Below are 57671 nucleotides of genomic sequence, written 5' to 3'. Positions count from 1 at the left end.
ATTTTTATTTTCCAAACCACAGCAGGAAAAGAAGGATTAGTTTATGTATCTGAATTAGTACAAGGTCAAGCAGGTTCAATTAAATTAGATATAAAGGTTCTGCGCTAAGAATCTATAATATTTTGTGCATTTTTTCATTTAAAAATCATTCCCAAAAAGGCGAGAACTAATCGGACTGGTTTTAGACTTTTGTAAATCAATATGCAAATTAATTGCACCATAAGGAACAGTAGAAGCTCCAAAATCTATTTGATTGTCAGAAGTGCGTAAAAAAGAAAGAGAACGAGCCGTCGAAACACCTAATTCACTACTCAAGAAAATACCATTTTTGATTTTTAATTCGGCAACTGAAGTAATTTTGAGTTCTGTATAATTAAGATTCAAATTTCCTTTTCCTCCTAAATTAGGTAAAATAATAGTTGTAGAAGGATTCACACCAGCACGAAAACTTCCCAATCCTACCAAAACACCAGCTTTAAACTTTTTACTAAACTGATAACGCATTGCACCTTGTGCTGGTAAAAGTAATTCTAAAAACCATTTTTTATTGTATCTACGATTGATTCCCAAAATAGGCACAGGCAAAAAACGCTCATATTGATAAAGCAAAGCTACACCATAAATATTGTGTTTATAAATTCCTTTTACACGAATATATGCACCAGCAGCCGTAAAAAATGGACTGGATTCATTCAGTTTTTGGACATCTTGAACAATACCACCATTAAGTGTATAAAACCAAACACCACTACGAATATTTGCATGAACGCCTGTAATTCCTGCCGAAAAATTATAAATTTTGGTATTTTCTTCTACTAAATTTCCTTGAGGTAATCTTAAACCTGTATTGACAGTCAAAAAATGTTGTGTAAAAGAAGCATTGATATTTTTCAAATCTAACTTCAACTTTCCACTCAAAGGCACAACTAAATTTGCATAAAAACGATTCATTCCAAACTTCAAACTATCATCTACATTTTGAGTAGGAACAATAGCCGTTCCGAGTGTAATATTAGGACGAAATAAAAAACCAAGACCAATATTTTGTGAATGACTTTTGAAAGAAATTAGAAGTAAAGAGACTATAAATAGAGGATAAAATATTTTTTTCATAACTTGATTTGTGTGGTTTAGCTTTACAAATAGTCTATAATCAACCTTTTGAGAATAATTGGAATTGATATGATAAATTTACATACTTTATGGGATATTTCTAGTTTATAATTCTTCTACCTTCTCCAAAATATCTGATATTTCATCAAAATCTGTATAGCCACCCATTCCAACTTCTGTTTCGGTTTGTCCTTTGAAAGCTATTCCTTTTACTTGTGTTTGAGAAAGCAAATCAATTACATTTTCATTTGTAATTCCAAAGCCTAAAATAATAGGAAGTTCTTTAGTTATGTTTTTCAATGTTTGAATATCTTTTTCAGATAAATTTTCTTGATTTGATTCTATTAAAAAATATTCTATTCCAAAGTCTGTTTTTAATTTTTCATACATAATAGATAGAGCTTTCAAATCTTGTTTTTTTTCTAACTTATCAGTATAAATAATAGGCAATTCGAACTCCTTCATTTTTAGTTCTAGTAGAAGAGCTAAATCAGAAACTTGAATAAAATCAATCGTATAATCTTTATTTGAAAGAATTTTTTGAGCTTCATCGCTTATGGTATCACCCTCTATTTCTACCACAGTTTTACAACCTGTTATCCAGCCCGAAATCTGCACAAAATCTTGTTCTGATACATAATTTTCACTCTTTGGGTTCAATGAAAAACCAATCATCACTTCTAAAAGAGTTCCCATTCCCGCACCAAAACGAGCGTCATGAAGATTTGTAATACTACTTAATTTTATAATTGGAGGCATAAAAATGTACTGGTGATAGTGTTGTTTGTGGGGACACAAACAACAGTAAGTTTATTTCTTAATAGCGATAAAAAATAAATTTACCTTAATTATAAATTAGAAAAGCTACCGTTGCTCGTGTCCCCACAAGCGACTTGCAAAATAAAAAAAAACCTCTTTTCAGAAATTAGAAAAGAGGTTTAAAAGTACCCAGAGCCGGGGTCGAACCGGCACGGATTGCTCCACTGGTGTTTGAGACCAGCGCGTCTACCGATTCCGCCATCTGGGCAAGATGTAATCCCTTTTTAGGGCTGGTAGTTTCTCGTTTTGAGATTACAAATGTACGACTTATTTTTTATTGTACAAGCAATTATTTCAGAAAAATGAAATTATTTTATAAAATTAATCAATATCATCATTTTTAGTTCCTCCTGACTGTACCATTTCTTGATCTTCGGCAGACAAAACACTTTCTATTTGGACACGAACACCATCTTTATACGAAACAATCCACGCATCATTGACACCCATTTCACGCAAATATTTTTTGAATAAATCAGCTTCCCAATAATCTCTAAAAGCTGCAATCGTATATTTTTTCACTCCGTCTTGGTCTTCTTCTGCATGAAAACGCCTGTGTCCGACAAACTTCATTAAATCCTTATTTCTAAATGCACCAACTTGAACTCTATAAACTGTTCCTTTTGAATAATCATCTGCTCCATTAGAAGAAGATGCGTCGGAGTTTTCGGTTGTTGATGAATCATTAGCTCCACCAGTTGCTGCTGTTAAGGCTTGTTCCAAACTATCAATTTGTTGCTCTCTTTCTGCTAGGGCTTGACTTGTCGAAACTACCTGTTTTTCTAACTTATAGGCTTCGTCAGTAGCTGTTTCGTATCCTTCCACTTTTTTCTTAAATTCTTCTACTGACATAGATTTTTGTCTTTTTTTCCATACTTTTTGTTGTTCTTTACTCATTGACTGGGCAAAAACAAGGTTTGTAGAGAATAAACAGACAACACAAATACTTGCTAAAATAAAACGAAACATAACTTTATATTTTTTTTGTAAACGGTAAATGTTGATGATTTGATGTTTTTGGAAGAATCTAAGTAGAAATACAACCGAAAATATCGGCTAAAATTACTCCAATTATAAGGCAAATTCTAAACCTAAAAGTTATATTTTATTCAATTATTGAGTTTCTTCGATAATTCTATTGTAAAGTATAGTTAAGCATTCTATTTTTATAGACTAATATTTTTTTGATTTTACTTACTTTTTTAGCAAATCAATTCTAATTCTAAAAATTTATTTATTCATAAATTTTCTTTATTTTATCACAAAAAAATAGTAATTTGATAAAACAACTTTCAAACTGTACTCTACTTCATTTTACTAACCATGAAAAAATCATTTTTCCAAAGAATCAAACTTCCTTTATTTATTTCTCTTTTGGTTTCGTTATCTTTTTTTTCTTTTTCTCAAGAAAAACCTATCGATATATGGATACAAGCGATAGTAAATGATATGATTGAAATGAATGACCTATCTAAATATAGTGATAGAGAAATTTCTTCTGATGTAACTATTAATTTTTTTCTTGTAGAGTCTGTAAAAGATATTAGAATTGAAGGAGATACAATCAATATGCTAATCAGTAGTGATGGTCAAAAATACTGCAATGAACTGAAATTTAGATATATACAAAAAGAGCAAAAATATTATTTAGTATTTGCTCCTGTAAATAATAGAGTGATTTTGAATAAAGAAAAGAAGTTTATTACTCCTTGGATAGAAAAAAAGAATCTTTGTGAGTAAAAACTCATTCCACCTTCAAAATATCTCTAATCTCTAGTTGTAAATAACTTTTATCTCTAAAATGATTTTCACTAATCAGAAAAGCAATATCATATCTACTTCTAGAAGAAATTTGATTTAAAAAATGACCTTTTCCGAATGAAATAGCCGAAAAAAGTGAAGTTCCTTGTCTGACTTGTACCTTTAAATGGGTTTCTTTGATGATTTTTGGGGAAAGAAGTTGGACATTACGAGCCACAAAAACAGGGCGCATATTTTGAGGACCAAAAGGCGACATTTGTTTGACAACAGCAAACATTTTTTGAGTAATATTAGAAAAATCAATTTCCATATCGACACGCACAGGAGGAATGAGTTGTTCTTTTTCTAAGGAATGAGTAACTGTGTTTTCAAAACGCTCTTGAAATTTTTCTACATTTTCGATGGGCATAGACATTCCAGAAGCAAATTTATGTCCTCCAAACTGTGTCAGTAAATCCGAACAACTCTCAACAGCTTTATAAATATCAAAATCTGAAATCGAACGAGCCGAACCAACAGCCAAATCTCCATTTTCAGATTCAGAATGAGTTAAAATAACAGTCGGACGATAGGTTTTTTCTACGCATTTTGCTGCTGCAATTCCTACTAATCCTTTATGCCAGTTTTTGCTAAAAAGAACGTTTGTTTTGCGTGTAGGAATAGAGCTTTTTAAGATTTCATCAATCTCAATCATCATTTTTTGTTCCATCTCACGACGCTTATCATTTTTTTGATTGAGTGTTCTTGCTAGTTCATTTGCCTCTTTTTCAGAAGAAGCCAAAAGCAAATTCAATGAATTATAGGCATCTGTAATTCGTCCTGCTGCATTCAGACGAGGAGCAACCGAAAAAACAATATCACGAACACCTATTTTTCGTCCATAACCATTGATTAAATTTAAGAGAGCTTTTACCCCTGGTAATGGGTCAATATTTATTTTTTCTAATCCAAAATAACTCAAAATCCTGTTTTCGCCTACCATCGGCACTAAATCGGCAGCAATACTCAAGGCTACCAAATCTAAATAATAATGTAAATTTCGTTCAGAAGTTCCTGTTCTGATACAAAATCCTTGTAGAAACTTATAACCAATGGCACATGCAGAAAGGTCTTTGAAGGGATAATTACAGCCTTTTTGTTTTGGATTGAGCATTGCAAAACTAGCAGGAAGTTCTTCATCAGGTAAGTGATGGTCACAAACTATAAAATCAATTCCCCAGTCTTTGGCTTGCTGAATCTCTTCGTTTGCTTTTACGCCACAATCCAAACAAATAATCAATTTTATGTCTTCTTTTTTGGCAAAAGCTAATCCTTCTTTTGTAATTCCGTAGCCTTCTGTATTTCGGTTTGGAATGTAGAATTGAACATTTTTTTCATCAGTAACATCAGCATACAATTTTTTCAAAAAACCATAAACGATAGCTACCGACGTAATTCCGTCGACATCATAATCTCCATAAACTAATATTTTTTCTTTATTTTCTATCGCCTCTTTTAGTCTATTTATGGCTGTGTCCATTCCTTTCATCAAAAAAGGAGAATGCAAATGCTCCAAAGAAGGACGAAAAAATGACTTTGCACTTTCAAAATCGCTTACTCCACGCTGTAAAAGTAAGGTAGCAGGGATTTTGCTGACATTAATTTCTTTCGAAAGTGATAAAATTTGTTCATCAGAAGGTAAAGTTTCGAAGAGCCAGCGTTTGGGTTGCATAATAGACAATTACGAATTATAAAATAATCAGCGTAGCTAATTACAAATTAAAAATCACAAAATTAAACTGCTTATAACAGGTAATTTAAGTTTTGTGTAATTTTTATTTTCTAAAGTAGAATAAAAAAAACAGGTTTAATCAAGACAAAATATTTGTTTGATTAAACCTACTAAATAAAATTCATACAATCAATTTTTGAGAAAAATTATAATTCCAATTATTACCCAAGGCTGAATAGCTTCAATAGACTTTAAAACGTAAATTTTATTATATTAGTGGTCATTTTATCCTTACTTTATGATTGATTTATCTAACTTACGTAAAAAAGAAAAGCCTTTTATGGCTCTTACTAGCTTGACTATCAAAGAATTTGATGAGTTATTAGCTACTTTTTCTCCACTTTGGGAAAAACATTATATGTATTATGACCTCAAAGGAAAGGCTAGAAATAAGCCCACCTTCCGAGAACACGCAAAAATACAACTAAAAGGTAGTGAAATGAAACTTTTTTTTATCCTTTACTACTTGAAAAACAACCCTTTACAGGAATCTTTAGCTCTTACTTTTGATGTTTCTCAAGGAAAAGTTAATCAATGGATTAACAGCCTTCTTCCCATTTTAAAAGAAAGTTTAAGAAAAATTAATGTATTGCCTGCAAGAAATGAATCGGAATGGACAATAAAACTTGCAGATCGTGTTGAAGAAGCAGGTAAAGCCTTAGAGTTATGGGTAGATGGAAGCGAACGTGAAATTCCTCGTCCCTCCGATTACAAAGCTCAAAAAGAAGTATATAGTGGAAAAAAAAAAGCACACTATAAAAAATACTTTAGTTACAGATAAACATCAAGAGGTAGTCTTTTTAGGAGATACAGAAACAGGAAAAGTACACGATAAACGTTTATTAGAAGAAGATGATATTACCTTTCCTGAGGGAACTATTCTTCATCAAGATACTGGCTATCAAGGGCATAGACCTAAAGGTGTCCTTATTGAGCAACCAAAAAAAAAACCTAGAGGAAAAGAATTATCGGAGCAGGACAAGGCAGAAAATAGTAAAAAGTCTAGTCGTAGAGTACGTGCAGAACACAGCATAGCAGGAGTAAAAAGACTTAGAATTGTCTTAGATGAAATCCGATTGTGGGGAGAAGAGATAAGAGACCAAGTCATGGAAATTGCGTGTGGTATTCATAATTTAAGGGTAAAGAGAAGAATAACCTATCAAAACTTATCGTAATAAAGTCTATTATTTTACAATAGAAAAAAAGACATCCATTCCTTCCCCATGATGATTAACAGGTTCTTGATTAATAAATGTTTTGATAGAAGAGTAATTAATTTTCTCATCTTTATATTCTTTTTTTGGCAAATCAGCTAAAACAGTTTGAGTTTCTTCTGTTCCTAAGTGAGCAATGACTAATTTTACTTTTTTTGTTTCATAAATTCGAATAGAACTAATCGTAAAGTAACGAGCAGGGTATTCTAAATAATCATCATTCAGATAATAATTGTTCTTATCCTTAAAAACGGCTAAATCATATTTTTGCTTTGCGTAATCTAGGCTTATTGTTTTTGTAAGTGTATCATATTGCATACTTAGATAATTACATTCTTTTTGAAAATCACAAAAGGACAGGTACTTTACTTCAAAAAGTTCGATAGTAGGATATTTTTTTAAAATAGCTTTCAAGGCTTTTCCGTGACTTTTACTCAACTCCTTTAAATAACTTCTTCCAATAGCATAAGTAGAATCAATTATTTTTGAAGAAATAAGTTTTTGATTCAAATCATAAACCGATAAGCGAGTTTTTAATAAAAAACCTGAATGGTGTTCAATACTATCAGAAATAGTTAAATTATATTTATCTGCAACTTCTCTAGCAAATCTTCTCGTAATTTCTACATCAATAGAAATAACTGTATTATTATAAATTCCGATAGGAAATAATTTTAGTTGATTGGTATTCAGACAGGCAAAAGAAGACGCAATAAATGCAAAAAAGAAAACTGTCAGAGCAAATATGTTTTTCATTTTTTTTTAGATAAAATTGCAATAAAAAAATCGTTCAAGTTATTACTCAAACGATTTTTTAAAAATTCTATTTTACTATTGATATTTGTACCAATAATTACAAATTAGTTATTTCTACGAGGTGGACGAGAATCTCTTCCTCCTCCTCTGCTATCTCTACTTCCATTGCTACGGCTTCCTCCTCTGTCGTTACTTCTATTATCACGAGGTGGACGCTCTTGGTAACCTTCTGGTTTAGGCAATAATACTTTTCTTGATAAACGGAATTTACCAGAACGTTGGTCAACTTCCATTAGTTTTACTTGCACTTCTTCGCCTTCCTCTAAAACGCCTTCCATTGATGGCAAACGCTCCCAAGTAATTTCAGAAATATGAAGTAAACCTTCTTTCCCTTTCATAAATTCTACAAAAGCACCAAATTCAGTAATTTTCTTAACTGTTCCTTCGTAAACTTTTCCTTCTTCTGGTGGAGTTACAATTTCTTCAACGATAGATTTTGCTTTGTTGAGTACATCTTTATCCGTTGCAAAAATAGAAACACGTCCTGCATTATCTACTTCTTCAATCGTAATTGTTGCACCTGTTTCACGCTGAATTTCTTGTACAATTTTTCCTCCAGGTCCGATAACAGCACCAATAAGCTCACGAGGAATAATGATTTGATGAATACGTGGAGCGTGGTCTTTTACTTCTACACGAGCATCTGTAATCGTTTTGCTCATCTCGCCCAAGATATGCAAACGACCTTCTTTAGCTTGTAATAAGGCTTTATGCAGAATCTCATACGAAAGTCCATCAATTTTGATGTCCATTTGGTAGGCTGTAATTCCGTTTGCTGTTCCTGTCAATTTAAAATCCATATCTCCTAGATGGTCTTCATCACCCAAAATATCAGAAAGAATGGCAAATTTACCAGTTTCGCTATCCGAAATCATTCCCATAGCAATACCAGAAACAGGAGATTTAAGGCTTACACCTGCATCCATAAGAGCCATAGAACCTGCACAAACAGTAGCCATTGAAGACGAACCGTTTGATTCCAAAATATCAGAAACTACACGAACTGTATAAGGATTGTCTTCATAAGAAGGCAAAATATTTTTCAAGGCACGCATAGCCAAATTTCCATGTCCTACTTCACGACGACCAGGTCCACGATTCGGACGAGCCTCGCCAGTAGAGAATGCAGGAAAATTATAGTGTAAAATAAAACGATTGTAGCCAGAGTTCATCGCTCCATCAATCATTTGTTCATCTAGTTTTGTACCTAGAGTAACTGTTGTTAGTGATTGAGTTTCTCCACGAGTAAAGACAGCCGAACCGTGAGCAGAAGGTAAATAATCAATTTCTGACCAAATAGGACGTACTTCGTTTGTTTTTCTTCCGTCTAAACGTGTTCCTTCTTCTAAAACAAAATTACGAGCTGCTTTTTTGTACATAGATTTGAAATACGTACTAACCAATTTCATATCTACTTGCTCATCTTCTGTTGGTTCTTCTGGAAGAGTGTCGATATATGATTGTTTGATGGCACTAATCGCTTCTCCCCTTTCTGATTTGCTGCGTGAAGTTCCTGCTTTTACAGAATCATAAATTGCTTGATAATACTTTTCATGAAGCATTTTTTCTAATTCAGCATCGCCTTCTGGTTGTAAATGCTCTCTTTTTTCTGTACTTCCAACAGCTTCTGCCATTTCTCTTTGCAATGTACATTGTAGCTTGATTGTTTCGTGGGCTACTTGAATTGCTTTTAATAAATCTTCTTCTGTTACTTCTTTAGATTCTCCTTCTACCATCATAATATTGTCGAAAGTTGCAGCGACAATACACTCCAAACTTGCTTCTTCCATTTGAGCAGGTGTTGGATTGATGATATATTCTTCTCCTAATTTAATTACTCGTACTTCTGACATTGGCTCAAGCATTGGCAAATCAGAAACTGCGATTGCAGCCGAAGCAGCAAAACCAGCCAAAGCATCAGGCAAAACTTCCTCATCAGCAGAGATAAGCGAAATCATAATCTGAGTTTCGTTGTGGTAATTATCAGGGAAAAGGGGACGTACAGCTCTGTCTATAATTCTTGAAACAAGAATTTCGTGGTCAGATAATCTTCCTTCACGCTTCAAAAAGCCACCTGGAATACGACCATTAGCAGCAAATTTTTCTTGATAATCAACTGAAAGAGGGAAAAAATTCATTCCTTCACGAGCTTCTTTTGCACCTACTACGGTAGCTAAAAGCATTGTATTGCCCATTCTAACAACTACTGCACCACTTGCTTGTTTGGCAAGTACGCCTGTTTCTACACTTATTTCTCGTCCGTCGGGGAGAGAAACCGTTTTGATAATCGGATTTGGTTTCATTTACGTTTTTAATTTTTTGTGTTTATTTGTTACGAAGATACAGTTTTTTTTAGTATTTCAATTATTTTTTTACACCAAAAAACCCTAAGGGTCTTTGAAGACCCTTAGGGTTTAGAAAAAAGAATACAGTAAAAAGATTATTTACGAATACCTAATTCTTTGATGATAGCACGGTAACGCAATACGTCAGTTTTGATAAGATAATCTAACAAACTACGACGTTTACCTACCAATTTCAAAAGACCTAAACGACTTGCGTGGTCTTTTTTGTGAACTTTTAAGTGTTCTGTAAGATAGTTGATACGGTGTGTAAAAAGAGCAATTTGAGATTCTGAAGAACCTGTATCTTTTTTACTTTTAGAAAGACTATTTTTTTCAAAAATTTCTTCTTTTGCTGCTGGGTCTAAATATGCAACTCTTGCCATTTCTTATTATTTGTTTTTGTACAATGTGTACCGTTTGATTAAATGCTAAGGTCAATTCTTTATCACACCATTCAGTCTTAGATTTATATTTTGTGATTTAAAAGCAAATTATTCATTTACTTTTAATTAAATCCAACCTCGGCAATCATCCTTTATAGATAACTGAAGGGAGCGCAAAAGTACGCTATTTTTCTGAATTTTGCAATTTAATTAATCAGTAATCTATTATTACTTCTTCATATTCAGATTCGTCTTCTTTATCGTTTAATTTAAAAACAATGGGATAAGTCATTCTTACTTTCACAATTCTGCCTTCATGAAAACCAGGAATCCATTTTGGAGATTCTCTTAGTAATCTTATCGCTTCTTCATCACACTCTTTATCAAGAGATTTTACAACTTCTATATTTGTCAGATGTCCGTCTTTATTTACAATAAATTCTAAAGACACAAATCCCTCTACCCCTCTTTTACGAGCTGACTCTGGATAAACCAAATTACTATCTACATATTCATGAAATTTACTCATTCCTCCTTCAAAGCTAGGGGGAACATCCAAAAGTGTAACCTCATGTCTCTTTTTAGAAGTATCTTGTAAAACAAAATTAGTTTGAAATGGACTATTTTTGCCAAAATCACTACTTGAAGGAGTAGAAAAAATAAATCCTGTGCTTATAAAAAAAGCAAGGAACAACACAGAAGCACAAAGAAAATTAGATTTCATATTTCTTATTTTAAATTAATTTTGAAGTTTTTTTTACAAAAGATTAGACTTCTTTATAAGGTTTAAACTTTAATTATCCTTTCTTCTTCTTTTGAGCCTTTTTATATTTCTTGACTTCTTTTGGGTCTAGTTTGAACATGATTGGGATATTCATTCTTACTTTCACTTTTTTTCCTTTTTGTTCGGCAGGAATCCACTGTTTAGATTCTTCTAACAAACGCACAGCTTCTGCATCACAATCTGGCGAAAGGGATTGAACAGCTTTTACATTTTCAATATTTCCTTCTTGATTTACTACAAACTGAACATATACCCTTCCTTCAATTTCGTTTTCAAGTGCAGATTCGGGATATTTCATGTTTTGATGAACATACTTATAAAAAGCATCCATTCCCCCTTCATAACTTGCAGATTTTTCCACAATGCTAAAAATAGATTCTTTTTCTGAAGTCTTGTCTAAAGTAAAAACAATAGGAATATTCATTCTTACTTTTACATTTTTTCCTCTTTGTTTTCCTGCAATCCATTTTGGAGAATTTTGGATTACTCGTAATGCTTCTGCATCAAGTTCTTTATCAACAGACTTTACTACTTTGGCATCAATAATACTTCCGTCTTTATCAACTACAAACTGTATAAATACTTTTCCTGTAATATTTTTTTCTTTTGCGTTTGGTGGATAGGTAAGGTTTTCAGAAATATATTTATAAAACTCGTTCATGCCTCCCTCATAGGTTGGAGACTGTTCGACAATAGTAAAAATTCGTTCTATGTCTTCTTCTTTAGAAGTGTCTTGTAAAACAAAATTAGTTTGAAATGGACTATTTTTGCCAAAATCACTACTTGAAGGAGTAGAAAAAATAAATCCTGTGCTTATAAAAAAAGCAAGGAACAACATAGAAGCACAAAGAAAATTAGATTTCATATATTTTTTATTTAAACGTTTTTTTTGACAAAGATAGGCATAAAATAAAAAAGTCAGAAAACTCAAATTTGAGATTTTTGACTTTTCTATATTACCTATACATTTCGCAGACTAAAGTTCACGCTACAGTTAATACTCTACATTAATTACAATTTATAAGCAAGAGCAAGCATCAAACCCAAACTTTTCTTTCTAAACCTATCATTATCAAAGGCAAATTTATCGTCTGTTGTATATTCTGAAAACAGAAAACTAGCTCCTGCACAAAGGGCAATTTTATCACTGGCATCATAATGAGCATAAATTTCAGAATTGAGACTTCCAATATCATAATCGCCTGTCAAGAGTAAATTGAAATTAGTAACCGAAGCATTTGAAGTAGTAGGTGGAATATTTTCACTGTACGAATAAAAAACACTTTCTTGGTCTTTGCCAAAACTAAAACCAATCGCATCTATATTAAAACCTACACTAAACTTTTTAGAGAATTTATACATCAAAAAAATGGAAGCGTTCAGAGAATTAGTTTGTGCATTGGGCATAAATAAAGTATCTAGTTTTACTTCATTTTGAGGTTTAAAAAAATTACCTTCCGAAACATCAGCAGGAGCAGTTACATAATCAACATCTTTACCAAAATAAGAAGTAAGATGCGCTCCATAACCAATATAAAATCGCTTTTTGAAAGCTACTGGATGCAGACGAGAATACGCAAAAGCTCCTGAAAAGCCTTCTTGATAAACGCCTACTGAAAGGTTAAAATCAGAATAAATCTGACTTGTATTGATAGTTTCTGTTTCATCTTGGGAATAACTGTACTTAGGAAATAATACCAAAGCAAGCATAAAAATAAAGAGTCCGAAAAATTGATTTCTTTTCATAAAAGAGGTTTCTAAAATTTAAAATAAATAAGTAGTAATTAGATTATCTTTTCCCTTTTTTCTAAAAATACACATTTATTCTGACACTGATAAAATAATCTTTCCTTTATTCTGATTATCTTCCATGTGTTTGTGTGCTTGTTCTGCCAACGACCAATCAAAAATAGAATCAATGACAGGTTTTAATGTTTTGTTTTGAAATAATGGCAAAGCAAATTCTGAAAACTGTTTTGTTAGTTCTCTTTGATAATTCAAAGAACGAGAACGCAATGTCGAACCTGTAATCTGAATTCTTTTTATCAAGATTTTTGAAAGATTTGCATTTTCTAATTTTGCACCACTCATAACTGCCAAAACCACCATTTTTCCATCAATAGCAATACAATCAATATTTTGTTTCCAATAATCTTTACCAATAAAATCAATGATATAATTTACTCCTTTTCCTTCGGTTTGTTCTGAAATTACGTTTGCAAAATCTTCATTTTTATAATCAATGACTACATCAGCACCTAGATTTTCACAAAATTCATGTTTGGATTTTGAAGCTGTTATAAAAACTCTCATTCCCAAAACCTTACAAATCTGAATTGCTGCCGAACCAACACCACTAGCACCAGCATGAATCAAAATTGTTTTTTGAGTTTTATCATTCTCATTCCCTGTATTTTTCCCATTTCCTAATAACGTCCAAAAAATAGTCTGAAAAGCTGTTAAAAATACTTCTGGAATTGCAGTTGCTTCTTCGAAAGAAAAATCTTTTGGTTTTGAGATTGCCATTTGTGCATCAATCGTAGCATACTGGGCATAACCTCCTCCTCCAATAAGTCCGAAAATTTCATCTCCGACTTTATGATGGATTACTTTTTCTCCAATTTCTACGACTTCTCCTGCTATTTCTAAACCTAAAATTGGAGATGCTCCTTTTGGGGGTGGATATTTTCCTGCTCGTTGCAAAAGGTCAGCTCTATTCAAAGCTGTTGCTTTTACCTTTATCAAGATTTCATTTTCTGACGGAGTTGTTTTTTCCGTTTCTCCTATATATAAAGGTTCATTTGGCTTTTCAGAGTTATATAAAATGGATTTCAAGATTATTTGTGTTATAAGTGTCAATTTATTTTTCTGACACTTGGAAAGTGTCAGCTACTAATGAAAAAAACCTATTTATTTTCTGTATAAATAGGTTTTTTTTAATATTTCAGAAAGTATTATTCTAGCTTTCTGGAGTTGGTGGAGGTGTTGAAGCATCCTCATCTGTGCTAGGAGAAGCATTTTGAGCCAAACCTAATTTTGCTTTCAACTCCAAAAGAGAAGCCGAAGAAGAAGCAGCCGAACCTGCACCAAGTGCTTTTTCAACATCATCATCAACAGATGTATTCATCGAAGCGATTTCGCCATACGATTCTGCCAAAGCTTCTTCTTGTGCTACTTTTTCTTTCATGCGTTCAAGCATAGAAACTGTACCACTAGAGTCGATTTGCGACATTTGTTTGTTGATTTTCTTTGTAGCCGAACTCACTTTTGAGCGTGCTTTCAGAGTACGAAGTTCATTTTCATACGAGCTTACTTTTGACTTCAATGTCTGAATGTTTTGATTCATTTTCGAAACATGCTGCTCGTGAGTAGCCATTTCTTTTCCTGTACGGTCAGCTTGTTGTTGAGCTTCTTCTTTTTTACGAAGCATTTCAGAAGCCAAACGGTCAGCCTCAGAAGGGTCTAACTCGCCAGTTTGTGCTTTTTGAAGTAACAAAACTGCTTTCTGCTCATAATTTTTAGATTGAGAAAGAAATTGTTGGTGATCACGTTTTGCACGAATAGCTAATGCTTTGAGTTCTGCTAGTCCTTGAAGACTTTCATTAAGGTTTCCTTTCAAATCACGAATTCCTTGTTCGGTCATCTTGATTGGGTCTTCTAATTTATCTATTGCACTATGGGCTTCAGCTTTTCCCATACTAAAAAGTCGTTTGAATATAGACATATTTATAGTTCTTTAAGGTTCTGTTTAATTTTTTGAATTCTTGTTTATTTGATACTAAAAATTGAAATAGTATAAATAAATTGGTAATTATGCGATGCTAAATATTTAATAACGCTTAGCTAATAAAAAATTAACTTTTTGTTATGCTAAAAAGTTAATTTTTTTGTATCAATTATGAATTAATACATTTCTTTTACTGCGTTTGCGTCTGCTTTTGCGAACTCTAAAAGATGTTCTGAATATTCTGCCATCAATAATTTGAGTGAATTAATAGAACCTTCAAGTTCGTTTAAATCTAAGTTTTCGATTTGAAGTGTATCTCTAAAGAGTAATTTTTTTCCTGTTTCGTCTAGTGAAAAAGCTCCGTGTACGATTTCTCTATTTTTTTGAAGCAAACGAGTAAGCGTTTTTTCGTCGACGTGTTTGAGTTCTAAAATATACTGCTCAATAATTAGAATAGGGTCTTCACAATCGACTACTAAATTACGAATGCCTTCTTCTTCGTGATTGATGATAAAAAGTTGTTCTTCAGCATCTTCTGCTGTGATGTCGTAGCCGAGTTCTAGCAAGTAATCTTTTACAATCTGAAAGTGGTCTTTCATACAGTTGATAAGTTAAATTTGATTGAATGTTAAGTCTAATGTTAGTATAACAACGACTTTGATATAAGTCTTATGAAATAATCCTTTAAAATAAGATTTTTTTATGGAAAAAGTAGAATTACAAGCATTTTTTTCTAAATTTTCTTGATTTCTGTTCTTATTGTGTGATAAAAGTTGTTGGTAAGGACACCGAAAATGGCATCTATTTTTTTTATATACGAAAAAAAACGGTTTATGTTTGTGTTTTTTTGGTAACGAAAATTTGATGAGCATCACTCAATCTATCTCTATTTCATTTTCCACTTCTATTATTTCTTCTTTTACCTTTTTAATTTTATCTTTTGGAGATTTCAAAATCTTGATTTTCAATTCATGTTTTTCTTTGCTCTCAAAATCTCCGTGTGTAAATTCATTTTCAAGTTGTTCTCTAGTCATTAAATCTTCACTCACAATATTCACATAACCATTTTTGACAAAAAAAGTCTTTTTATAATTATCAAAATTAGGAAAAATACCCATTGGATGAAATTCATTTATTATTTTATCTTTTTCAAAAATCCAATGATTACCATTATAAAAAACTCTATTTTCATTATAGTGAACACATTCTATTGAGAAATTTACACTTTCACATACTGTATTAGAGTCATATAATGGTTCTTTCTCCATAAAACTATATTTAGGCGCAATTCCTATTAGAGTATCATATTTATAAATCAAATCATATAAGACAGTATCACTTTCTTGAATCTTGCTTACAACTCTTTCTCCTTCATAAAGATATAATGTTTTTTCTCCTTTGTCATTATTTATTTGTACTAATTTTCCCTCCTCAAAAAATAAGTGTAAATCTATAGGAGGCTGGTATAAATGAAGCGTATCACTTCCACTTTCCAAAAGCAAAGAATACGGATATAAATCGCCATAAATAATAACCTTCGCTTTTTCATTCGCAGACATTTTGGAATAATCTTGAGAGAAAGCAGCTTGAGGGAAAAATAGCAGCAATAACAGTAGTAAATAAGTTGATTTCATAGAATGTTTATTTAGTAGCCTTCTTCTTCCCATTTTTTTCTAGGCTTATCTTTTGGAGATTTGATAATTTTAAGTTTGATTTCGTGTTTCTCTTCCATTATGAAGTCATATGACCATGAATGGCTATCTATGTAGTCTTGTGTATGATAGTTTTCAATTAAAATATGAACATATCCGTCTTTGATAAAAAACATTTTCACTAAATTTTGTACTTCGAAGTCTTCTCCTATTAAATATGCTTTACGTATAATCTTATCCTTTTGGAAAACCCATATATATTCAATCGCAAAAATACTATCTTTAGTATAATAAAAGCAGGTTCTATCAGAGCTATCATTGGTAGTACAATCATCCTCTTGATAGTAAAATTGCCCCGAATGATATTCTCCCTCAAACATATGAACATCAGATATACCTATCAAACTATCATTTCTGTATTTAGGAAAATATACTGAATTACTATTCTTTCCTCCCCAATAACGTCTTACTACTCTATCTTCTTCATAAAAAAATATCGTCGTATCATTACGTGATGCTGCTTTCATCAACTTTCCCTCTTCAAAAAATAGATTAATACTCTTTCTCTTTACAGATTGATACATACGAAGCGTATCAGTCCCACTTTCCAAAAGCAAAGAAAAAGGATATAAATCTCCATAAATAATAACCTTCGCTTTTTCATTAGCAGACATTTTAGAATAATCTTGAGAAAAAGCAGTTTGAGAGAAAAATGTAAGTAAAAACAGTAGTGGAAAAGTGAATTTCATAATCTTGTTTATTTAAGTTGGTGGATTTTTATCTATAAAAACGAGTTTTCCTTTTTTTATTTCCTCTGTCATTTCATCAAAAGGATTATAAACATCAAAAATCCATTTGTTTTCTCTATAAATAAAAGGCATAATTTCACTGTTCCAGTTTTTTGTTTCTATTTCAATTACTAAATAATCTCCTTCTTTTGGAGAATATTCAAAATCAAAACAGTTTTTACTATTGAGTTGATGAATTACATAATCTAATGAGAGTTCTTGCTTTCCTATTTTATCACTTGGAAGTGCCATCATTCCGTCCATAAAACTTTCTAACTTTCCCTTGTATGTATAAAGCGTCCAAACAAAAGTATCTTTGTTTTGATTTTCCTTTTTATATTTACGAGTATTTTTTCTGTGTTGTGTTTCCTGATTTTCACAAGTACAGAGCTTAAATTCTTTATCAAAATCACACATATTTTTTTTTTAGTTTACGAATGCAACAGACAGGGATGTCTGTTTTACAGTTTCACAATCGGATAGGGATAATTTCCACCTAAAGAAATCTCATACTTTTCTAATTCTTTTGGAGTGAGTTTATTGAGTGTATGAACCAAATTATTCGGAACATCCATAAGTTGTGGCAACCAATATTTGACAAAATCGCCATTTGTATCGTAATCTCTTGCTTGTTTGAGAATATTAAAATAACGATTTTCTCGTGGGTCATTTCCTACGCCAGTAATGTATGCCCAGTTTGACCAGTTGCTCGTAACATCATAATCTATCAGTTTTGTTTCGAAATAAGAAGCTCCCCAACGCCAATCTAGTTTTAAATCTTTAACTAAAAATGAAGCTACATTTTGCCTTCCACGATTAGACATAAAACCTGTTTCATTGAGTTCTTTCATATTTGCATCAATAAAAGGAATTCCTGTTTTTGCGCTTTTCCATTTATCAAATAGCTTTTTATTCTGCTCATTTTCAAAATGCTTTTCTAGCGTTTCTCTATCTTTTCCATAAATTCGTTCTAAATTTTCATTGTCTTTCATTCCTTCTAAAAGGAAAATCTTGTTTCCATATTTGGCTGCAATAAATTTAAAATATTCTCTCCACAAGAGTTCAAATTTTAGCCAATATGTAGATTTATTACTTGTTACTTCATTTTCATAACGTTCTACTTCTGCCCAAATCATTTTTGGAGAAATAGAACCGTTTGCCAGCCAAGCCGAAAATTTAGAGGAGTAATCGCCTCCCAAAAGTCCGTTACGTGTTTCTTTGTAGATTTGAAGTAAATTAGATTCAAACAAATAATAATTTAATCGCTGTAAAGCTGCCGTTTCTCCTCCTTCAAACTTCAAAACTCCTTTCGGATTGTGTAACGATTTTATTTCTAGTTCGGTAAAACCAAAATCCTGTAATGTTGGAATCTCTGTTTTTTCTACTTGATTCAGAAACTCATTTTTATTTGATTGCTTCAACTCCTCTAATTCTTTAGGAATAGAAATTGGCTTTGAAACAGTTGATTCTTTTTCTACTTTCTTTCTAAACTCTGTAAAAATATTTGGCAAATCATTCAATTCAAAAGGTAAATCTTCAAAATCAAAAAGGGTTTGTTGGAATGTTAAATCTAAACTGATAGTTGATTTTGATAACTCTTCTTTTGCTTTGTTTTCCAAATTTATTTCTTCATACGTTGTCTCTTTCGAACTGAAAACGGTTTCTACATCTAGCTTTTTGGCAAGATTTGATAAAATTTCGTCAGCTTTTCCTTTATAGATAAATAAGTCTGAATTGTAGCTTTGAAGTTGTTTTTTGAGGTCTTTTACAGATTCTAATAGAAAGTTAGCTCTAAAAACACCTGTTTTTAGTAAATCTAGTTCTGTTTTCTCAAAATTTTGTTCATCAAAAATATAAACTACAAATACATTATTTCCAGTTTGAAAAGCCTTTTTTAAAGCTGGATTATCCTTTAATCGTAAATCATTGCGAAGCCAAACGAGTGTGTTTTTCATGCTTTTTATTTAACCGTAAACGAGGTTAGAACCATCGTTTAGGATGACAAATTATTTTTATATCAAACTCCAACAACTGAAAAACTGTTTATTCAATTTTAAAAAACTACCCCAAAACCAAAACCAGCTCTAGGTAAAACTCCTTGATAGGTTCTATTAAAGATTCCATTGTGCCAACGGATAATTTTTTCATGCTGTGTTTTGTCTGTATTCTGAATTTCTGTTTGTGTTTCTACACTTGCTCCTCTATACCCTCCACCCACATACAAATCAATAAAAAAATGCCCAGCAAAAGTCTGTTGAAAACCAAATTGTATTCCTCCACTTAATGCCTCTATATTTCTTTTTCCTTTGTAAGTCAAAATTATTTCTCTTCCTCTATCATCAAAATAAGAAACATTTTCATAGTCATAATTTTGCTCAAACTGCTCTCCTCTTGCCCAAATTCCAACATAAATTCCTTGTTGATAGTTTTTTTCATTGAAATTTGTCCGAATCTTAAAACGCTTTACATAAAAACGATATTGTGCTTCTGCTGTATAGCCATTTTCTTTCAAAAATTCATTGCTAAGTCCTGTAATTCCTCCATACAAACCAAAACTTCGGTCTTGGTATTTATTAAAACGCTGAATTCCAATTTGTAAAGTAGAGCGAAAAATATAACTCGGAACAAATGAAATAGCTGTTTTTTTGGCTGGCAAAACTTGTTTTTGATTTATCGTTTGATTTTGTTGTGCCTTTGAAAAGTTAGAATGTGAATAAATGGATAGAAATAATAAAAAAATTACTATCTGAAAAAATAGTTTTGACAAAAAAATCTGTTTCATAAAGTCGGTTTTTAACACAAAAAACTTTTTAAACTATAATTATCACTAATTTAAAGAGTTTTATTGTAATTATTATATTTTTTAATAAAGTCAGTTTTTTAATTTTATCACTCAACGTATTTTGTAGGTTGGCGTTAAGTCTAATATATCACAAAATTTAGAAATACTAAACATACAAAAATACATTATTATGGACAATACAGAATTACATCAAAAAAACACATCAGCTTGGAGAATCCAAACTTGGATTTCATTTTTGTTTGCTTTCATAGGCACAAGTGCAGGAATTGCTTATTTACCAGCCGATTGGTGGATAAAAGGATTTTTATTAATGGGAATGTTCTTTACAGTTGGTTCTGCCTTCACACTTTCCAAAACGATTAGAGATGACCACGAAAGCACAAAAATTATTAACCGAATCAAAAATGCTAAAACCGAACGAGTTTTGAAAGACTATGAAGCATAATAGAGATTAGCGAAAGATACAGAATTAGAAAATTGCACTTATGAAAATCTATTATTTTTTACCAACTGTTTGGCTCTTTAAAAGGAGCTAAACAGTTATTTATTATTTAATAATTTACCTTTACTTTACACTCATGAAAAAATCATCATCAGACGTTGGCTCATCTTTAGTAGGTATTACTTTTTTTACTTTAATTGTCTTTGGAGTTTTGAAATGGCTGGATATTCCAACAGGCGATTTTATAGATTGGGCAATCGGAATAGGTTGTTTTTGGTGGCTTTTGCTTATCACAACTGTTCCTTGGAATATGCACTTTAAGGCAAAAGAAATTTTATCAGACGTAAAAGAATCTCAAAAAACAGGTATTTCAGTCGAAAATATTGACATTGATTATGCTCAAAAAATCTCTAAAACGTATCTTTTTGTAGCTATCTTGTTACATATTTTATCGGCTGTTGGGCTTTATATTTTAGCAAAAACAGGTATTAGTATTGTTGGTTATATCGGTGCTGGTTTTGCACTTGCTCTGACGGCTCTTCGTCCTTCTGTCAGAATGTATGAGTATATTTCATATCGTCTTTCGAATATGCAACAACGAATAAAATATCCTAGAGAAGATATTAATAAAGTTACTGCTGATTTGGAACAATTAAAATATGAAGTTTTGGCATTGACTGAAAAACTAGATACAGAAAATTCAAATTCTTGGGTAAATAGAAAGGAAAATGAAATACAAGAACTTAGAGAATCAATGCGACAAATTCGTCAAAACTTTGAAAGTCTGAATGTTCAAACACAATCCAATCATCAAGCACTTGTCAAACAAACAGAAACAAAAATAGCGTCGCTTTCAGAAGATGCACAGTTTTTAAATCAAGCTAGGCAGTTAGTTCGATTTATAAAAGAAGCTTAAATCAGTTATCAGGAAGTTGATTTTTGAAATGATTGTTTTGATTTTTTGAAAATAAAAAAACCTTATAAAATTTCTAAAAAGAAACTTTATAAGGCTTTTTTATTTATATAGAATTACAAACTAATTTATAATTGAATTATGACCAAAGTTTGTACGCATAATCATTTTTCTCAATCATCATATCAGCAATTTCGTGACGAAGTTCACGCTGATTGATTGGTTCGTGCTTAGTAAAACGTTTTAAGCCCATCAAAAGAACACGCATTTCGTCTCCTTTTACAAAACAAGAAATTGCTTCACGTCCTTTTGCTTCCAATTTATTTACTGCTAATTGAAGATAAAGAGTCGCTAATTTTGCTTTCATTCCATCAACACTTTCTCCATGATGCTTAACTAATTTTTCAGCACGCATAATAGCTGTTTCTGCTGCATATACTTCAATAATCATATCAGCAACTGCCATAAGAAGGATTTGCTCATCATTAAGTTTTGCACCAAATGTTTGAGCAGCTTTTCCAGCTACCATCAAAACAGCTTTTTTCATACGAGCGATAAGCTCTTTTTCTGTTGCAAAAGGTTGAGTACGGTCGATATTTGCAGGAGCAGGCATTTGAAGAAGTTCTTTTCCTACTGCTTTTGCATGAGAAAGAATATCCAAATCACCTTTCATTGCACGTTTCAAAATCATACCTACCAAAAGCATACGATTAATTTCGTTTGTACCTTCATAGATACGTGCAATACGTGCATCACGATACGCACGAGACATTGGAGCATCTTCTGAAAAGCCCATACCACCATAAATCTGAACACCTTCGTCCACACAATAATCAAGCGTTTCTGAACCATGAACCTTAGCAATAGCACATTCGATAGCAAATTCTTCTACACCTTTAAGTTTAGATTCTGCTGCATCTACACCAGATTTACGTAAATAAGTAATACGGTCATCAATATCTTGACCTGCTGCATAACACAATGATTCCGTGGCATAATTACGAGCTGTCATTTCTGCTAATTTGTATTTAATTGCTCCAAAAGAAGAAATAGGAGTATTAAATTGCTTACGCTCATTACCATAACGAACTGAATGACGAATTACTGCACGGCAACCATTAAGAACACCAGCACCTAATTTGATACGACCAATATTCAAGATATTAACAGCAATTTTGAAACCGTTGCCACGCTCAGAAAGCATATTTTCAACAGGCACAACTGTATCATTAAAGAATACTTGACGAGTAGAAGAACCTTTAATACCTAATTTTTGCTCTTCTTCATTCATTGTAATTCCACCAAAACCACTCTCAACAATAAATGCAGAAAGATTTTTGTCATCTTCAATACGAGCAAAAACAATCATTACATCTGCAAAACCTGCATTTGTTATCCACATTTTTTGTCCTGTGATAGAGTATGATTTTCCATCTGCTGACAAAACAGCTTTTGTTTTTCCAGAGTTTGCATCCGAACCTGCATCAGGCTCAGTCAAACAATATGATGCTTTCCACTCACCACTAGCAAGTTTAGGAATATATTTTTTCTTTTGCTCTTCATTACCATAATACAAAATTGGAAGTGTTCCGATTCCTGTATGCGCTCCATATGCAGTAGAAAATGAACCTGCCGAACCCACAACATCAGCGATAAGCATGGTTGTATTAAAATCCATTCCAAGACCTCCCAAAGCCTCAGGAACACCAATTCCTAAAAGACCTAATTCTCCTGCTTTATCCAAAAGAGAAGGCATAAGTTTTGGATCTTCCATTTTATCAATTTTCTGTGCAATAGGAGTAATTTCCATGTCCACAAAATCATCAGTAGCTTTTGCCATCATTTGCTGCTCTTCTGAAAACTCTTCAGGAATAAAAATATCTTCTGCTTTTGTTTCTTTAATTAAAAACTCTCCACCTCTCAAGGCTTCTTTCAATGCTTCTTGTTCTGCTACGTTTGACATATATTGTTTTGTTTAGGTAGTAAAAACTCCTCTATCTGTCTTAGCTTTATTTGGTAAGCGAACAGAATGAATTTTTAATACAGTTTATAGTATATTTTTTTGAGTATGAATTTGCTTACAGTTTTGGTAATTTTTTATTTCTAATTTATTTTTTTACCTCTCATTCAAACTGTGTGTGAGTTTGTTTGTAAATACAAAACAGAAATCAATTACGCCTTCTTTGTATGCTTGCATACTATTCTGACAAATTTACTAAAATAAACGTATGCACGACGAATAATGTTAGAAAAAAATGAAAAAAAATCGACTTTTTTTTAAAATTTTATGAATTAATTCTGCAAAAGGCTTTTTTGAACGAATAAATCTTTTGTTAAGCTCTGTTTATTTGATAGAATAAAATGAAATTTAGAGAAATAGTTGAATAACTTTAGGTCAGTTTGAATCCAAGATTCATAAATTCTAGTATATTTAAGAATATATCTCATACAAACCAAAAGCAATGTTAAAACGTCTAAAACGATTCTTACTCCGATTATTCCTAAAACTTTCTATTGTAGTTATTATTTTGGCTGCAATAGGTTTTTATCTTTCTCCTTATAAATACCAAACTCCGTTTTATCATTGGTATTATTCTCATTCTGATTACAAAATTTTACTTTCAGAAATTAAAATCAAACAAGATTTACTCAAAAAAGAATATCAAGCTGCCAAAACAGAGTCAGAAAAAGAAAAAGTTTTAGACAAAGCACAAAAAACCTTTGAAAATAGCTTTGAAGAAGTTTGTAAATATTGGTACGGAACAAAATGGAGCTATTCAGGAACAACACAAATTCCAGGAAAAGGAAAAATCGCCTGTGGATATTTTGTAACTACAATTTTGAGAGATTTGGGTTATCCCATCGATAGAATAAAAATGGCTCAAGCAGCTTCTGAAACACTTATCCGAAAAACAGTTGATAAAAAATTCATAAAAGTGAGAGTCAAAAAAGATTTTGGTGATTTTATGGAAGAAATAGAAGAAATGGGAGATGGAATTTATATTTTAGGATTAGATACACATACAGGTTTTTTGTTTGCTGATGGTGGTTCTACACATTTTATTCATTCTTCAAACGGAATTTTGAAAGGAGTCAGAAATCAACTGGCTTTTAGTTCCAGTACAATCAGAAAATCAAAATATAGAGTAGCAGGACAAATACAGGTAGAGAAATGGCTAGAATAGGAATTAGAGAATAAAGGTTGGGACATGTGAGAATAAAAATATAAAGTTTTTGAGACACCGTTTCCCCTAATCCCTAATTGATTTGTATCTCCCTAATATCTATTTCCCAATTCCCTGTCATTCGTATTTACCCAATATCCATGTCCTAATCCCTATTCCCCAAATCATTAGCATTTTACTTCAAAACCCTTTATCTTTGTATTAATAAATAGATTCTTCTTCTTATTTCTATCATTTCACTCCTTGTTTTAAGAACATGAAAAAATATACTTTCGAAAAGAAAAACGATACTCGTTCAGGTTTTGGCGACGGACTTACAGAGCTAGGCAAAACAAACCCTAAAGTAGTTGCGCTTTGTGCTGACCTTATTGGTTCACTCAAAATGGGTGATTTTCAAAAGCAATTTCCAGAGCGTTTCTATCAAGTTGGTATTGCAGAAGCCAATATGATGGGGATTGCAGCAGGTCTTACTATCGGTGGTTGGATTCCTTTTACAGGAACTTTTGCCAATTTTTCAACAGGTAGAGTATATGACCAAATTCGTCAGTCGATTGCTTATTCAGGTAAAAATGTCAAAATTTGTGCTTCTCATGCAGGTATCACGCTTGGAGAAGATGGAGCAACACACCAAATTTTGGAAGATATTGGAATGATGCAAATGCTTCCTCACATGACAGTTATCAATCCTTGTGATTATAACCAAACAAAAGCAGCTACTTTAGCTATTGCAGACCATCAAGGAGCTGTTTATTTGCGTTTTGGTCGTCCGAAAGTTCCTGTTTTTATGCCAACTGATGTAAAGTTTGAAATCGGAAAAGCAATTACTTTACAAGAAGGAACAGATGTTACTATTTTTGCAACTGGACACTTAGTTTGGGAAGCTCTTTTGGCTCACGAAGAATTATTAAAAGAAGGAATTTCTGCCGAAATCATCAATATTCATACAATTAAACCATTAGATAGAGAAGCTATTTTGAAGTCAGTTGCTAAAACACAATGTGCTGTTTCTGCCGAAGAGCATCAAATTATGGGTGGTTTGGGAAGTAGTATTGCACAAACTTTAGTGATGAATAATCCTGTTCCGATGGAATTTGTGGGTGTAAATGATAGCTTTGGAGAAAGTGGAACACCTGAAGAATTGATGATAAAATACGGACTTACTTCAACTGATATTATCAAAAAAGCAAAAGCTGTTTTAGAACGTAAAGCTAAATTTGCAAACGCCTAAAAATCTTGTTATCTACAAAGTATCAACTATAGTTGATAAAAAAGGCAATTTGAAATAAATTGCCTTTTTTTGTAAATTTTAGTTTTTATTTTTACCAAACACACAACATGAAAAACGAATTTCCAAATTATCATAAAGATATTGTTATTGATGGAGTTTCAGTAGCTGTAGGCGAACACAAACAAATCAATCTCAATATTGCTAAACTTCCTTCACGTACTTCGATTGATACACCTGTTTTCGTTTATCGTTCTGAAAAACCTGGAAAAACACTACTTCTTATTGCAGGAATGCACGGTGATGAAATAAATGGAGTAGAGATAATAAGACAATTAATTTCTAAAGAATTGGTAATTCCTAAACGTGGAACTGTCATTGCAATTCCTCTTTTAAATATTTATGGATTCCTAAACTTTTCTAGGGAAGTTCCTGATGGAAAAGATATTAATAGAAGTTTTCCAGGGAGTAAAGAAGGTTCACTTGCTAGTCGTGTGGCTCACGCTTTCACTACCGAAATTTTGCCTCATATAGATTTAGGTTTAGATTTTCATACAGGAGGAGGAAGAATAAACAATTTTTCGCAGCTTCGTTGTCTTTTATCAGAAGGAAAAAATGAAGAATATGCTCGTGCTTTTGCTCCTCATTTTATTATAAATGCAAAACTGAGAGACAAATCGCTTCGTAATGTCGCTCAACAGAAGGGAAAATCTATTATGGTTTATGAAGGAGGAGAATCTCAACGCTTAAATCGTGCACCAGTAAAAGAGGGAATGCGTGGTGCTGTTCGTTTGATGCATTATTTAAATATGATAGACAAAGAAGATATGCTAAAAATGCGTGGAGCAGACAGAATTACAGAACCTATAATATTAGAACGAACCTCTTGGATGCGAGCTAAGTTTTCTGGTCTTTTTAGGTCTTTTGTTAGAAATGGTTCAATGATAGAGGAAGGACAAGTGATTGGAAGCCTTACAGACCCTTTTGGCGAACTTCATCATGATATTATTTGTAAACAACGCTCTCATATTGTGGCAATTAACCACCAAGCAGTCGTAAATCAAGGTGATGCTATATTTCATTTAGGGAGAACAAATTAGAATATTATTATCGCTATTTTTTGAATAAAAAAGGTATTTGGTACAAGGAAGTTTCACAAAGTTCTTTTTTTGTTTAGTATTTTCGTAAGTATATTAAACAAATTTTATATTTTTGCGTTGTTATATAAATTATTTCACAACTAAGGAAAACACAGAATAGTATCTTTTTATTTTGAATAAGAGTTACTTATATATCAATAATTTCCTCTACTTACTTTTAAATTTATTCTATCGTGCGAGATACCAATACTTATTCTATACGAGATTTAGAAAATCTAACAGGCATTAGAGCGCATACCATTAGAATGTGGGAACAACGTTATGAACTTGTTACACCCAAAAGAACAGATACAAATATTCGTTATTACGATTCGGAAGACTTGAAATATATGCTCAATGTAGCCTTGCTCAATAATAATGGAGTTCGTATTTCGAAGATTGCCAAAATGTCCCAAGATGAAGTCTATGTAAAAGTAAGAGAAACTCTTTCAAGAACTTCAGATTATCAATCTCAAATTAGTGCTTTGACAGCAGCAACTATCGATATTAATGAAGAACAGTTTGAAAGAATAATGTCGACAAGTATTTTGCAATTTGGCTTCGAAAAAACAATGCTCAATATTGTCTATCCTTTTTTGAGTAGAATAGGAATGCTTTGGACAACCAATGCAATCAATCCTGCACAAGAACATTTTATTAGTGGACTTATTCGTCAGAAAATAATTGTAGCCATAGACGGACAATACAGAGATAAATCAGCAGGAACAGGAAAAAAATACATTCTATTCTTGCCAAGTGGAGAACTTCACGAAATTTCACTTTTATTTTCTTATTACCTTCTCAAAGTGAGAGGAAATCAAGTTATTTATTTAGGACAAAACCTTCCTTTAAAAGACTTACAAGAAGTCTATGCTACTCACAAACCTGCTACTTTGATAACCATTATTACTTCTTCGCCGAGTGCAAATGCCGTAGAAGAATATTTATTTGAAATTGGAGAGCGTTTTCCAGATGCTGATGTTTTGGTTTCTGGTTTTCAAGTAATGGGACAGGATTATAAGACTTCTAAAAATGTTCATATTCTACAAAAACCACAAGATTTGATTGCTTATTCAGAAGATAAAGCTGCTGAATAAATCAACAGAATATATAACTTTAATAATCTAATGAAGAAGAGTTTGAGATAATCAAACTCTTTTTTGTTCGAAATACTCTTAAAACAGATATAAACCTACTTTTCACAGAAGCACTAAAATTATTTTTATGAACAATTTGATTTATATAATTATTTCAAGTAACATTGCAGTATGTTCTGTCGCAATATAATGTTTCCCCCTTCTATAATCTGTATCAAAAACGATAAAATTATAGAAATTAATTGTAAGAATAAAATAAAAAATGTGCTTTTATCCCTTTTAAGCGCATTTAATAGAGTATTTGTTTTGTAGCCCTTTATCAAAACAAATTTCTAACAACGTAATTTCTTGTAGTATTTGCATAATTTATTTTAGATAATGCAAGCCTACTCATTTATATTTTATTTAGTTTTAAATCGTGCTGTTAATCTAACAATTAGTTTCTATGAAACACCTATGTCAATTTCAAGTCTTACTGCGATTTTTTGTAGTAATGGCACTATTCAACACAACTACCCTAACCTCTTTTGGACAACAAGGGGGTAGTAAAGATGATTCTTCTATGGAAGAACCACTACAACCCTACGAAATATTAGCTACTGATGCTATCGGAAATCCTACTTTTATCGATTTTATTTCAACGAAAGTAAAATCAGATGACAAATCAGTCTATGAGTTTCTCAAAACTGTTTATGGTTTTGATGAAAATACTACTTTTGTAGAAAAACCTAATTCTTATGTTTTACAAAATGAAATTCATTCTAAAAAATTATTCCAACACTATAAAGGAATAAAAGTAGAATGGGGGCAGATTGTTATTACTTACAAAGATGGTTTTTTACGCAGTGTAAACGGACACTTTACGCCTACTGAAAATAACAGTATTGTTCCTCTAACACCAGTAGATAATGCAATCAAAAATACTATTCAAAAAATAGGAGCAGAAGAATATGCTTGGGAAAATATGTATTTGCAAAAAATGCTTAGAGAGGAAACTCAAAATCCAAAAGCAACTTATTATCCTACTGCCGATCTTCTTTTGATGGATAAAAACATTACTAAAAAAGATACAGATGTTCGTTTGGTCTATAAATTTGATATTTATGCTCTTTCTCCTGAAAGTCATAAAGAATACTTTGTAGATGCTTCTACTGGAGAAATAATTTATGAAGAATCATTGATTATGCATGCTACTGGTGGTGGAGAGACTCGTTACTCTGGAAAACAAACATTTGAAAATCAATTCTTTAATGGTTCGTATCGCTTGCATGATTATACTCGTGGAAATGGTATAATTACCTATGATTTGAGAGGAAATGACGGATACTCTCCTTTTTGGGATTTTACAGATAATGACAATCATTGGACAAGTGCAGAACATGCAAATGCAGCACGAGATGATGCAGCCTTAGATGCACACTGGGGAGCAGAAATGACTTATGATTATTTCTTAGAAAAGCATGGACGAAATAGCTGGGATGGAACTGGCAAAGCTATTATAAACTATGTTCATTCCAGTATAGATAATAACTGGGTAGCTGTTTGGAGAGGTAATGGTCATATGGAGTATGGTGATAATAATGGTAATAATCCTTGGACATCAATAGATATTGTAGGTCATGAGTTTGCTCATGGCTTAGAAAACGCTACATCTTCATTGTCAAGTTTTGAAGAAGGAGGATCATTACAAGAGGGACTTAGTGATATTTGGGGAGCTATGGTAACACATTATGCCAAACCTAATGATCCCAATACTTATATTAATGGTGGTGATATATCATTAATTAGAGATTTGTCAAATCCTCATAATTCAGGAACTCCCTCGACATATCTGAATGACGCATTATGGTTAGATTATTCTGAACGTGGAGCAAGACACGTAAATAGTACTATTCTATCTCACTGGTTCTACATTTTAGCAGAAGGAAAAACAGGAACAAATGATAATGAACATTCTTATGACGTTCAAGGGATAGGAAAAGAAAAAGCTGCTAGAATTGTGTATCGTGCAGAAACAGTACACTTTACATCTGAGCCTACTTTTGGATATAAAGATGCCAGAATAGAAACCATTAAAGCAGCCAATGATATATTCGGAGCAGGTTCTATCGAAGCAAAAACAGTTTGTCAAGCATGGTATGCTGTTGGTGTAGGAGGAAATGAATGTTCTACTCGTATAATAAGTGGCAATGGAGGTTTTGGTGGAGGCAATGACCCTACTAATCAACCTAGCAAGGTAGATGTTATTTGTGATAGAGGAAACAAAACTTACTCTTTATTATTTGTAGATGCTACTTCTACCGTTGTTTGGGAAGTTTCTCCTAATTTAGAAAAAATGAATGAAACGTCCCTTTCTGTTACGGTTCGTGGAAGATTAAATGGTACATTAGCTAATACGCTTGGTCATGCTTATGTTATTGCAATCGTAGATGGTGTTGCTTACCGTCAAGATATTTGGATTGGAGAACCTCAGGTAGAAATGCGTTATGAACAAACCATTCCTTATCAAGTCTATGTACATCTTGAAGGAGCAAATGGAACAGATGTTACTAAACAAGGAATATCAAATATAGATTGGCAACTAGTCAATCCAACAGGAAACTGTACCCCCACTTTAGATATTTATAATCCTAATGTTTTTGTTGCTTTAGTGCAAGCTAACTGCTATAACTGGGCTGCACAAATGCAAGTAGGAGTTACTAATGAATGTGGTACAATACCATTTGTTAGAAATATAACTTCTGATGGCTATCTCGGAGGAGGAGGTGGTGTTGGTCTTCCTTGTTATGATATAATTACTGATCTAAATGGAAATAGTTATATTATACCTTGTAAATGGGACTGGGATATATATCCAACTGGTAGAAATCAAATTCAAATCCAACAATTTACTATCCACGATTATATGGGTGTCAATTATGGTACTTACGAAAACACCAATGTTTTACCTAACTCAAAACTTCCTTTTGGTCTTTATTTCATTAAAGGAATAGACAAAGAAGGAAATTTATTCACTCTAAAATACCTAAAAAAATGAAAAATTTAATTTTGTGTGCTGTTGCTAGTCTATTTTTATTTACTTCTTGTTTTGAGAAAGAAGAAGAGGTTACTGTTGTTTCTGAACCACCTATCGAAGAAGGGAATGTTATGGAGTGTAAACAAGCACAAGATTTTATTACTGAGGTTCAATCTATTTCTCCTCCTGATAATTCACAAGATCCTAGAGCTGCTATCAAAAAGTACAACTATAATGGGAAAATAGTATATCACTTTTTCTATGCTGCTTATTGGGAAGATGCAATAGGAATAGTAGTAGATAGTAATTGTAATGTAATTTGTAAAAACTCTCAAGTTTATGCAGAAAGAGATTGTTTAGATTGGGGAGAAAAGGCAGTATTTGTAGAGGATGTTTGGAGAGATAATAGATAATCTAATCAAAAACCAGCATAGATTTTCAGTAATCTGTGCCAGTTTTATTCACTCAACAACTACCTAAAAAAATGAAAAATTTAATTTTAATTCTTAGTTTATGTTTTGTTCTTTTCTCTTGTTTTGAGAAAGAAGAAGAGATTACTGTTGTTCCAGTTGAAGAGCCTGTTGATGTAAATATTTTGGAATGCCAAGATGTTCAAGAATTCATTCAACTTATAGAAAATGAACCTCCTAGAGAACCTCGTGCTACTATAGAAAAATATAAAAAGGGTTCTACTTTTATATTTGCAACAAATACAGGAGGAGAACCTTATTATGATGAACTTGTAGGAACTATTTATAGAAATACAGAATGTGAAATAATTTGCAGAGCAAACTATGGAGTAACAGGGGGAGATTGTACTCAAGAATTTTATACGGATCTAGTTCTTATAGACACAGTATGGGTAGATAATAGATAAGCCAAACAAAAAAACTTAGCATAGATTTTCAGTAATCTATGCTAGGTTTTCACTTGAAAATACCTAAAAAAATGAAAAATTTAATTTTAATTCTTAGCTTATGTTTTATTCTTTTTTCTTGTTTTGAGAAAGAAGAAGAAGTTACTGTTGTTCCAGATGAACCTATTGAAGGAGATATAAAAGTATGTGAAAGGTATCGTAATTTTATAGAAATTGTTGAGAACGAACCTCCACGCACTCTTAGAGCTTATGTAAAGGAATATTCATATAAAAATAGTAATGTATATTTATTTTATCTAGGAGATGATGAAAATATAGATGATGAAGTAACAACTTATGTAGTTAATGCCCAATGCGAAGTAATTTGTGTATTTTCTCAACTTCCTGAGGAAAGATGTGAAAATTGGCAAGACGCAAAATTAGTAAAAACCATTTGGCAAGACAACAGATAAACCCCAACCAAAAACCTAGCATAGATTTTCAGTAATCTGTACTAGGTTTTCACTTTAAAATACATCAAAAAATGAAAAATTTAATTTTAATTCTTAGCTTATGTTTTGTTCTTTTTTCTTGTTTTGAGAAAGAAGAAGAAATTACTGTTGTGCCAGAGGAAGAGCCTACAGGAGATTTTGACGTTATGAAATGTGATGAGGTTACAGACTTTATTGAATATGTGGCAAACAATGAACCTCGTGAACCTCGTCCAACTTTGAAAAAATATAATAAGAATGGTAACTTTTTCTATAGACTAGACAAAGGGGGAAAACCTTTTGTAGATGAATATGTAGAGATATTATATTACAATATTAATTGTGAAGTTGTCTGTAGTAGTAACCATGGTACAATGGGTGGAATTTGTCCTGATGATTTCAATGACGGTTTAGTTTTTATAGAAACTGTATGGCAAGACGAAAGATAAACCCAAACAAAAAACCAGCATAGATTTTCAGTAATTTATGCTGGTTTTTACTCTACAACTACCTAAAAAAATGAAAAATTTAATTTTTTTCGCCATCGCTTTTTTATTCATATTTACCTCTTGTTTTGAAACTACCAATGAGGTTACTGTTGTTTCTGAAATTCCTCCTACTGAAGAAAGAAATATTATGGAATGTGAGTTAGTAATAGATTTTATTGAACGGGTTAATTCTTGCTCTATAAAATATATAGGAGAAAATAGGGCATCTATCAGAAAGTTTAAATTTAGAAATGAAACTGTTTTTTTATTAAATGATACAGATAATTATGAATGTTCTAAATATCCTAATGCTGTTGTCCTAGATTCAAAATGCAATATAGTATGTACCTTTTCTATGATTCCATCAGAAAATAGTTGTCCAGATTGGAATAGTAGTAATGTTGAGTTTATAGAAACGATTTGGCAAGACAACCGATAACCCAAACAACAAAAACCAGCATAGATTTTCAGTAATCTGTGTTGGTTTTATTTATTTAAGACCAAGTTCTACCCAAATAGGGATATGGTCAGAAATATAACGAGCATCTTTTAGGCTATTGTAATCTTTATAAAAATGAATTACATCTGCTTTCTTAATAACAAAAGCTCTTGTTTCTACGAAAATATTATCATATTCTTCATTTAATGGATTTCCGTCTTTTTCTTTCATTCGAAGACTTGTTTTTTGTCCTTTAAAAGCTGCTACAAAAGAACGATTACGTAGCACATCAAATGCTTCATGTTTTCCATCCAAATTAAAATCTCCCAAAATCAAAATATTATCCGTCTTGTATCGATTTGGAATTTCTTCTAAGAAAACAACTTCTTTTTCAGGGTCTTTGCTTTTTGGTACAGCATGAAAACTTCCAATCAATACTGTATTTGTTGTTTTATCTTTTTTATAATTAATTTCAAACCTTCCCATATAAGGTTCTCTATCTACTTTGGCTTCGATACTTTCTTCTAACCAGTCTTTTTTGAGAGAAATTTTAGCATTTTTTGTAGCCGTTTTCCATACGTAGGCATAGCGTTCTTTGCCATTTCCCGAAGTAGGTTCGCTTATTTTATATTCCCATTTACTTCCTGTTCTATTAAGTTCATTGGCTAATTTTCCAACAGCACGAATACCATACAACGAAGTCGAAACTTCTTGAATAGCTACAATATCATAATCCTTTAGTTTTTTAGCAATATATTCAATCTCTTTTGCATCTTTTGATTTTCCAAAATTGTATAAATTCCAAGACAAAACCTTTATAGTTTCTCCTTTAAAGTTAATGTTTTGAGTATTCTCCTCTTTTTTATTTTCTCCAACAGAATTATCAGAAAGAATAGAAGTATTAGGATAATTATCCTGTGTTTTGTTCTCTAAAGAATCACAAGAAGTATTTGATGAAAATAAAACAAAAAAGGCTAAAAGTAAAAGTATATTTTTTTTCATTAGATAAGCTTTATTGTAAAAACACAGATTCGAAGTGTTATGCTTAAACCTGTCTTCAATTATTTAATTACAATGATACTAATTTTCTAGCTTATATCAGAAAAGACTTTAACTTTGCAAATCAAATTTATTTACAATTACTCAATAAAAAATGTAATTCCTACTTGAAAGGTAAGCATATCTGTTCTTGTTCTTTTGATATCATAAATAAATTCATCTGGAAATAAAGGGTCAGGATAAATAGAATTTTTAGTCAAATATTTTGCTTTACTTCCTTGTGTATAAACAGCACGAATATCTAATTTTATTTCTTCTGAAAGCGAAAGAAGAACTCCTCCAGCACCACCATACGCAAAAGAAAATCCATCTTGTTCTATAAATGAATTTATATCTTCTCCATCTTCTTCTTCGGTCGTTCTTGTATAAATATATCGTCCTCCCAAAAGTCCATCTACATACGGATAAATAAAAGAATCTACCCAACGAGGCTTAAAACGAACCATTGCAAAACTCTCAAAAATATTATTATTTGTATTCAGAGTATAATCAAAACCATTATTATCTGTATAATCTTCTGACTTCATTCCATAAATCATATAACCAGCATCCAAACCTAAAGAAACCACAGACTCATCTTCAGTAAGAGGAACAAGCAGCATTCCACCAATTCCAAAAGCAATAGATTCATTATTTTGAGCAAACTCCTCTATTGGAAAACCTGTTTGTAATCTCAAATTAAATTCTACTTGAGCAAATGTTTTTTGAGAAAAAATAAAAACACTCAAAATAAGAAAAGCAAAATAAAAGCGAAGCGAGAATAAATTATGTAATTTTGTAGCGCATTTATAGATTGATAGAGATAGATTTTTCATAAATTGGTAATTAGTTTGTAGTTATAGTAATGATAGATGTGTGAGATGCAACTCTTTTTGAATTTTTGAACTCTATTTAGTGATTTTGTATTACTCTATAAAACATAAGAGTTATAAATGATTTTACTCCTTAATTGATTTTTGAATAAGAATGTTTGTCAAATTATTTTCCAAAAAAAGTCCTCGTTCGGATTTAGAACTTATAGAAGCCTATAAAGACACCCGAGATAATAAATTCGTGGGAGAGCTTTTTGAGCGTTATACCCACTTGGTATATGGTGTTTGCCTGAAATATCTCAAAGATGAGCAAGACAGTAAAGATGCTGTTTTGCTTATTTTTGAAAAGCTATTGACTGACCTTCTACGTTTTGAGATACAAAATTTCCCTCCTTGGTTGCATCGTCTTACTCAAAATTATTGTTTGATGTATCTGCGCCAACGCCAAAGAGAATTTAAGCGAAGTGAAGATTATTTTACTAATCAAGACGATGAGCGTATGGATTCTGACCCAGATTGGCATCTATCTAATAAAAGCGAAAAACATGAGAAGGAAGAACGACTAACTAGCATTGAAGACGCATTAGAAATGCTTAACCCTGAACAAAAACAATGTGTAGAACTTTTCTTTTTGGAAGAAAAAAGTTATCAAGAAATTGTAGAGCTTACAGGTTTTTCACTTTCTAAAGTAAAAAGTTTTCTTCAAAATGGAAAACGAAATATCAAAAAACAGTTAGGAATCTTAACTTTAGTTTTTTGGATGTTGTTTATGCAATAAAATGTAGCGTACCTTTTAAGGTGCGAAAATGTACCGAATGCTTTAGCTTTCGGAAAGTATAAGTTTCTAAAATGAAATGATAAAATCATGAGTCAAAGCAATACCAATAAAGAAAAAAAAATAAGGAGCATTTTAGAACGCTCTTCAAATATTGATGTCAAAACTTTACAAAAATATATAGATAAAAAACTCACGAAAGAAGAGTTACACGAAGTAGAAAAACAACTTCTAAATTCAGATTTTGCTACCGAAGCCTCAGAAGGTTTTGCCAATGCTGATTTTAAAGTAAATATTGCTGCCAGTACAAACTGGCTCAATAAAGAAATCAAAAACTATAATAAAGAGCGAGGTTTTTATAAGAAAGACTATAGAGTTTTTTATGCAGCAGCTTCAGTGGCTTTAGTTTTTGTAGTTCTATTTGGTCTAATGAAAGGACTCGGAGATTTACAGCGAGATGAATTTACAGAACAAGATGCTTTTGATGTCTCACAAGCTAAACAGGATGCAATAGAGGCAAAAAAAGATAGTAAAAATTCGCTTGCTTTGAATGAAGAACAAGATATGAGTGATAATGTAGAAGAAAAATTAATAGAAAAACTTAAATATGAAGAAATAACACAAACACAATCAAATAGTAATTCAAATCAAAATAATGAAAAAATTGATAACAATTTAGCTTTAAATCAAGATGAATCAAGAACAGAGCAAGACTTTTCTACTTCTGATATTTGGATAAGAAAAAAGGAAAAGATAGAAAACGAAGATGATGAAGTTGTCTTAGCTAATTCGGAGCAAATTGTAGCTTCTTCTCCTATTGTAAGTTCAAATAGAAATAAACAAATGAATTATGATTCTTCTAATGCAACAAATACAAATCAGTTAGCTGATGATGATTATGACTTTTTTTCTAATATAGACAACAAAAATAATTTAGGAAGAAATCAAAAATCTCCAAAAGAAATACTATTTGATGCAATGCAGTCTTATGAAAATAAAAAATATACTGAAGCAATTCTTCTTTTTGATTCTTATTTAGTTACTAATCCAAATGATGCACAAGCTTTGTATTTTGGAGGAATGTCATATTATGAAAATCACAATTATACAAAATCAATTCCTTTATTAGAAAAATTCTTGAAGCAAAAATCTGATATTGTTTATCAAAAAAATAATCAAGATGCTGAATGGTATTTAGCTAATTCTTATTTAAAAATAAAGCAAAAGCAGAAAGCAAAAACTATTTTACAGAAAATAGCTAACTCTGGTAGTAAATATGCTAGTCAAGCCAAATCATTATTGAAGAAGTAATTTAATATAACTTTAGCTTCTTAACTTAACTTGAAAAATTATACTGACAAGATTCTATCCTGTATCCATCCATTTCATCAGCATATACTGACAGAAAAGAGCGTCTAAGTCGTCTAAGTAAGAACGAAAAATATAAAGTAAAAAATAGTTTTTGTAAAAAAAAGTAATTTTAGCACACTATCTTCTTCTATAAGATTAAGAACATTTAAAAATCATTTCCCTAACCACCAAACACAAAAACTCCCTATCCTTAATTAAAAGAATAGGGAATTTTTGTGTTTATATATTAGATAATTTGTTTAAACATTATCTTCATCTTTATCTACTGTCTTAATTTCAGGTTCTTTCTGAATTTTGATTCCTGCTTTTTGTTCTTCCTTCTCCAATTCTGCTAACTTTTCTTCAAAAGGCAAGTTAGATTCAGGAGTTTCAGAATAAGGAATATGTTGAGGAATAAAATCATCCTTTGCACCTGGCTTACTATAATCATAAGGCCAACGGAATACGTGAGGAATTGCTCCCACCCAGTTACCGTGTCCAGGGAAGCGAGGAGTTGTCCATTCTAAAGTATTTGATTTCCAAGGATTTGCAGGAGCTAAACGCCCTTTAAACATAGAGTAAACAAAGTTGAAAACGAATACAAATTGTGCAAGGAATGTCAAAATAGCTGCCGTACTAATAAACATATTCAAATCTGTAAACAAACCAAACGGTTCAAATGCAGTATGTGAATAATAACGACGAGGGAATCCAGCTACACCAATAAAGTGCATTGGGAAGAATATTGCATACACTCCGATAAATGTTGTCCAAAAGTGGAAATAACCCATTTTAGCATCCATCATACGACCAAACATTTTTGGAAACCAGTGATAAATACCAGCAAGCATACCAAAGAATGAAGCAGAACCCATTACAAGGTGAAAGTGAGCTACTACAAAATACGTATCGTGTAATTGAATATCAATGGCTGCACTTGCCAAGTGAATACCTGTAAGACCACCAACAATAAAGAGTGAAACTAAACCAATAGAGAATAGCATAGCTGGCGTAAATACCAAGTTACCTTTCCAAAGTGTAGTAATATAGTTAAATGCTTTTACTGCTGAAGGAACTGCAATAATTAATGTCAAGAACATAAATATAGTTCCTAAGAAAGGGTCCATACCTGTTACAAACATGTGGTGTGCCCAAACAATAAATGAAAGAACTGCAATACCAATGATAGACAAAATCATGGCATGATAACCAAAGATAGGTTTTCTTGAATTTGTAGCAATTACTTCTGATGAAATTCCAAGAGCAGGTAAAAGTACGATATATACCTCTGGGTGTCCTAAGAACCAAAATAAGTGTTGGAACAAAATTGCACTACCACCTTGATTTGGAAGAGCTTCTCCACCAATATAAATATCAGATAAGAAGAAACTTGTACCAAAACTACGGTCAAAAATCAAAAGTAATGCTGCTGAGAACAATACTGGGAACGACAAAAGACCAATGATTGCAGTAATAAAAAATGCCCAAATGGTAAGTGGAAGACGATTGAATGACATACCACGAGTACGCATATTGATTACTGTAGAAATATAGTTGATACCACCCAATAGAGTTGAGATGATAAACAATGCCATACTAGATAACCAAAGAGTCATACCTAATCCAGAACCAGGCATAGCTTGTGGCAATGCACTAAGTGGTGGATAAATTACCCAACCTCCAGATGCAGGACCTGTTTCAATGAATAATGAATAAAACATAATTAGTCCTGCTGCTGCAAAGAACCAATAAGAAAGCATATTCATAAAACCAGAAGCCATATCTACAGCTCCAATTTGTAAAGGAATAAGATAATTACTGAATGTTCCACTAAGACCTGCTGTAAGTACGAAAAAAACCATTATCGTACCGTGCATGGTCACAAGTGCTAAGTAAAATTCTTTATCTAATTTTCCACTTGCATCTATCCATTTACCCAAAATAGGTTTTAAGAAAGATAAATCTGCGTCAGGAAAACCAAGTTGCAGACGGAAAATTACAGACATACCTACTCCTATCATTGCCCAAAATATTGCTGTAAACAAAAATTGTTTTGCAATTACCTTATGGTCAGTTGAAAAGATATAGTTTGTCCAAAAATTTCCGTGATGCTCATGGTCATGATGATCATCATGGTGAGTTGTATCAGACATAATTATATTTGGTATTTATAATAAATAGATGTATTAAAGTTAATTTATAGTTCAATTAGTATTGTTGTCCTAATGTTAGATTATTTATACTTGACTTATTTAGAAGCAAGATTAGAAGGAATATTCTTGATTCCTTGTTTTTTTAAATAATCTACATTTTTAGAAGCCCACGCTTCTTCAGAGTCATACCATTTTTGAAATTCATCTGCTTCTAAAACAGAAACTTTCATAAACATAGCAAAATGACTTCCTCCACAGATTTCAGTACAAGCTAATTTGTATTCAAAAGCATCCCAATTTGGATCACCTTTTTCTTTTAATTCTACTTTGACATCTTCTGCTGTTTTTGTTGGAGTGAACCAAAACTGTGTTGGCATTCCAGGTACTGCATCCATTTTTACTCTAAAATGAGGTAAAAACACACTATGCAATACATCACGAGAACGAATTTTCAAAAGAACAGGACGATTTTTAGGAAGACGTAATTCATTGTACATAAAATCATCATAATTAGACTCATCAGCTTCAAAATCCATTCCCATAGAATTTGTTCCATCAGTCTTCATATAATTGAATTTACCAATTTTACCATCTTTGCCTCCGTAACGTACTTGCCAGTTAAACTGTTTTCCCATTACTTCAATATGTAAAGCATCCTCAGGAGCTGGGTCAGTAATATCAGACCAAACTGTCCAACCTGTAACAACAAGAGCAGTCAAAACAATAGCAGGAACGATAGTCCAAGCAATCTCTAACTGATTGTTATGAGGAATAAAAGTAGCTCTTTTGTGTTCTTGATAACGATACATATAAGGAAAAAAGAACAACAAAATATGTGTTATTATAAAGACAAAGAATACAACGGCTGTAGTAAGCCAAAATAGAAAGTCAATTTCTATTCCGTGTATAGATGATGATTCAGGTAAAATATATTTTACTTTAGCCGAAAAGCCATAAGCAAAAATAGATGCAAAAAGCACAAAAAAGAATACGATAAATAAAATCGAATTCACTTTATTCGACATTCCCACTCTGCTATCTCTAGCATTTGGTTCTTTAACATCTTTGGCTACACGCACAAGCATGAAAACACGATAGATGAGAGCCATTAAGACGAGGAACAGAACGCCGACGGCAGCAATAAGTAATCCGTTCATTTGTATAGGTCAGTTAAAAGTTTTATTAAAATTTTATATAATTCTTAATACTATATAGTAATTATATACTGTTAGTGAAATTGTTTTGTTAAAATTTATTAATCAAATAGAATATAAATTTCAACCTAATTTTTCCAATACTGCATATAAAGTTATGTAAGTCTTTGATAGATAAGCAATTTGTAATAGAAAAAAGTTTTCAAAACTTTCAATTATTCTTGAAAGTTATTTATTCTTCTTTTATTTACTCTCTATGTGATACAAAAATAAGGTTTTCAAACCAATTTAAAAACCTTATTTCAGTTTAATTCTTACTTTGATTCAATTTATATTGAATCTTTATTTTATATTCAATCCTAAGTTTCGTGATTGTAAGCCTCTTCTAAAAGTGGGTGGTTCTTTGCAACTAGAGGAGCTTTAGCTAAAGACATTCCTACTAAATAAGCAAATACACCAACAAATATAAATGGCATTCCGATTTCTAAGAAACCAAATGAACCATGCTCACGAAGCGTACCTGGAGTAATCATTTGGTAAAAATCAAACCAGTGTCCGATAATTACAGCAATACAGATTACTTTCAAGATAGTCATCTTACGTTTTGCATTACGTGTCATCAATCCAAAGAATGGAATAATGAAGTTTACAAGCAAAATGATAAGAATATATTTTCTATAAATTGGGCTAGAAAGACGTTCTATATAATAAGCTGTTTCTTCGGGAATATTTGCATAATAAATAAGCAAAAACTGACTAAACCAGATGTAAGTCCAAAAAATACTAAATGCAAATACAAATTTACCTAAATCGTGTAAATGATTTTCATTGATGAATTTCAAATAACCTGCTTCTCTAAGCATCACAACAGTAAGCGTAATGGCTGCAATACCAGCTACCCACCAACTTGCAAAGTGATACCAACCAAACATAGTACTAAACCAGTGTGTATCAATAGAAAGTGTCCACCACCAAGCAGCAACTGAAGAAGTAACTCCAAAGAATACTACAAATGCAGCAGATAATTTTACCATATTACGGTAATGTTTTCTGATTTGTGCTTTATCTGTTGCTTTATCTTCTGCTAGTGAGTTCTTACGAATAAAGAAATGGAACAAAAACCAACCTCCAATAATTACAATAGAGCCTCCAATGAAAAATTTGATATCCAAGAATCCACTTTTTCCTGCAATGATAGAATCATAAGCAGCAGTTCCCTCTTCATATAATGAAGTATCTGTCCAGTGGAAAATTTCATGGTATCCCCATCCAAAAGCAATAAGGAATAAAATCAAACCAACAGGTAAGAAAGATGCAAATGCCTCAGGAACACGTTTGAAACCTGCTGACCAACCTGCCATAGAAATATATTGGATAGCTACCCAAAAAACTCCAATTACAGAAAGACCTACAAAGAAGATAACATTTATCCAAAGGTTTACCTTTACTCTTTTTGTCCAGTGATAGGCATGATGTCCTCCTTCTTCTGCATGAACAGTTTCATTACCATCAACCACTCCAACAGTAGTAGGAGCATTTTCTGGAAGTTCTTGTTGAAGAGCAGAAAGTTGATTCCCTGTCGTTTCGATAGCAGCATGTGCTTCCTCATGATGACCAGAATCAGTAGCCATAAAAAATAGCCCTAGTAGAGAAAGAATTACACCTATCCCTATGATAATAAATATCGTTTTTTTAGCTTTTGCTGAGAAGATAAACTGTTCGTTTAGTGCTTCTCTATCAAAATGATGATCTTTGTGTGCAGCCATTGCGATTGATAAAGTTTATGTATAGTCTGCGAAATAATTTCTAAAGACAGTTAAGTAATTTTCTTATTAATTGAGTAGATTTCCTTACTTATAAAACAAAAATCAAATGAACTCCTAATCTTTATAATTAAACTATGCAGATTTTCAGTTCGTAATTGATAATTCGTAATTCGTAATTGTTTCTACGGTTTTCCTTGTTGTAATTGTTGTACATAACGCACTACTTTCCAACGCTCTTCTGGATTAAGCTGAACTTTTACAGGCCACATACGACCTTTTCCATACGTAATTACATGGAAAATCCAACCTTCATTCAAAGTTTTATAACGACCTGCTGTATAGTTAGGAACACCATTATAAACTGCTCCTACTTTACCATCACCTTTTCCTTCTGCACCATGACAAGCTGCACAATACGTCAAGAAAAGATGCTTTCCGTCTGCTAATACTTGTTCGTCGTCTTTTGGTAAAGGATTTGTCCAAGTTTTTGAAGCAAGCTCTACACTATCTCTGTGCATCTCATAAAACAGCGATTTACCTTCTAACTCTTCAGTTTGATATTTCTGACGTTTTACTGTACCCACAGGAGGCATAAGCATGTTGGTAACCTTTTTTCTTAAATCAGGATTTTCAGCCAATTCTTCTTTTGTATAGTATCCATAAATAGATGCTGGAGAAGTATTGAAATAATCATCAAACACAGAGTACCAATGATTTTCGTTTTCCACTACTTGGCTAAGTGGTTCGTAAGGAACAGAATGATACATTTGAGGTGCATATTCAACTCCTGGATAATTTTCTTCTGCTCCACAACTAGCCAATAGAGTCATCATTGCAACTCCCAAGACAGCGTATAAAGTAGAAAATGTAAATGTATTAAATAGCTTCATTGCTTTTATTTTTAATTAATCTGTATAATCAGATAGGTAATAAATTATTTAGGACGGCTCGTAGAACGAACACCATGCTTGAATAAATCACCCAAATATTTGAAGAACGAAGGGTTATTTTCTTCTTCTGTAAAATCTTTACGATTTACTTCTTCTGCACCTGCTTCTTCCAAAACAGTTTTGATTTCTGCTTCTGACAAGCTATTTTTTGCTAAATCAATAGCTACAATATGCTTATCATCTGTACTACGACGATCGAAAATGCGAGGAACTTTATAAGGCTTCAAGTCTTGAGAAACCAAAAATGAACCTACCATTCCGAAGGCAGAAAAAAGAACAGTCATCTCAAAAGATACAGGAACAAAATCAGGAATAGAAATAAAAGGCTTTCCACCAATAATCATAGGCCAAAGTGCGCCCATCATACCTGTTTGCATCGTAATTGCACAAGTAGTTCCTAATGCTCCAAACATAAAGGCTGCTTTTGGAAGCCAAGAATGTCCGTACCCTAAATTTTTCTCCAGTCCATGAACTGGGTATGGATTAAATACTTCATAGATAGAAACTCCTTTTTCACGGATATGATCAACACCGTGTTTGAGGTCATCTTCATCACTATATACTCCTAATATATAGTGTTTATCTACTTCCATTGTATTTGATGTATGTGCCATAATTATAATCTATTTTATATCAGTTATCTAAATTCTCTTTTAATTTAATTGAATAATTAGTAGAGAATTAAACAACATTATGAGGATCTTTAATGGTATCTCTATTTTTATAAACGTGGTGGTTAGATGATTTCAATACAGCTTTTACTTCTGCCATGTTTATCACAGGGAAAAACTTAGCAAACAAGAAGAATAATGTAAAGAACAATCCGAAAGTAAATACATAACACATTACATCCCATGCCGTTGGACTGAAATACGTCCAAGAAGAAGGAAGATAATCATTATGAAGTGAAGTAACAATAATTACAAAACGCTCAAACCACATTCCGATATTTACAATAATAGAAAGGATAAATGTAAATACGATACTTGTACGAAGTTTCTTAAACCAAAATACTTGTGGAGAAATCACGTTACAAGTCATCATTGACCAATATGCCCACCAATAATCTCCTGTCGAACGGTTGATAAAACAGTACTGCTCATAAGGAACACCTGAATACCAAGCCATAAATAATTCTGTAATATAAGCAATACCTACGATTGAACCAGTTACCATGATAATAATGTTCATCAGTTCGATATGCTCTAAAGTAATATAATGCTCTAGTTTATACACTTTACGAGTGATAATCATAAGCGTAAGTACCATCGCAAATCCTGAGAAAATTGCTCCTGCAACAAAGTAAGGAGGAAAGATTGTTGTGTGCCACCCTGGAATTACTGAGGTTGCAAAGTCCATACTTACAATCGTATGTACTGAAAGTACAAGAGGTGTAGAAAGACCTGCCAAAATCAATGACATAGATTCGTAATGAACCCAAGCCTTTGCACCACCTACCCAGCCAAGACTAAGCGCACCATAAAAAATACGACCAAAACGAGTAACAGCACGGTCACGGATGGTCGCAAAGTCAGGTACAAGTCCCATAAACCAGAAAACAAGTGATACAGAGAAGTATGTTGAAATGGCAAAAACGTCCCAAAGAAGTGGAGAATTGAAGTTTACCCACAGAGAACCAAATGTATTTGGAATAGGTAATACCCAATAAGCCCCTAACCAAGGACGACCCATGTGAACAATAGGCCAAACGGCTGCACAAATAACGGCAAAAATTGTCATTGCTTCTGCTGCACGGTTAATAGCTGTACGCCATTTTTGACGGAAAAGTAAAAGTACGGCAGAAATAAGTGTTCCTGCGTGACCGATACCTACCCACCAAACAAAGTTGGTAATATCCCAAGCCCATTGTACGGTTTTATTCAAACCCCAACGACCAATTCCGTTCCAAAGCATATCTCCTAAGAATGCTCCTCCTGCTACAAGCAGAACTAAAGCAAAAGCAAAAGCCCCCCACCATAATGGAGCTGGACTATCTTCTACTCTTCCTGCAATATCCTTTGTAATATCGTGATAGGTCTTATCACCAGTTACTAAGGGTTCTCGTACATCTGATATTATTTGCATGATGATGTAATAATGTTGTGATGATTATCTAATTATTTTCTTTAATATATTTTTTAAAGTAAGGTTTATAAAGAATTACAAACCTTACTCTTTTTTTATTTTTATGACTGTGCAGCCTCTTTCATATCTTCAACTGATTGAGGAGTTACACCAGAAGGAACAAATGCTTCTTCTTGGTTACGAACCTTAGTCAAGTACCAAACATTCGGACGAGTATTAATCTCGTGAAGAACATTATAAGCACGCTTGTCTAATTCTGGCTCTAATAACTTCACAATTTCGCTGTCTCGGTTATTCAAATCTCCAAAAGTGATTGCATTTGTAGGACATGCACTAGCACAAGCAGTAACTACTTCGCCATCACGCACCTTACGGCTTTCACGTTTTGCAGCTAATTTACCTTCTTGGATTCTTTGTACACAAAGTGAACATTTTTCCATTACACCACGAGAACGAACTGTAACATCAGGATTCAAGACCATTTTACCAAGAGCATTATTCATGTTATAATCAAACTCTGAGTTATTGTGGTATTTGAACCAGTTGAAACGACGAACTTTGTAAGGACAGTTATTTGCACAATATTTTGTACCTACACAACGGTTGTATGTCATTTGGTTAAGACCCTCTGAACTGTGTGTAGTTGCAGCAACTGGACAAACAGTTTCACAAGGAGCATTATTACAATGCTGACACATCATGGGTTGGAATACAACTTCTGGATTTTCCGAAACTGCTTTCAACTTAGGATAATCAGAAGCTCCTGGACTTTCACCTGGTGCTAATTTAGTTGATGAAGTATAATAACGGTCAATACGCATCCAGTGCATTTCACGACGATTTTCTACTTCTGTCTTTCCAACAACAGGAACGTTGTTTTCCATACTACAAGCTACCAAACAAGCCGAACAACCTGTACAAGTGTTCAAGTCGATAACCATTCCCCAGTGATGGAGATTATATTCAAAAGTATCTGCTGCATACTCATCACGCTCACGCTGACGAATAAGCCAGTTATCTTCTGTACCTGGTTTTACAGTATCTTTTTTATCGTATTGAGAAATCTCATCTTTATCAGAACCATAACCATCACTATCAATATCCCAAATTGAAATATCAGTAGGTTCGGTTTTCTTACCATCCATTGTAACTTTAGGGTCGTATTTTTTAGCTATCAAATTATCAACATCTTGATAATCTTTCAAGATAGCCTCTTGAATAATCGTTTCACGACCTAAATATGTTTGGTGAGTTTGAGTACGAGCAATTTTTTCAGTTTCACCTGCTTTTTTAATAGTTACACCTTTTGTACGTGCATACTGGATAAATCCATCACGCATAGAAAGCATTTTGTAAGCATTTTCTCCTTTTGCTTCAACAGAAACTTTTCCTAAGTTATTGTTTTTGTTGTTTTCGTCATCTTCTTTATGTCCATAACCTAACGAAATAGCAATCGTATTGGCTGGCATACCTGGTTGAATAATCACAGGAAGAAAATATTCTAATTTATCAACTGTAATTTTTGCTTTAGAAGTTTTTACTTCAACTGTCTCAAAACCAAGCTCTGCTGCTTTTTGCATAGAAACAAGAACAGCATGTCCCCAAGTCAATTTTGTAATTGGGTCTGGTGTTTCTTGAATCCAAGGATTATTTGCCATTGAACCTGTTCCCATTACAGGAGAAGGATAAACAACTAATTCTACTTCTTCTCCTTGAGTAGGAACAGTAGTAGTATAATTCTTTTTGATATTTGCATCTATGCTAGACCAATCAGCATCTGCATAAACTAATTCTTTTGACATTTCTGTCACTGGAACACCTACAATTTCTTGTGCTGTAACTGTTTCTTGATCTACTACAAAATCATTTTGAGAAAACTCTGTATCTACAATAGCAACCCCATTCGCAAGGCTATCAGTTGTAACAGTAGTTTCTGATACTAAAGGAGTAGATTCTATTTCAGATGCAGAAGCAGAAGCATTCATTTTACGAGTATAAACTCCATCATGAAGTACTTTTTTCCAAAAGTTTTCAAAGTTCATTCCTTTCATAGAAAGACCTTTGTTTTTCCATGTCTTACGTAAATAGGTGTAATAATCACCTTCCATTCCTGCCCAAGCCATCAAGCTATCTTGAAACTGACGAGTATCAAAAATTGGATTGATAGTAGGTTGAATAAGACTTAAATGACCAGCTTTTGGCTCTGCATCATTCCAAGATTCTAAATAGTGACGGTCTGGAGTAAGATATGTACAGAAATTTGCTGTTGCATCAACTCTGTCTGAAGTAGAAACTGACAACTTAGCTTTAGGAAGAGCTGCTGCAATATCGCCTCCTCTTGGGTGGTCATAAACAGGGTTACAATTATAGAAAATTACACTTGCACCACCTTGTAAATCTTTTATAAAATCTGTCATTTGCTTATCATCACCTTTGCGCTGATAAGAAGGGTTTTGCATATCAATCGTTTTGCCGTAGCTTCCTAATTTCTGATTGATTGCATTGACAAGTTGCTGAACGTCTGGGTCATTTGAGCCAGAAACTACAAGAGCTTTTCCGTTTGCAGCTTTAAGGTCTTTGAGAAGTTGTTGATAATTTTTCTCTAAAACAGCATTTTCAAATTTGAAAGCACCACCAGCGTTTCCACCAAGTGCTTTATACAAAGCTGCTACAATCGCACCTTCTTGTGAAGGAGAAATTGGCAAACGATAATCTGCCGAAGCACCTGTATTTGAATAAACAGATTCAATTTGATAATGACGAGACATCGTTTTCTTCTTATCTGAAATCTTACGAGTCTTTGCATATTGTACTGAATGCTCTACTTGTGAAAGCCAAAAGCCTAAAAAGTCAGCATTGATAGAAACAATAAGCTCTGCTTTATCAAAATTATATGAAGGAACTACTTTTCTTCCAAAACTACGGAAGTTAGCTTCCATCATACCCGAAACAGAAACAGGGTCATACGACACATGTTTTGCTCCCGTTTTAGCACAAAATTCATTTATAAGTTTTTGAGTAGTCGGACTTACAACAGTCTGGCTAACTAAACGAAGATCAGAACCAATTTTTGAAGAGATTTCAGCATCAACTGTTTTCCAATCTGTTTTTTCGTTGTTTTTTAAAGGATGTTTTGCTTTTTCGTTGTCATACAATCCTAAAACAGATGCACTAATACGAGCATTTACTTTTCCTTTTGAAAGAGGAGAAAATGCGTTTCCATCTGCAAAAATAGGACGACCTTCACGAGTTTTGATAACTACTGGACTAGCTTCACCACCATCTACAAACGTAGAAGCGTAATAATTTGGAATAGTAGGAACAATTTCCTCAGGTGCAGTAAGATACGGAATAGCATTTCTGACAGGAGCTTCACAGGCAGTCAAAGAAACGGCTGCTACACTAAATCCCATCACTTTTAAGAAATCACGACGAGAGCTTTTAGTAATATCATCGTCTTCTTCCTCAGTATTATCTCCATAAGCATCCTTTATTTTAAGGTCTTGTGGAAATTCTTTTTCAGCGTTTTGGATAAATTCAGGCTCGTTTTTTAATTGTTCGATGCCCTTCCAATATATGCGTTCACTTAATTTCATTATAGTAGGTTTAAGTAGTTGAGCGATAAATTAATAGTGACATTTAGAACATTCAAGCCCACCAATATCTTCAACTTTTAATGGTTCTTTAGAAGTAGAATTATGCAATTTGATAAGATTATCATAATAATCATTTCCTTTTGCATTTACATCCCATTCACGGTGGCAGTTGACACACCAACCCATAGTAAGTAGCGACACTTGTTGTACTACTTCCATTTCTTGTATTTCACCATGACACGTCTGACATTCAATACCACCCACTTTTACGTGTTGAGAGTGATTGAAGTAAGAAAGGTCTGGTAAGTTATGTACACGAACCCACTGAATAGGCTCATTTTTTTCAATAGCGTTATAAATTTTTTGAATCTCTGGAGAACCACGACGAAGTTCGCCATGACAGTTCATACAAACATTTGCAGAAGGAATAACGGCAGACTTGCCTTTTTCTACTCCTGAGTGACAGAATTTACAATCAATTTCGTAAAAACCTGCGTGAAGTTTGTGAGAGAATTTAATCGGTTGAGTAGGAGCATATCCTTGCTGTACACCGATTGTCCAAAGTCCTGCAAAAAGTTCTTTTGCTCCAACAGCTACTAGTACGAATAATACGACACCAATAAAACCAGGGCTTGTAAAGAAGGCTTTGAAATCAAATATAGATTGAGTAACTACTGTATTTTCGTCTTCTTCTAGTTTTTCACGCTTCAAATAGTTAGAAAGAACTGAAGTAAGAACAACTAATACTAAAGCTACTACCAATAAGATAGCAATAAGAGCAATTACAATTCCTAATAAAAGACCTGAGTTTGCAGTTCCACTTTCTTGAGGAAGTTCAGGATTCTCAGGTCCTACAACAGTAGTAGGAACAGGAACAGTTTTGATATAGTCTAAGATAGAAGCAACTTGAGCATCTTCAAAGAAATCGTGATTTGGCATCATCTGCCCATACTCTTTATAGAGTTTGGCTGCATATTCATTTCCTTCTGTAATTGTCTTTTCAGGGTATTTAATGAAGTTGATGATAGCTGCACGGTCAGGCCAACGGCCTTCTGCACCATTCAATGCAGGACCTACCACTTTCTTGTGGACAGCATGACATTGAGCACAGTTTCCGTCAAAAAGTTCTTTTCCTTGTGCAATTACTTCAGGACTTGCTCCAGCAGTAGCATCTGCACCATCTGTGGCAGCCATGTCAGTTGTTTGTGCTGTTGAATCTGTATCGCCTTGAGCATAACACTGTGTAGAGAATGTCATTACAGTAGAGAAGACCAAAAGCATCAAGACAAAAGCAAAAGCACTTCCTGTAACATTTCTTTTAAGGCTTCGTTTGAATGAACGTACCCTATCAGAATATGACTTTTGTATTAGTAGTTGTTTGAATAACATATTTTTTAAATAATATAGGTGGCAAGCACAAAATAATATGAAGATAAATGATATGAATAGCCTTCTTTCTTTCAAAAAATTGGCTGGTATATTTAGCTATTATGAGACTGTGCTGTTTTCGTTTACAAAATTAGTATCCGTATTCGTTTTTATCAATGTTTATTTCAAATTCTCTCAAATTTTGTTTTTCACTAAAAAACAATAACTCACTGATTTACAACATTTTATGTTTTTTTAAAAAATTTCAACATCTAATTTAAAATGATTCTAAATAATTTTAAGTTCTTTTTTCACTTGTTTTTCTAAAAAAAAGAAAATTTGATTTTAAACAATGTACAAATGAAAATAGAAGAGGTATTGAAAGTTTATTCAAAAACAACTTGCTTCAATCTACTTGTCAAAGTTATTTAAAATCTCATTAGCTGATAACTAATAGAAAAGATTAAAAAAAATAGAACTACATATAAGCAAAAACTATATTTTACTCATCTTATTTTTTATTGCTCATATTTGCACTTCCTTTTGAGATGAAATTGAATTACCATTCAAAATTATTTCTTTTGTCATTAAAAACAAAATCTATTTCACTACTATTTAATAAAGAGTTTTGAAAAGACACAACAAATTCCTTTTTTTTCAAAAAAATAGAAAAATATGTTATTATAGCTTTTTTTGATAAAATTTTTGATTACCTTTGTGTCTTAGTTTTCGAAAACGCTAAACCATAAAATTATGTCAGTTACTAGATTAGAACGCAAATTGAAGCGTCGTCGTCGTGCCTCAGTTGCACGTGACAAGATGCTTAAAAACAACAACTTTGTTCCTCCAATGCTTAATGTAGATGTTGAGGCAATCAAAGCAGAATTTGAAAAAAACAAAAAAGCGTAGGTCTATCTATAAAGACCAAAACATATAAAAAACCTTCACTCTGATTTTAGAATGAAGGTTTTTTTTATGGATTAGAATTTCTAGTAAATGGAAAGTATCTAACATTTATTTTCAATTCTAAAAATCAAATTTTATGCTTCTAACTCTATTCTAACCAACTATATGCATAGTTTGTATCTACATAATCTAATGCTTGTTTGGTAAGATAAAGAGGACGAAATGTGTCCACCATAACAGCATATTCGTGTGTATCTTTTTTACCAATACTTGCCTCATACGTTCCAGGGTGAGGACCATGAACAATTCCTCCAGGGTGAATCGTAAAAGAACCTCTATCAATTCCTTTTCTACTCATAAAATCCCCTTCTGCATAGAAAAGAACTTCATCAGAATCAATATTTGAGTGATTGTAAGGCGCAGGAATAGAGTCTGGATGATAATCAAAAAGACGTGGAACAAAGGAACAAATCACAAAACCACCTTCTGATTGAAAGGTCTGATGAACAGGTGGTGGCTGATGAATGCGTCCAGTAATCGGTTCAAAATCATAAATAGAAAGTGTATAAGGATACAAACAACCATCCCAACCTACAACATCTAATGGAGAGAAATCATAGACATGTTGGTGCAAAAAGTTTCCTTTTTTTGTTTTGATGAGGGTTTCTTTTGATTCATTCTCTGTAATTAATTCTTGTGGTCCATGAATATCACGCTCACAATAAGGAGAATGTTCTAAGAGTTGTCCCATTCGATTACGATAACGATTTACTGTTTCGATAGGCGCACGAGATTCAGTAATCATCATTCTGACCTCTACTTTATTTCCATTTTCGTCCACTTGATTTTCATCAAATTCCATTTTATAAACTGTTGTTCTTGGAATGACTACATAATCTCCTTTTTTCACTCTTAATTTTCCTTGTGGACAATATAAATAGCCATTTCCATCATGCATATAAATCACTTCATCGTGTTCGCCATTTTTGTAAAAATAATCCATTGTGTTTTTACTTGGATTACAGATAGACAAAACACACTCATTATTGGCAAGCAAAGGAACACGAGCATCTAAAAAATCTCCTCCTGTACGCTTCGAAAGAGAAGTTTTGAGGTGCATTGGTTGAAGAGGATAATCTGTAAGCAATTCTGTTTTTACAGGAATTGGCTCAAGCATTTTTTTTATTTTGGTGGGTGGATTTATATGATAAAGTATTGTATAAATACCATCAAATCCACGAGAACTGACAAGCTGTTCGTGATACAGACTACCATCTTCTTGTCGAAATTGTGTATGTCTTTTGGGTGGAATCTGACCCATTTTTTGGTAATAACTCATTGTTTTGTGTTACTTTATGGTTGGATTGTGTGATTTAGTTGCTATTTTTCTATAAAAAAAGAACTCTAATAGAGTGTTTTAGTTTAACAGACAAACAGTTCAATTTTTTCATTAAAAATATAGTATTCAAAAATAGAAAAGTGTAATCTATTCTCAAAATGGAAATTTACGTAAAATTAGCGCAATTTCTTTACTACCTAGGTATTTTTTTGTGTTATCTTTGTAGGTAATTTTAGCTACTCTTTCTGATATTGCTTTTACACACAAGCCATTTTTTAGTTTTCTTAAGAAAGATTTTTTGTAAAATGTTAATTAAAAAAATAGAAATAAACAACAATGTCTTCTACTTCCAATCCTAAAACTGACCCAAACTCTAAACCGAATCCTAACAAGGTAACTGCTAAAGTTCCTGATGAAAAAGAAGCATTCAAAACACTCAATACAAACAAAATTTATATTCCTGTTTTGATTGGACTTGGTGTTGCTGTTTATTTTTTTGTAGAAAAAGTTGATATTCCTATTTTTTTAGATGCGCTAAGCAAATCAAATTGGATTTGGTTTTTTGCTGCTTTGATAATGCTTTTGGCTAGAGATGCTGGCTATGCTTATCGTATCAGAATGATTAGTGATGAGGAGCTTTCTTGGCAATCCAGTATTTATATAATTTTGCTGTGGGAATTTGCTTCTGCTGTTACACCTTCTGTTGTGGGAGGAACGGCTGTTGCTATTTTTATCTTGAATAGAGAAGGATTATCTTTTGGAAAATCGATGGCGTATGTTATGATGACGGCATTATTAGATAATTTCTTTTTTATTGTTTTTTCTCCTTTGGCTATTTTTGTATCTAATTATTATGACTTTATGGTTTTTCCTGCTATTTCAGCAGACATGTTTAATGAATTTGTGCAAAAACAAGGTTTGAAAGGAGCTTTTTATATTAGTTATGGTTTGACGGTTATTTATGCTGCTTTTTTTGCGTATGGTTTACTCATCAATCCTCGTGGTTTTAAATGGCTTTTGGTAAAAGCAACATCAATCAAATTTCTTAGGCGATTTAAAGAAGGCGCAACCAATACAGGAAATGAAATGATAATTGCAGCCAAAACATTGCGTGGGAGTGGAATTTCATTATGGATAAAAGCTGTTTTTCTCACTTTCTTTATTTGGATTGCTCGTTATTTGATGCTTAACTGTTTAATATCTGCATTTACACCTCTTGAATTAATAGACCATCTTTTTGTATTTTCTCGTCAGATAGCAATGTGGATTGTGATGTTACTTTCTCCAACACCAGGAAGTAGTGGCACTGCAGAAGCCGTTTTTTGTACATTTTATGCCGAATATTTAAGAACAGAATTTTGTGATGCCGTAGGAATTTTGTGGCGACTTTTCTATTATTATCCTTATCTTTTTATTGGTGCTTTGTTTTTGCCTCGTTGGATAACAAGAGTTAATAAAAACAGAAATAATAGAAAACAGAAAAAATAAAATATGGACAACCAGTTTGGATTATTTTTGATTAATCCTTCTTATTCTCAAAGGCTTTTAGCTCTGCTTGAGCTTCTTTGCTTAGAAGTATTAAGATTAAACCTAAAATTAACATACATATTCCTAAAACAGCCAAAAGACCCTCTGTTCTTAAAGCTGCATAACCAAAAGTAAATGCTAAGATTAAAATTATTCCTAAAACTAATGCTATACTAGAGAGTACTATAAATATCATTCTTGCCCATTTAGGCTTCAACCAAAACAAGACTGTAAACACATTTGCAAACAAAGAAGGAACTTCCCAATAAGATATTGTTGTGCTAAAATTCGAAGAATACATAGCCATCAACAAAAATGGAAGAGAAAAAGTAGCTAATGTAATGCAATAAATTTTATTAATCGTCCAAAAATAAAAAAGTTTTTTATTTTTGCCTGCACTTTCGAAAAGCATGTCAGAATCTAATGTTTCAATTTCTTCATGTTTCTGTTTTTTATCTACAAAAGCTATCTTAGAATAAGAGAAAAGTGATGAAAATGCAATTATACTAAGGAGAAAAGGAATTATCTTTAAATCTTCAAATCCGTAACCAAATTTGTTATTAAAGAATATCCCAAAAAAAATCATTACAAGAAAACAAAAGGAAACAAGATAACCTAAATATCTGGTTATCAATAAATCAGTAATTATCCATAGTATAAAAGATAAAAAACAAAGGAAAGAACAAATCACAAGAACTACAAATAATGGCATAAATGGACTTGAAGCAAATGTTTCTATTGCTTTGCTTAGTGAAAATGCTGAAAATACAGATAAAAAACTCAACCCTAAATAACAAAGACCAATGGCTTTTCGAATAGATATATTTTTCATAATTTATTTACGTTACAAAATAATTCTAGCACCATTCCCTTCACAAACAGGATTGATATAGGTTTGAATTGGAATATCTACATTTTGATAGACTTTTTCTAAAGCATTTTTGATAATTTCTGCATTTTCTTTTCCTCTTGCCATTGCAAAAACAGAAGGACCTGAACCCGAAATTCCGAAAGCTAGAGCCTTATTTTCTAAAGCTGCTTGTTTCATTTCTTTGAATTTTGGAATCAAAAGACTACGCATTGGCTCAATGACTAAATCTTGTAACGAATCTGAAAACAAATCATAATCTTTTTCATACAAACTAACCACAAAAGCACCCATAAGTCCCATCTGCTGACTAAAAGTAGCTACTGAAAGTGTGGATTTTAAAATCTTACGAGAGTCAGAAGTATTGAGCTTTACATGTGGATAAAGCGTAACAGCAAATAAATCTTCCAAAACAGGAAGCTCTAAAATATCATTTTGTTTGTTTCCTTTTGAAAGAATAATTCCACCCAAAATAGAAGGCGCAACATTATCTACATGTGCGCTTCCACAGGCTACACGTTCGCCTTCGGCAGCAAAAACAACCAATTCTTTATTAGAATATGGCTTTCCGATAAGCTCATTATATCCAAAAGCTGCTGCTGCACTACTTGCGCTACTAGAACCCAAACCACTTCCAGAAGAAAAGCCTTTTTTCAAGATAATATCAACTCCAATAAACTCATTTTGTGCTTCTTGCATTTTACGAATTACGACAGAAGAACAGTTTTTATCGGCTTCTAAAGGCAAATTATCGCCATTTATGATTTGAAGGATTTTATTTTCCGTTGTTCCGTTGGGAGTAAGCGTAATTTCATCGCCCATATTTCCCAAAGAAAGTCCTAAAATATCAAAACCAACATTAAAATTGGCTATCGTGGCTGGTGCAAAGGCTGTTATTTTTTTCATATATTTTCTCGTTCAAGCATATGCTTGGACGCTCTTTTTTGCAAGCATATGCTTGCGAAGTGGTAAGCACAAGATAGAATCTTGCGCTAGATAAAAAAGGTTATATTTTAGTTATTCATAATAAACATCAAATCAGCAAAAACACCACTTGCTGTTACGGCTGCTCCTGCTCCTGCTCCCTTGATTACCAAAGGCTCATCAACATAACGATTTGTATTTATTGCCACTACATTATCTTTTCCTTCCAAATTATAAAACGGACTATTCGACGGAATTTCTTGTAATGCAACTGATAAATTTCCCTTTTCCATTTTGGCAACAACCTTCAATTTATTGCCGTTTTTGTGTGCATTTTGATAAAGAGTTTTGAAATGACTTTCACTCATTTTTAGGTTTTCAAAGAGTTCTTCTACGCTTTTTGAGTTGGTACATTCGTTTGGTAAAAAGCTATTGAAAGTAATATCTGACATTTCTCTATCTAACCCTGACTCTCTTGAAAGAATTAAGATTTTTCGCATTACATCTAGTCCTGAAAGGTCAATTAATGGATTTGGTTCTGTATAACCTTCTTCTTTTGCTTGTAAAACAACGTCAGCAAACTGATTTTCAGCATTATAATTATTAAAAATAAAATTCAGACTTCCCGAAATTACAGCTTCTATTTGATTGATTTTATCGCCACTAATTCGGAGGTCATAAATCGTTTTCAAAATTGGAAGGGCTGCACCGACAGAAGTTTCATATTTGAAATAAATATTTCTTTCTTTAGCTAATTTATTCAATTTCAAATAGGTAGCATATTCACTACTACACGCAATTTTATTACACGTAACTACCGAAATGCTATTTTTTATCAAAAATTCATAGCCTTCACTTACAATATCCGAAGCTGTATTGTCAATAAAAACGCTATTGCGAAGATTGAGTTTTTTGATAGTTTCAAAATATTCATTTAAAGAAGAATAGGCTTTTACATTCTCACTCTTTTTACTACTTTCTTTACCTTGCTTGAATTTCAAAATTTCCTCTTTTGTCAGTTCTTCTACCTTTTCGAAAGTTTCAGAAGAGTGATTGAAAAGCATCTTTTTACTGTTTGCAACTCCTATTATTTTGAGATTGATTTGATATTCTTCAATGAGTTTTTGTTTTTGAGCAAAGAGAATATTTATAAATTCTGTGCCTACATTTCCAATTCCTGCAATAAAAACGTGAACATTTTTGACTGCTGAAGCAAAGAATTTTTCGTGAATTACATTTAATGCTTTTTCTTCGTCTTTTTTATCAATTACGATAGAGATATTTCTTTCTGACGCACCTTGTGCTATTGCTGTTACATTAATTCCATTTTCTCCTATTGCTCCAAAAATTTTACCAGCCAAGCCAATCGCATTTTTCATATTATCGCCTACTAGAGCTATAATACATTGATTTTCTGTTGCTTTTACTTCATTCATCAATCCTCTTCGAATATCCTTTTCGAAAGCAGAATTAAGTGCATTTTTTGCAGCCAAAAGTTCTGATTGATTGATTCCAATACCAATACTTTGTTCAGAACAGCTTTGAGTAATCAGAATAATATTGATATTTGCTTCTTCCAAAATCTGAAAAACTCGTCTTGCACTTCCTTTTTGCTTGGCAAGTCCAACTCCTGAAACGGTAATAATTGCAATTTCATCTAGCGAACAAATACCTTGAATTTTATTGTCTGTCAGTTGATTTTCACTACTGATAAATGTTCCTTCTTGTTCTGGAAAAAATGTATTTTTCAGATACAATGGAATATTTTTATC

At 32.5% G+C, this 57671-nt stretch carries 53 protein-coding genes and 1 tRNA gene (2 of these 54 only partly in view); 20 read left to right on the top strand and 34 right to left on the bottom strand.

Translation table 11 applies throughout. From position 1 onward, the window contains the following. A protein-coding gene (locus ACE193_RS17885; protein WP_375559587.1) for a hypothetical protein crosses the window boundary here: on the top strand, nt 1-108 show its 3' portion. It extends 804 nt beyond the left edge of the window; 108 of the gene's 912 nt are visible here — the last part of the coding sequence; its start codon lies beyond the left edge, outside the window; it ends in the stop codon at nt 106-108. Between the two features lie 30 nt (nt 109-138). Here ACE193_RS17885 and ACE193_RS17880 read toward each other — a convergent pair whose 3' ends face one another. The 4 genes from ACE193_RS17880 to ACE193_RS17865 form a co-directional block, all read right to left on the bottom strand. Continuing rightward, the gene (locus ACE193_RS17880; RefSeq protein WP_375559586.1) at nt 139-1113 is read right to left on the bottom strand and encodes a DUF6268 family outer membrane beta-barrel protein; all 975 of its coding nucleotides are present in this window, start codon (nt 1111-1113) and stop codon (nt 139-141) included. Nucleotides 1114-1218: 105 nt separating this feature from the next. Beyond that, complete coding sequence (locus ACE193_RS17875; protein WP_375559585.1) at nt 1219-1872, bottom strand: hypothetical protein; 654 nt, start codon at nt 1870-1872, stop codon at nt 1219-1221. A gap of 186 nt (nt 1873-2058) precedes the next feature. After that, a tRNA-Leu gene (locus ACE193_RS17870) sits at nt 2059-2140 on the bottom strand. A gap of 113 nt (nt 2141-2253) precedes the next feature. Continuing rightward, nucleotides 2254-2901, bottom strand: a complete 648-nt coding sequence (locus ACE193_RS17865) for an SPOR domain-containing protein (protein ID WP_375559584.1) — start codon at nt 2899-2901, stop codon at nt 2254-2256. A 354-nt stretch (nt 2902-3255) separates the two neighbouring features. Here ACE193_RS17865 and ACE193_RS17860 point away from each other — a divergent pair, with 354 nt between their 5' ends. After that, nucleotides 3256-3672 (top strand): hypothetical protein, encoded by a 417-nt coding sequence (locus tag ACE193_RS17860; RefSeq protein WP_375559583.1) that lies wholly within the window; start codon nt 3256-3258, stop codon nt 3670-3672. 4 nt (nt 3673-3676) lie between these two features. Here ACE193_RS17860 and recJ read toward each other — a convergent pair whose 3' ends face one another. Further along, nucleotides 3677-5404 carry a single-stranded-DNA-specific exonuclease RecJ gene (gene recJ, locus ACE193_RS17855; RefSeq protein WP_375559582.1) on the bottom strand — a complete coding sequence of 576 codons (1728 nt, stop codon included), beginning with the start codon at nt 5402-5404 and terminating at the stop codon, nt 3677-3679. A 298-nt stretch (nt 5405-5702) separates the two neighbouring features. Between recJ and ACE193_RS17850 the strand changes: the two genes are divergently transcribed. Further along, a complete protein-coding gene (locus tag ACE193_RS17850) occupies nt 5703-6245 on the top strand; it encodes a transposase family protein (RefSeq protein ID WP_375558856.1) in 543 nt (180 codons plus the stop codon). Further along, on the top strand, nt 6199-6639 hold the full coding sequence (locus ACE193_RS17845) for a transposase family protein (RefSeq protein WP_375558857.1): 441 nt from the start codon (nt 6199-6201) through the stop codon (nt 6637-6639). The genes ACE193_RS17850 and ACE193_RS17845 overlap by 47 nt, the downstream gene beginning before the upstream one ends. A 9-nt stretch (nt 6640-6648) precedes the next feature. Here ACE193_RS17845 and ACE193_RS17840 read toward each other — a convergent pair whose 3' ends face one another. The 14 genes from ACE193_RS17840 to ACE193_RS17775 form a co-directional block, all read right to left on the bottom strand. Beyond that, entirely contained in the window at nt 6649-7434 is a 786-nt protein-coding gene (locus ACE193_RS17840) for a hypothetical protein (protein WP_375559581.1), read from the bottom strand. Nucleotides 7435-7538: 104 nt separating this feature from the next. Beyond that, nucleotides 7539-9797 carry a polyribonucleotide nucleotidyltransferase gene (pnp, locus tag ACE193_RS17835; RefSeq protein ID WP_375559580.1) on the bottom strand — a complete coding sequence of 753 codons (2259 nt, stop codon included), beginning with the start codon at nt 9795-9797 and terminating at the stop codon, nt 7539-7541. A 137-nt stretch (nt 9798-9934) separates the two neighbouring features. Further along, nucleotides 9935-10222 (bottom strand): 30S ribosomal protein S15, encoded by a 288-nt coding sequence (gene rpsO / locus ACE193_RS17830; protein WP_375559579.1) that lies wholly within the window; start codon nt 10220-10222, stop codon nt 9935-9937. Between the two features lie 214 nt (nt 10223-10436). Then, nucleotides 10437-10946, bottom strand: coding sequence for an energy transducer TonB (locus tag ACE193_RS17825; protein WP_375559578.1), 510 nt, complete (start codon nt 10944-10946; stop codon nt 10437-10439). A gap of 73 nt (nt 10947-11019) precedes the next feature. Next, complete coding sequence (locus tag ACE193_RS17820; protein ID WP_375559577.1) at nt 11020-11871, bottom strand: energy transducer TonB; 852 nt, start codon at nt 11869-11871, stop codon at nt 11020-11022. 146 nt (nt 11872-12017) lie between these two features. Continuing rightward, complete coding sequence (locus tag ACE193_RS17815) at nt 12018-12752, bottom strand: hypothetical protein (protein ID WP_375559576.1); 735 nt, start codon at nt 12750-12752, stop codon at nt 12018-12020. A gap of 75 nt (nt 12753-12827) precedes the next feature. After that, nucleotides 12828-13841: an NAD(P)H-quinone oxidoreductase gene (locus tag ACE193_RS17810; RefSeq protein WP_375559575.1), complete on the bottom strand. Its 1014-nt coding sequence runs from the start codon at nt 13839-13841 to the stop codon at nt 12828-12830. A 124-nt stretch (nt 13842-13965) separates the two neighbouring features. After that, nucleotides 13966-14730, bottom strand: a complete 765-nt coding sequence (locus ACE193_RS17805; protein WP_375559574.1) for a PspA/IM30 family protein — start codon at nt 14728-14730, stop codon at nt 13966-13968. Nucleotides 14731-14909: 179 nt separating this feature from the next. Continuing rightward, nucleotides 14910-15332: a molecular chaperone Tir gene (locus tag ACE193_RS17800; protein ID WP_375559573.1), complete on the bottom strand. Its 423-nt coding sequence runs from the start codon at nt 15330-15332 to the stop codon at nt 14910-14912. Between the two features lie 276 nt (nt 15333-15608). Continuing rightward, the gene (locus tag ACE193_RS17795) at nt 15609-16367 is read right to left on the bottom strand and encodes a hypothetical protein (protein WP_375559572.1); all 759 of its coding nucleotides are present in this window, start codon (nt 16365-16367) and stop codon (nt 15609-15611) included. A gap of 11 nt (nt 16368-16378) precedes the next feature. Further along, on the bottom strand, nt 16379-17134 hold the full coding sequence (locus ACE193_RS17790) for a hypothetical protein (protein ID WP_375559571.1): 756 nt from the start codon (nt 17132-17134) through the stop codon (nt 16379-16381). A gap of 12 nt (nt 17135-17146) precedes the next feature. Then, entirely contained in the window at nt 17147-17590 is a 444-nt protein-coding gene (locus ACE193_RS17785) for a hypothetical protein (protein WP_375559570.1), read from the bottom strand. A gap of 44 nt (nt 17591-17634) precedes the next feature. After that, entirely contained in the window at nt 17635-19128 is a 1494-nt protein-coding gene (locus ACE193_RS17780; RefSeq protein ID WP_375559569.1) for a DASH family cryptochrome, read from the bottom strand. Nucleotides 19129-19226: 98 nt separating this feature from the next. Beyond that, nucleotides 19227-19955, bottom strand: coding sequence for a hypothetical protein (locus ACE193_RS17775; protein ID WP_375559568.1), 729 nt, complete (start codon nt 19953-19955; stop codon nt 19227-19229). A gap of 190 nt (nt 19956-20145) precedes the next feature. Here ACE193_RS17775 and ACE193_RS17770 point away from each other — a divergent pair, with 190 nt between their 5' ends. Beyond that, nucleotides 20146-20421, top strand: a complete 276-nt coding sequence (locus ACE193_RS17770) for a YiaA/YiaB family inner membrane protein (RefSeq protein WP_375559567.1) — start codon at nt 20146-20148, stop codon at nt 20419-20421. Nucleotides 20422-20554: 133 nt separating this feature from the next. After that, the gene (locus tag ACE193_RS17765) at nt 20555-21334 is read left to right on the top strand and encodes a hypothetical protein (protein ID WP_375559566.1); all 780 of its coding nucleotides are present in this window, start codon (nt 20555-20557) and stop codon (nt 21332-21334) included. Between the two features lie 136 nt (nt 21335-21470). Here the strand turns inward: ACE193_RS17765 and ACE193_RS17760 are convergent, their stop codons facing one another. Then, nucleotides 21471-23294, bottom strand: coding sequence for an acyl-CoA dehydrogenase family protein (locus ACE193_RS17760; RefSeq protein WP_375559565.1), 1824 nt, complete (start codon nt 23292-23294; stop codon nt 21471-21473). 499 nt (nt 23295-23793) lie between these two features. Between ACE193_RS17760 and ACE193_RS17755 the strand changes: the two genes are divergently transcribed. From ACE193_RS17755 to ACE193_RS17710, 10 genes are all read left to right on the top strand, one after another. Further along, nucleotides 23794-24516 (top strand): hypothetical protein, encoded by a 723-nt coding sequence (locus tag ACE193_RS17755; RefSeq protein WP_375559564.1) that lies wholly within the window; start codon nt 23794-23796, stop codon nt 24514-24516. A gap of 256 nt (nt 24517-24772) precedes the next feature. Then, nucleotides 24773-25744, top strand: coding sequence for a transketolase family protein (locus tag ACE193_RS17750; protein WP_375559563.1), 972 nt, complete (start codon nt 24773-24775; stop codon nt 25742-25744). Between the two features lie 107 nt (nt 25745-25851). Next, entirely contained in the window at nt 25852-26841 is a 990-nt protein-coding gene (locus tag ACE193_RS17745; RefSeq protein ID WP_375559562.1) for a succinylglutamate desuccinylase/aspartoacylase family protein, read from the top strand. Between the two features lie 233 nt (nt 26842-27074). Beyond that, nucleotides 27075-27977, top strand: coding sequence for a MerR family transcriptional regulator (locus ACE193_RS17740; RefSeq protein WP_375559561.1), 903 nt, complete (start codon nt 27075-27077; stop codon nt 27975-27977). A 445-nt stretch (nt 27978-28422) separates the two neighbouring features. Then, nucleotides 28423-31014, top strand: coding sequence for a M4 family metallopeptidase (locus ACE193_RS17735; RefSeq protein ID WP_375559560.1), 2592 nt, complete (start codon nt 28423-28425; stop codon nt 31012-31014). After that, entirely contained in the window at nt 31011-31406 is a 396-nt protein-coding gene (locus ACE193_RS17730) for a DUF6970 domain-containing protein (protein ID WP_375559559.1), read from the top strand. The genes ACE193_RS17735 and ACE193_RS17730 overlap by 4 nt, the downstream gene beginning before the upstream one ends. A 71-nt stretch (nt 31407-31477) precedes the next feature. Further along, nucleotides 31478-31870, top strand: a complete 393-nt coding sequence (locus ACE193_RS17725) for a hypothetical protein (protein WP_375559558.1) — start codon at nt 31478-31480, stop codon at nt 31868-31870. Between the two features lie 71 nt (nt 31871-31941). Further along, nucleotides 31942-32322: a DUF6970 domain-containing protein gene (locus ACE193_RS17720; protein WP_375559557.1), complete on the top strand. Its 381-nt coding sequence runs from the start codon at nt 31942-31944 to the stop codon at nt 32320-32322. A 71-nt stretch (nt 32323-32393) separates the two neighbouring features. Next, entirely contained in the window at nt 32394-32789 is a 396-nt protein-coding gene (locus tag ACE193_RS17715) for a hypothetical protein (RefSeq protein WP_375559556.1), read from the top strand. Between the two features lie 70 nt (nt 32790-32859). Beyond that, complete coding sequence (locus tag ACE193_RS17710; protein ID WP_375559555.1) at nt 32860-33267, top strand: DUF6970 domain-containing protein; 408 nt, start codon at nt 32860-32862, stop codon at nt 33265-33267. Between the two features lie 51 nt (nt 33268-33318). Here the strand turns inward: ACE193_RS17710 and ACE193_RS17705 are convergent, their stop codons facing one another. Beyond that, nucleotides 33319-34269: an endonuclease/exonuclease/phosphatase family protein gene (locus tag ACE193_RS17705; RefSeq protein ID WP_375559554.1), complete on the bottom strand. Its 951-nt coding sequence runs from the start codon at nt 34267-34269 to the stop codon at nt 33319-33321. A 137-nt stretch (nt 34270-34406) separates the two neighbouring features. After that, nucleotides 34407-35141, bottom strand: a complete 735-nt coding sequence (locus ACE193_RS17700) for a hypothetical protein (protein ID WP_375559553.1) — start codon at nt 35139-35141, stop codon at nt 34407-34409. Between the two features lie 151 nt (nt 35142-35292). On the opposite strand from ACE193_RS17700, the gene ACE193_RS17695 reads away from it, so the two are divergent. Continuing rightward, on the top strand, nt 35293-35916 hold the full coding sequence (locus ACE193_RS17695) for an RNA polymerase sigma factor (protein ID WP_375559552.1): 624 nt from the start codon (nt 35293-35295) through the stop codon (nt 35914-35916). Nucleotides 35917-36003: 87 nt separating this feature from the next. Continuing rightward, nucleotides 36004-37224, top strand: coding sequence for a tol-pal system YbgF family protein (locus ACE193_RS17690; RefSeq protein ID WP_375559551.1), 1221 nt, complete (start codon nt 36004-36006; stop codon nt 37222-37224). Nucleotides 37225-37523: 299 nt separating this feature from the next. Here the strand turns inward: ACE193_RS17690 and ACE193_RS17685 are convergent, their stop codons facing one another. The 8 genes from ACE193_RS17685 to ACE193_RS17650 form a co-directional block, all read right to left on the bottom strand. Beyond that, the gene (locus ACE193_RS17685) at nt 37524-39416 is read right to left on the bottom strand and encodes a cbb3-type cytochrome c oxidase subunit I (protein ID WP_375559550.1); all 1893 of its coding nucleotides are present in this window, start codon (nt 39414-39416) and stop codon (nt 37524-37526) included. A gap of 95 nt (nt 39417-39511) precedes the next feature. Then, nucleotides 39512-40573, bottom strand: a complete 1062-nt coding sequence (locus tag ACE193_RS17680; RefSeq protein WP_375559549.1) for a cytochrome c oxidase subunit II — start codon at nt 40571-40573, stop codon at nt 39512-39514. Nucleotides 40574-40929: 356 nt separating this feature from the next. Further along, nucleotides 40930-42336, bottom strand: a complete 1407-nt coding sequence (locus ACE193_RS17675; protein WP_375559548.1) for a quinol:cytochrome C oxidoreductase — start codon at nt 42334-42336, stop codon at nt 40930-40932. Between the two features lie 182 nt (nt 42337-42518). Continuing rightward, complete coding sequence (locus ACE193_RS17670; RefSeq protein ID WP_375559547.1) at nt 42519-43226, bottom strand: c-type cytochrome; 708 nt, start codon at nt 43224-43226, stop codon at nt 42519-42521. Between the two features lie 44 nt (nt 43227-43270). Further along, nucleotides 43271-43900 (bottom strand): DUF3341 domain-containing protein, encoded by a 630-nt coding sequence (locus ACE193_RS17665; RefSeq protein WP_375559546.1) that lies wholly within the window; start codon nt 43898-43900, stop codon nt 43271-43273. A 67-nt stretch (nt 43901-43967) separates the two neighbouring features. Further along, complete coding sequence (nrfD, locus tag ACE193_RS17660) at nt 43968-45371, bottom strand: NrfD/PsrC family molybdoenzyme membrane anchor subunit (protein WP_375559545.1); 1404 nt, start codon at nt 45369-45371, stop codon at nt 43968-43970. Between the two features lie 101 nt (nt 45372-45472). Then, the gene (locus ACE193_RS17655) at nt 45473-48967 is read right to left on the bottom strand and encodes a TAT-variant-translocated molybdopterin oxidoreductase (RefSeq protein WP_375559544.1); all 3495 of its coding nucleotides are present in this window, start codon (nt 48965-48967) and stop codon (nt 45473-45475) included. A 30-nt stretch (nt 48968-48997) separates the two neighbouring features. Then, nucleotides 48998-50356, bottom strand: a complete 1359-nt coding sequence (locus tag ACE193_RS17650; protein WP_375559543.1) for a c-type cytochrome — start codon at nt 50354-50356, stop codon at nt 48998-49000. Between the two features lie 732 nt (nt 50357-51088). Between ACE193_RS17650 and ACE193_RS17645 the strand changes: the two genes are divergently transcribed. Further along, nucleotides 51089-51244: a hypothetical protein gene (locus ACE193_RS17645; protein ID WP_014798305.1), complete on the top strand. Its 156-nt coding sequence runs from the start codon at nt 51089-51091 to the stop codon at nt 51242-51244. A 145-nt stretch (nt 51245-51389) separates the two neighbouring features. On the opposite strand, the gene ACE193_RS17640 is transcribed toward ACE193_RS17645, so the two are convergent. After that, nucleotides 51390-52580: a homogentisate 1,2-dioxygenase gene (locus ACE193_RS17640; protein ID WP_375559542.1), complete on the bottom strand. Its 1191-nt coding sequence runs from the start codon at nt 52578-52580 to the stop codon at nt 51390-51392. A gap of 336 nt (nt 52581-52916) precedes the next feature. On the opposite strand from ACE193_RS17640, the gene ACE193_RS17635 reads away from it, so the two are divergent. Then, on the top strand, nt 52917-54068 hold the full coding sequence (locus tag ACE193_RS17635; RefSeq protein ID WP_375559541.1) for a YbhN family protein: 1152 nt from the start codon (nt 52917-52919) through the stop codon (nt 54066-54068). Between the two features lie 31 nt (nt 54069-54099). Here the strand turns inward: ACE193_RS17635 and ACE193_RS17630 are convergent, their stop codons facing one another. From ACE193_RS17630 to thrA, 3 genes are all read right to left on the bottom strand, one after another. Continuing rightward, nucleotides 54100-54939: a hypothetical protein gene (locus ACE193_RS17630; protein WP_375559540.1), complete on the bottom strand. Its 840-nt coding sequence runs from the start codon at nt 54937-54939 to the stop codon at nt 54100-54102. Between the two features lie 12 nt (nt 54940-54951). Further along, on the bottom strand, nt 54952-55881 hold the full coding sequence (locus ACE193_RS17625; RefSeq protein WP_375559539.1) for a homoserine kinase: 930 nt from the start codon (nt 55879-55881) through the stop codon (nt 54952-54954). A 107-nt stretch (nt 55882-55988) separates the two neighbouring features. Next, nucleotides 55989-57671: the 3' portion of a bifunctional aspartate kinase/homoserine dehydrogenase I gene (gene thrA / locus ACE193_RS17620; protein ID WP_375559538.1), read on the bottom strand. 864 nt of this gene lie beyond the right edge of the window; the window shows 1683 of its 2547 coding nt (coding positions 865-2547); the start codon falls outside the window, past its right edge; the stop codon is at nt 55989-55991.

Source organism: Bernardetia aquimarina (assembly GCF_042180575.1).
In the GTDB taxonomy this organism is placed as follows: Bacteria; Bacteroidota; Bacteroidia; order Cytophagales; family Bernardetiaceae; genus Bernardetia.
The sequence above is the reverse complement of the archived record's forward strand: the minus strand, read 5'-3'. Positions and strand labels throughout refer to the sequence as shown.

Coding starts and splice junctions, on each gene's coding strand:
- ACE193_RS17880 (WP_375559586.1), bottom strand. CDS start 1,113: ATGAAAAAAATATTTTATCCTCTATTTATAGTCTCTTTACTTCTAATT.
- ACE193_RS17875 (WP_375559585.1), bottom strand. CDS start 1,872: ATGCCTCCAATTATAAAATTAAGTAGTATTACAAATCTTCATGACGCT.
- ACE193_RS17865 (WP_375559584.1), bottom strand. CDS start 2,901: ATGTTTCGTTTTATTTTAGCAAGTATTTGTGTTGTCTGTTTATTCTCT.
- ACE193_RS17860 (WP_375559583.1), top strand. CDS start 3,256: ATGAAAAAATCATTTTTCCAAAGAATCAAACTTCCTTTATTTATTTCT.
- recJ (WP_375559582.1), bottom strand. CDS start 5,404: ATGCAACCCAAACGCTGGCTCTTCGAAACTTTACCTTCTGATGAACAA.
- ACE193_RS17850 (WP_375558856.1), top strand. CDS start 5,703: ATGATTGATTTATCTAACTTACGTAAAAAAGAAAAGCCTTTTATGGCT.
- ACE193_RS17840 (WP_375559581.1), bottom strand. CDS start 7,434: ATGAAAAACATATTTGCTCTGACAGTTTTCTTTTTTGCATTTATTGCG.
- pnp (WP_375559580.1), bottom strand. CDS start 9,797: ATGAAACCAAATCCGATTATCAAAACGGTTTCTCTCCCCGACGGACGA.
- rpsO (WP_375559579.1), bottom strand. CDS start 10,222: ATGGCAAGAGTTGCATATTTAGACCCAGCAGCAAAAGAAGAAATTTTT.
- ACE193_RS17825 (WP_375559578.1), bottom strand. CDS start 10,946: ATGAAATCTAATTTTCTTTGTGCTTCTGTGTTGTTCCTTGCTTTTTTT.
- ACE193_RS17820 (WP_375559577.1), bottom strand. CDS start 11,871: ATGAAATCTAATTTTCTTTGTGCTTCTATGTTGTTCCTTGCTTTTTTT.
- ACE193_RS17815 (WP_375559576.1), bottom strand. CDS start 12,752: ATGAAAAGAAATCAATTTTTCGGACTCTTTATTTTTATGCTTGCTTTG.
- ACE193_RS17805 (WP_375559574.1), bottom strand. CDS start 14,730: ATGTCTATATTCAAACGACTTTTTAGTATGGGAAAAGCTGAAGCCCAT.
- ACE193_RS17800 (WP_375559573.1), bottom strand. CDS start 15,332: ATGAAAGACCACTTTCAGATTGTAAAAGATTACTTGCTAGAACTCGGC.
- ACE193_RS17795 (WP_375559572.1), bottom strand. CDS start 16,367: ATGAAATCAACTTATTTACTACTGTTATTGCTGCTATTTTTCCCTCAA.
- ACE193_RS17790 (WP_375559571.1), bottom strand. CDS start 17,134: ATGAAATTCACTTTTCCACTACTGTTTTTACTTACATTTTTCTCTCAA.
- ACE193_RS17785 (WP_375559570.1), bottom strand. CDS start 17,590: ATGTGTGATTTTGATAAAGAATTTAAGCTCTGTACTTGTGAAAATCAG.
- ACE193_RS17780 (WP_375559569.1), bottom strand. CDS start 19,128: ATGAAAAACACACTCGTTTGGCTTCGCAATGATTTACGATTAAAGGAT.
- ACE193_RS17775 (WP_375559568.1), bottom strand. CDS start 19,955: ATGAAACAGATTTTTTTGTCAAAACTATTTTTTCAGATAGTAATTTTT.
- ACE193_RS17770 (WP_375559567.1), top strand. CDS start 20,146: ATGGACAATACAGAATTACATCAAAAAAACACATCAGCTTGGAGAATC.
- ACE193_RS17765 (WP_375559566.1), top strand. CDS start 20,555: ATGAAAAAATCATCATCAGACGTTGGCTCATCTTTAGTAGGTATTACT.
- ACE193_RS17760 (WP_375559565.1), bottom strand. CDS start 23,294: ATGTCAAACGTAGCAGAACAAGAAGCATTGAAAGAAGCCTTGAGAGGT.
- ACE193_RS17755 (WP_375559564.1), top strand. CDS start 23,794: ATGTTAAAACGTCTAAAACGATTCTTACTCCGATTATTCCTAAAACTT.
- ACE193_RS17750 (WP_375559563.1), top strand. CDS start 24,773: ATGAAAAAATATACTTTCGAAAAGAAAAACGATACTCGTTCAGGTTTT.
- ACE193_RS17745 (WP_375559562.1), top strand. CDS start 25,852: ATGAAAAACGAATTTCCAAATTATCATAAAGATATTGTTATTGATGGA.
- ACE193_RS17735 (WP_375559560.1), top strand. CDS start 28,423: ATGAAACACCTATGTCAATTTCAAGTCTTACTGCGATTTTTTGTAGTA.
- ACE193_RS17730 (WP_375559559.1), top strand. CDS start 31,011: ATGAAAAATTTAATTTTGTGTGCTGTTGCTAGTCTATTTTTATTTACT.
- ACE193_RS17725 (WP_375559558.1), top strand. CDS start 31,478: ATGAAAAATTTAATTTTAATTCTTAGTTTATGTTTTGTTCTTTTCTCT.
- ACE193_RS17720 (WP_375559557.1), top strand. CDS start 31,942: ATGAAAAATTTAATTTTAATTCTTAGCTTATGTTTTATTCTTTTTTCT.
- ACE193_RS17715 (WP_375559556.1), top strand. CDS start 32,394: ATGAAAAATTTAATTTTAATTCTTAGCTTATGTTTTGTTCTTTTTTCT.
- ACE193_RS17710 (WP_375559555.1), top strand. CDS start 32,860: ATGAAAAATTTAATTTTTTTCGCCATCGCTTTTTTATTCATATTTACC.
- ACE193_RS17705 (WP_375559554.1), bottom strand. CDS start 34,269: ATGAAAAAAAATATACTTTTACTTTTAGCCTTTTTTGTTTTATTTTCA.
- ACE193_RS17700 (WP_375559553.1), bottom strand. CDS start 35,141: ATGAAAAATCTATCTCTATCAATCTATAAATGCGCTACAAAATTACAT.
- ACE193_RS17695 (WP_375559552.1), top strand. CDS start 35,293: ATGTTTGTCAAATTATTTTCCAAAAAAAGTCCTCGTTCGGATTTAGAA.
- ACE193_RS17690 (WP_375559551.1), top strand. CDS start 36,004: ATGAGTCAAAGCAATACCAATAAAGAAAAAAAAATAAGGAGCATTTTA.
- ACE193_RS17685 (WP_375559550.1), bottom strand. CDS start 39,416: ATGTCTGATACAACTCACCATGATGATCATCATGACCATGAGCATCAC.
- ACE193_RS17680 (WP_375559549.1), bottom strand. CDS start 40,573: ATGAACGGATTACTTATTGCTGCCGTCGGCGTTCTGTTCCTCGTCTTA.
- ACE193_RS17675 (WP_375559548.1), bottom strand. CDS start 42,336: ATGGCTGCACACAAAGATCATCATTTTGATAGAGAAGCACTAAACGAA.
- ACE193_RS17670 (WP_375559547.1), bottom strand. CDS start 43,226: ATGAAGCTATTTAATACATTTACATTTTCTACTTTATACGCTGTCTTG.
- ACE193_RS17665 (WP_375559546.1), bottom strand. CDS start 43,900: ATGGCACATACATCAAATACAATGGAAGTAGATAAACACTATATATTA.
- nrfD (WP_375559545.1), bottom strand. CDS start 45,371: ATGCAAATAATATCAGATGTACGAGAACCCTTAGTAACTGGTGATAAG.
- ACE193_RS17655 (WP_375559544.1), bottom strand. CDS start 48,967: ATGAAATTAAGTGAACGCATATATTGGAAGGGCATCGAACAATTAAAA.
- ACE193_RS17650 (WP_375559543.1), bottom strand. CDS start 50,356: ATGTTATTCAAACAACTACTAATACAAAAGTCATATTCTGATAGGGTA.
- ACE193_RS17645 (WP_014798305.1), top strand. CDS start 51,089: ATGTCAGTTACTAGATTAGAACGCAAATTGAAGCGTCGTCGTCGTGCC.
- ACE193_RS17640 (WP_375559542.1), bottom strand. CDS start 52,580: ATGAGTTATTACCAAAAAATGGGTCAGATTCCACCCAAAAGACATACA.
- ACE193_RS17635 (WP_375559541.1), top strand. CDS start 52,917: ATGTCTTCTACTTCCAATCCTAAAACTGACCCAAACTCTAAACCGAAT.
- ACE193_RS17630 (WP_375559540.1), bottom strand. CDS start 54,939: ATGAAAAATATATCTATTCGAAAAGCCATTGGTCTTTGTTATTTAGGG.
- ACE193_RS17625 (WP_375559539.1), bottom strand. CDS start 55,881: ATGAAAAAAATAACAGCCTTTGCACCAGCCACGATAGCCAATTTTAAT.